49 protein-coding genes, 1 pseudogene and 1 riboswitch are annotated in these 57,671 nt (G+C 45.5%); of the genes and pseudogenes, 20 read left to right on the forward strand and 30 right to left on the reverse strand.

The genetic code is table 11. The annotated features are described in order from the left end of the window. The first annotated feature begins 275 nt into the window (after positions 1-275). Positions 276-3,569: a ribonucleoside-triphosphate reductase, adenosylcobalamin-dependent gene (nrdJ, locus tag QUA74_RS20190; protein WP_333332839.1), complete on the forward strand. Its 3,294-nt coding sequence runs from the start codon at positions 276-278 to the stop codon at positions 3,567-3,569. Positions 3,570-3,651: 82 nt separating this feature from the next. Here the strand turns inward: nrdJ and QUA74_RS20195 are convergent, their stop codons facing one another. Next, entirely contained in the window at positions 3,652-4,938 is a 1,287-nt protein-coding gene (locus QUA74_RS20195) for a Glu/Leu/Phe/Val dehydrogenase (protein ID WP_333332842.1), read from the reverse strand. A gap of 330 nt (positions 4,939-5,268) precedes the next feature. Between QUA74_RS20195 and QUA74_RS20200 the strand changes: the two genes are divergently transcribed. After that, positions 5,269-5,880, forward strand: a complete 612-nt coding sequence (locus QUA74_RS20200; RefSeq protein WP_333332845.1) for a DUF4126 domain-containing protein — start codon at positions 5,269-5,271, stop codon at positions 5,878-5,880. A gap of 192 nt (positions 5,881-6,072) precedes the next feature. Here the strand turns inward: QUA74_RS20200 and hemH are convergent, their stop codons facing one another. Beyond that, positions 6,073-7,236 carry a ferrochelatase gene (gene hemH, locus QUA74_RS20205; RefSeq protein WP_333332848.1) on the reverse strand — a complete coding sequence of 388 codons (1,164 nt, stop codon included), beginning with the start codon at positions 7,234-7,236 and terminating at the stop codon, positions 6,073-6,075. Positions 7,237-7,336: 100 nt separating this feature from the next. Between hemH and QUA74_RS20210 the strand changes: the two genes are divergently transcribed. Further along, a complete protein-coding gene (locus QUA74_RS20210) occupies positions 7,337-7,792 on the forward strand; it encodes a class I SAM-dependent methyltransferase (protein ID WP_445251606.1) in 456 nt (151 codons plus the stop codon). Beyond that, positions 7,767-8,006: a hypothetical protein gene (locus QUA74_RS29915; RefSeq protein WP_445251607.1), complete on the forward strand. Its 240-nt coding sequence runs from the start codon at positions 7,767-7,769 to the stop codon at positions 8,004-8,006. Before QUA74_RS20210 ends, QUA74_RS29915 begins: the two co-directional genes overlap by 26 nt. Before the next feature lie 90 nt (positions 8,007-8,096). On the opposite strand, the gene QUA74_RS20215 is transcribed toward QUA74_RS29915, so the two are convergent. The 4 genes from QUA74_RS20215 to QUA74_RS20230 all read right to left on the reverse strand — a co-directional run bounded on the left by QUA74_RS20215 (position 8,097) and on the right by QUA74_RS20230 (position 11,836). Further along, positions 8,097-8,231: a hypothetical protein gene (locus tag QUA74_RS20215; protein ID WP_333332851.1), complete on the reverse strand. Its 135-nt coding sequence runs from the start codon at positions 8,229-8,231 to the stop codon at positions 8,097-8,099. Between the two features lie 16 nt (positions 8,232-8,247). After that, positions 8,248-9,393, reverse strand: coding sequence for a hypothetical protein (locus QUA74_RS20220; protein ID WP_333332854.1), 1,146 nt, complete (start codon positions 9,391-9,393; stop codon positions 8,248-8,250). Positions 9,394-9,609: 216 nt separating this feature from the next. Beyond that, positions 9,610-10,326 carry a GDYXXLXY domain-containing protein gene (locus QUA74_RS20225; protein WP_333332857.1) on the reverse strand — a complete coding sequence of 239 codons (717 nt, stop codon included), beginning with the start codon at positions 10,324-10,326 and terminating at the stop codon, positions 9,610-9,612. Positions 10,327-10,435: 109 nt separating this feature from the next. Next, positions 10,436-11,836 (reverse strand): DUF2157 domain-containing protein, encoded by a 1,401-nt coding sequence (locus QUA74_RS20230; protein ID WP_333332860.1) that lies wholly within the window; start codon positions 11,834-11,836, stop codon positions 10,436-10,438. Positions 11,837-12,027: 191 nt separating this feature from the next. Here QUA74_RS20230 and QUA74_RS20235 point away from each other — a divergent pair, with 191 nt between their 5' ends. Beyond that, the gene (locus tag QUA74_RS20235) at positions 12,028-12,621 is read left to right on the forward strand and encodes a Uma2 family endonuclease (RefSeq protein ID WP_333332863.1); all 594 of its coding nucleotides are present in this window, start codon (positions 12,028-12,030) and stop codon (positions 12,619-12,621) included. Positions 12,622-12,912: 291 nt separating this feature from the next. Here QUA74_RS20235 and QUA74_RS20240 read toward each other — a convergent pair whose 3' ends face one another. Together QUA74_RS20240 and QUA74_RS20245 are read right to left on the reverse strand one after the other, a co-directional pair. Continuing rightward, a complete protein-coding gene (locus tag QUA74_RS20240; RefSeq protein WP_333332866.1) occupies positions 12,913-13,476 on the reverse strand; it encodes a hypothetical protein in 564 nt (187 codons plus the stop codon). Positions 13,477-13,581: 105 nt separating this feature from the next. Then, positions 13,582-14,016 carry a hypothetical protein gene (locus QUA74_RS20245; protein WP_333332869.1) on the reverse strand — a complete coding sequence of 145 codons (435 nt, stop codon included), beginning with the start codon at positions 14,014-14,016 and terminating at the stop codon, positions 13,582-13,584. 209 nt (positions 14,017-14,225) lie between these two features. Between QUA74_RS20245 and QUA74_RS20250 the strand changes: the two genes are divergently transcribed. Continuing rightward, on the forward strand, positions 14,226-14,390 hold the full coding sequence (locus QUA74_RS20250) for a hypothetical protein (RefSeq protein ID WP_333332872.1): 165 nt from the start codon (positions 14,226-14,228) through the stop codon (positions 14,388-14,390). Between the two features lie 77 nt (positions 14,391-14,467). Here QUA74_RS20250 and QUA74_RS20255 read toward each other — a convergent pair whose 3' ends face one another. Continuing rightward, positions 14,468-15,178: a DUF547 domain-containing protein gene (locus QUA74_RS20255; RefSeq protein WP_333332874.1), complete on the reverse strand. Its 711-nt coding sequence runs from the start codon at positions 15,176-15,178 to the stop codon at positions 14,468-14,470. A 199-nt stretch (positions 15,179-15,377) separates the two neighbouring features. Continuing rightward, complete coding sequence (locus QUA74_RS20260; RefSeq protein WP_333332877.1) at positions 15,378-15,560, reverse strand: pentapeptide repeat-containing protein; 183 nt, start codon at positions 15,558-15,560, stop codon at positions 15,378-15,380. A gap of 255 nt (positions 15,561-15,815) precedes the next feature. On the opposite strand from QUA74_RS20260, the gene QUA74_RS20265 reads away from it, so the two are divergent. Then, on the forward strand, positions 15,816-17,294 hold the full coding sequence (locus tag QUA74_RS20265) for a bifunctional orotidine-5'-phosphate decarboxylase/orotate phosphoribosyltransferase (protein ID WP_333332880.1): 1,479 nt from the start codon (positions 15,816-15,818) through the stop codon (positions 17,292-17,294). A gap of 218 nt (positions 17,295-17,512) precedes the next feature. Here QUA74_RS20265 and leuB read toward each other — a convergent pair whose 3' ends face one another. Next, complete coding sequence (leuB, locus tag QUA74_RS20270; protein ID WP_333332883.1) at positions 17,513-18,598, reverse strand: 3-isopropylmalate dehydrogenase; 1,086 nt, start codon at positions 18,596-18,598, stop codon at positions 17,513-17,515. A 119-nt stretch (positions 18,599-18,717) separates the two neighbouring features. Here leuB and QUA74_RS20275 point away from each other — a divergent pair, with 119 nt between their 5' ends. Then, positions 18,718-19,560 (forward strand): Uma2 family endonuclease, encoded by an 843-nt coding sequence (locus tag QUA74_RS20275; RefSeq protein WP_333332886.1) that lies wholly within the window; start codon positions 18,718-18,720, stop codon positions 19,558-19,560. 125 nt (positions 19,561-19,685) lie between these two features. Beyond that, entirely contained in the window at positions 19,686-20,891 is a 1,206-nt protein-coding gene (locus tag QUA74_RS20280) for a DUF4336 domain-containing protein (protein WP_333332889.1), read from the forward strand. A gap of 157 nt (positions 20,892-21,048) precedes the next feature. Here QUA74_RS20280 and QUA74_RS20285 read toward each other — a convergent pair whose 3' ends face one another. The 3 genes from QUA74_RS20285 to QUA74_RS20295 form a co-directional block, all read right to left on the reverse strand. Further along, positions 21,049-21,690, reverse strand: coding sequence for a HEPN domain-containing protein (locus tag QUA74_RS20285; RefSeq protein WP_333332892.1), 642 nt, complete (start codon positions 21,688-21,690; stop codon positions 21,049-21,051). Positions 21,691-21,703: 13 nt separating this feature from the next. Continuing rightward, entirely contained in the window at positions 21,704-22,951 is a 1,248-nt protein-coding gene (locus tag QUA74_RS20290; RefSeq protein WP_333332894.1) for a DUF262 domain-containing protein, read from the reverse strand. A gap of 134 nt (positions 22,952-23,085) precedes the next feature. Further along, positions 23,086-24,891 (reverse strand): metallophosphoesterase family protein, encoded by a 1,806-nt coding sequence (locus QUA74_RS20295; RefSeq protein WP_333332896.1) that lies wholly within the window; start codon positions 24,889-24,891, stop codon positions 23,086-23,088. Between the two features lie 326 nt (positions 24,892-25,217). Here QUA74_RS20295 and QUA74_RS20300 point away from each other — a divergent pair, with 326 nt between their 5' ends. Next, entirely contained in the window at positions 25,218-26,195 is a 978-nt protein-coding gene (locus QUA74_RS20300) for an acetamidase/formamidase family protein (RefSeq protein WP_333332897.1), read from the forward strand. A gap of 155 nt (positions 26,196-26,350) precedes the next feature. Then, the gene (locus tag QUA74_RS20305) at positions 26,351-26,635 is read left to right on the forward strand and encodes a hypothetical protein (RefSeq protein WP_333332899.1); all 285 of its coding nucleotides are present in this window, start codon (positions 26,351-26,353) and stop codon (positions 26,633-26,635) included. 254 nt (positions 26,636-26,889) lie between these two features. Here the strand turns inward: QUA74_RS20305 and galT are convergent, their stop codons facing one another. The 3 genes from galT to QUA74_RS20320 form a co-directional block, all read right to left on the reverse strand. After that, on the reverse strand, positions 26,890-27,912 hold the full coding sequence (galT, locus tag QUA74_RS20310) for a galactose-1-phosphate uridylyltransferase (RefSeq protein ID WP_333332901.1): 1,023 nt from the start codon (positions 27,910-27,912) through the stop codon (positions 26,890-26,892). 246 nt (positions 27,913-28,158) lie between these two features. After that, positions 28,159-31,488, reverse strand: coding sequence for a WD40 domain-containing protein (locus QUA74_RS20315; protein ID WP_333332903.1), 3,330 nt, complete (start codon positions 31,486-31,488; stop codon positions 28,159-28,161). A gap of 21 nt (positions 31,489-31,509) precedes the next feature. Further along, complete coding sequence (locus tag QUA74_RS20320; RefSeq protein WP_333332905.1) at positions 31,510-32,835, reverse strand: AAA-like domain-containing protein; 1,326 nt, start codon at positions 32,833-32,835, stop codon at positions 31,510-31,512. A 287-nt stretch (positions 32,836-33,122) separates the two neighbouring features. On the opposite strand from QUA74_RS20320, the gene QUA74_RS20325 reads away from it, so the two are divergent. Then, complete coding sequence (locus QUA74_RS20325; protein WP_333332908.1) at positions 33,123-33,335, forward strand: hypothetical protein; 213 nt, start codon at positions 33,123-33,125, stop codon at positions 33,333-33,335. Between the two features lie 21 nt (positions 33,336-33,356). On the opposite strand, the gene QUA74_RS20330 is transcribed toward QUA74_RS20325, so the two are convergent. After that, entirely contained in the window at positions 33,357-34,016 is a 660-nt protein-coding gene (locus tag QUA74_RS20330; protein ID WP_333332910.1) for a restriction endonuclease subunit R, read from the reverse strand. Between the two features lie 290 nt (positions 34,017-34,306). Between QUA74_RS20330 and acs the strand changes: the two genes are divergently transcribed. Next, entirely contained in the window at positions 34,307-36,277 is a 1,971-nt protein-coding gene (acs, locus tag QUA74_RS20335; RefSeq protein WP_333332911.1) for an acetate--CoA ligase, read from the forward strand. A gap of 94 nt (positions 36,278-36,371) precedes the next feature. Here the strand turns inward: acs and QUA74_RS20340 are convergent, their stop codons facing one another. From QUA74_RS20340 to QUA74_RS20350, 3 genes and pseudogenes are all read right to left on the reverse strand, one after another. After that, positions 36,372-36,659 (reverse strand): hypothetical protein, encoded by a 288-nt coding sequence (locus tag QUA74_RS20340; protein WP_333303486.1) that lies wholly within the window; start codon positions 36,657-36,659, stop codon positions 36,372-36,374. 21 nt (positions 36,660-36,680) lie between these two features. Next, positions 36,681-37,661 carry a reverse transcriptase domain-containing protein gene (locus QUA74_RS20345; RefSeq protein WP_333332913.1) on the reverse strand — a complete coding sequence of 327 codons (981 nt, stop codon included), beginning with the start codon at positions 37,659-37,661 and terminating at the stop codon, positions 36,681-36,683. Positions 37,662-37,713: 52 nt separating this feature from the next. Continuing rightward, positions 37,714-38,259 (reverse strand): annotated as a pseudogene (locus tag QUA74_RS20350) (reverse transcriptase N-terminal domain-containing protein); the annotation flags it as partial. A 423-nt stretch (positions 38,260-38,682) separates the two neighbouring features. On the opposite strand from QUA74_RS20350, the gene QUA74_RS20355 reads away from it, so the two are divergent. The 4 genes from QUA74_RS20355 to QUA74_RS20370 all read left to right on the forward strand — a co-directional run bounded on the left by QUA74_RS20355 (position 38,683) and on the right by QUA74_RS20370 (position 40,845). Further along, complete coding sequence (locus tag QUA74_RS20355; protein ID WP_333332915.1) at positions 38,683-38,988, forward strand: hypothetical protein; 306 nt, start codon at positions 38,683-38,685, stop codon at positions 38,986-38,988. A gap of 122 nt (positions 38,989-39,110) precedes the next feature. Continuing rightward, positions 39,111-39,269 carry a ribbon-helix-helix protein, CopG family gene (locus QUA74_RS20360; RefSeq protein ID WP_332952379.1) on the forward strand — a complete coding sequence of 53 codons (159 nt, stop codon included), beginning with the start codon at positions 39,111-39,113 and terminating at the stop codon, positions 39,267-39,269. Between the two features lie 10 nt (positions 39,270-39,279). Continuing rightward, positions 39,280-39,858, forward strand: a complete 579-nt coding sequence (locus QUA74_RS20365) for an ACP phosphodiesterase (RefSeq protein ID WP_333332917.1) — start codon at positions 39,280-39,282, stop codon at positions 39,856-39,858. Positions 39,859-39,954: 96 nt separating this feature from the next. Continuing rightward, positions 39,955-40,845: a thermonuclease family protein gene (locus QUA74_RS20370; protein WP_333332919.1), complete on the forward strand. Its 891-nt coding sequence runs from the start codon at positions 39,955-39,957 to the stop codon at positions 40,843-40,845. A gap of 869 nt (positions 40,846-41,714) precedes the next feature. Here QUA74_RS20370 and QUA74_RS20375 read toward each other — a convergent pair. Further along, on the reverse strand, positions 41,715-43,634 hold the full coding sequence (locus QUA74_RS20375) for an iron uptake porin (protein ID WP_333332921.1): 1,920 nt from the start codon (positions 43,632-43,634) through the stop codon (positions 41,715-41,717). Positions 43,635-44,131: 497 nt separating this feature from the next. Continuing rightward, positions 44,132-44,263, reverse strand: a complete 132-nt coding sequence (locus QUA74_RS20380) for a hypothetical protein (RefSeq protein ID WP_333332922.1) — start codon at positions 44,261-44,263, stop codon at positions 44,132-44,134. A 182-nt stretch (positions 44,264-44,445) separates the two neighbouring features. Here QUA74_RS20380 and QUA74_RS20385 point away from each other — a divergent pair, with 182 nt between their 5' ends. Beyond that, positions 44,446-45,234 (forward strand): class II glutamine amidotransferase, encoded by a 789-nt coding sequence (locus tag QUA74_RS20385; RefSeq protein WP_333332924.1) that lies wholly within the window; start codon positions 44,446-44,448, stop codon positions 45,232-45,234. Positions 45,235-45,277: 43 nt separating this feature from the next. Here the strand turns inward: QUA74_RS20385 and QUA74_RS20390 are convergent, their stop codons facing one another. The 7 genes from QUA74_RS20390 to QUA74_RS20420 all read right to left on the reverse strand — a co-directional run bounded on the left by QUA74_RS20390 (position 45,278) and on the right by QUA74_RS20420 (position 54,244). Next, the gene (locus QUA74_RS20390; protein ID WP_333332926.1) at positions 45,278-45,565 is read right to left on the reverse strand and encodes a WG repeat-containing protein; all 288 of its coding nucleotides are present in this window, start codon (positions 45,563-45,565) and stop codon (positions 45,278-45,280) included. 50 nt (positions 45,566-45,615) lie between these two features. Further along, complete coding sequence (gene uca / locus QUA74_RS20395; protein WP_333332928.1) at positions 45,616-49,233, reverse strand: urea carboxylase; 3,618 nt, start codon at positions 49,231-49,233, stop codon at positions 45,616-45,618. Between the two features lie 394 nt (positions 49,234-49,627). Then, a complete protein-coding gene (locus QUA74_RS20400) occupies positions 49,628-50,269 on the reverse strand; it encodes an urea amidolyase associated protein UAAP2 (RefSeq protein ID WP_333332930.1) in 642 nt (213 codons plus the stop codon). Positions 50,270-50,354: 85 nt separating this feature from the next. Continuing rightward, positions 50,355-51,089 (reverse strand): urea amidolyase associated protein UAAP1, encoded by a 735-nt coding sequence (locus tag QUA74_RS20405; protein WP_333332932.1) that lies wholly within the window; start codon positions 51,087-51,089, stop codon positions 50,355-50,357. Between the two features lie 292 nt (positions 51,090-51,381). Continuing rightward, the gene (locus QUA74_RS20410) at positions 51,382-52,158 is read right to left on the reverse strand and encodes an ABC transporter ATP-binding protein (RefSeq protein WP_006630934.1); all 777 of its coding nucleotides are present in this window, start codon (positions 52,156-52,158) and stop codon (positions 51,382-51,384) included. 59 nt (positions 52,159-52,217) lie between these two features. Next, complete coding sequence (locus QUA74_RS20415) at positions 52,218-53,069, reverse strand: ABC transporter permease (protein WP_333332934.1); 852 nt, start codon at positions 53,067-53,069, stop codon at positions 52,218-52,220. Between the two features lie 107 nt (positions 53,070-53,176). Beyond that, positions 53,177-54,244 (reverse strand): ABC transporter substrate-binding protein, encoded by a 1,068-nt coding sequence (locus QUA74_RS20420; protein ID WP_333332936.1) that lies wholly within the window; start codon positions 54,242-54,244, stop codon positions 53,177-53,179. A gap of 144 nt (positions 54,245-54,388) precedes the next feature. Next, positions 54,389-54,539, reverse strand: a riboswitch (guanidine-I (ykkC/yxkD leader). Between the two features lie 467 nt (positions 54,540-55,006). On the opposite strand from QUA74_RS20420, the gene atzF reads away from it, so the two are divergent. Together atzF and QUA74_RS20430 are read left to right on the forward strand one after the other, a co-directional pair. Next, the gene (atzF, locus tag QUA74_RS20425) at positions 55,007-56,821 is read left to right on the forward strand and encodes an allophanate hydrolase (RefSeq protein ID WP_333332938.1); all 1,815 of its coding nucleotides are present in this window, start codon (positions 55,007-55,009) and stop codon (positions 56,819-56,821) included. Between the two features lie 40 nt (positions 56,822-56,861). Further along, positions 56,862-57,608: a calcium-binding protein gene (locus tag QUA74_RS20430; protein WP_333332941.1), complete on the forward strand. Its 747-nt coding sequence runs from the start codon at positions 56,862-56,864 to the stop codon at positions 57,606-57,608. Positions 57,609-57,671 lie beyond the last annotated feature (63 nt).

The following is a 57,671-nucleotide window of genomic DNA, read 5'->3' on the forward strand; positions in this document are numbered from 1 at the left end:
TGTCAGACTACTTCGGTAGCAAATCCCGATGAAGCGTCAAGAATCACCGCTCCTTTAGGACGGTGAGCATTTCAAAAGATTTGCTATTCACCCGCTTTCAGGAAGAAATCGGGTTTTTTTGTCAAGTTTTGAGGATCTCGACCGATCGAGCTTGTACAGTTCTGTGCCCCATATTTAGTGCAGATTGTCAAATATATTAACCTTTAACCCTAAATCTGAATCCTGTTGTATATTCGTAGTCTGTTGATATATTCCGACACGTCAGTACACAACCTATGGTTCGAGAATTAGAGCGATCGAGTGCCAGCGAGAAACGCAACCTGTCCGATTTCCCCGAAACAGCACCCGCAGCCAATCCAGTATTTTTTAGGACTTACAGCCGCCGTACCGAGACGGGAAGGGAGACTTGGGCCCAAGTGTGCGATCGAACAGTCAAGGGGCTGCAAAAGCTGGGAAACCTCACCCCCGAAGAAACACAACTGCTGCACCGGATGCAAAACCAGCTCAAAACCCTCGCTTCAGGCCGCTGGCTGTGGGTAGGGGGCAGCAAATGGATCGAACAACCAGAGAATTTTTCCGGCGCATATAATTGCTCCTCAACAAATATTCTCGACTGGCGTTCCTTTGGCTTGTTAATGGACTTGGCGATGATGGGCTGCGGCACTGGGGCAGTCTTGGAACCACAATATATCAACCAACTGCCGCCGATCCGCAACCGTTTAACCCTAACCATGCAAGGCGAAATTGGCTCTACACCCGCCCAGTCGCGCCGTCAAGAAACAGAAGTAAAAATAGCAGAAAAAACCGCAACTATTTATGTCGGAGATTCTCGCCAAGGTTGGGTAAACTCCTATCAAACTTTGCTGGAATTATCCACAGATGAAAGATTTGCCGGAGAAGTTCAAGTATTCATAGATTTGAGCGACGTTCGCCCCGTGGGAGAACCTTTAAAAGGTTTTGGCGGAGTAGCCAATCCGGTGAAATTGCCCGACCTTTATCAGCGCTGCGCCGCAATTTTGAATAAAGCTTTAGGGCGGCAGTTAAATTCAGTTGAATGCTGCGTGTTGATTGATGAAGCAGCGGTCACAATTGTTGCTGGCAATATTCGCCGAAGCGCGGGAATTCGTCAGTTTTCTTTCGATGACGAACTAGGGGCAAATGCTAAAAATAATTTGTGGCAACAAGATGAAAGCGGCAACTGGAGAATAGATCCAGAACGCGATGCCCTTCGGATGGCCAACCATACGCGAGTTTTCCATACCAAACCTACACTAGAAGAATGTATTGATGCTGTCCGCAAACAGTATTACAGCGGCGAAGGTGCGATTCAATGGGCCGGCGAAGCTGTAGCTCGATCTAATGTTGATTTACTTTCAACACCGAGTCTTAAACTTGAGTTTTTGAAAGCTTACGACGAAGGAAAAGCTAAAGATTGGTTGCAGGAACGCTATCCTAATATGACTGCGGAAGAATTAGAGCATCGGTTAGTCCGCATGGGCTTAAACCCGTGTGGTGAAATAATCGGCTCTAATTTTCATTGTGTCAGTGGCGACACTCTGCTAATTACTAGAGATGGACTGCATCAAATAAAGGACGTTGTTGGAACTGAAATCGAAATTTGGAATGGTAAAAAATGGAGTTCAGTCACACCATTTCAGACAGGGAGTGATACTTGTGGCGGGCGACGCAAACTTTATCGTGTAAAGTTTGGTGATGGTACTTATCTGGATGCCACAGAATATCATCGTTTTTTTGTCAAGGATCGCTTTGGTAAAGTTTACAAAGAAGTTCAAACCAAAGACTTGATGGATACAAGTCGATATAGCATTCATACTGAACCTTTTACAATTCAGTATGAAGATGGCATGAATATCGATTCAAGTTATGCTTACACTTTGGGTGTGGCTGTAGGAGATGGAACTACAGACCAAAATGACAATGCAAAAGTTCGACTTTACGAACAAAAAATGGCATTGTCAGTGGCAGGAAATAAGTCTCCTGAAAGAAGCTATGACTATTTACCTGCTTTTACCGATGTAACTAACTTGAGCTTTTCTGGAGAGTTGCTGAAAAGTTTGAAAGTTAACCCAGAAGCACTAAATGTAATTGCGAGCTGGAATCGGCAAGCAATTTTACATTTTATTGCTGGATTAGCTGATACGGACGGCTCGAATACCCACAGTAATGGTATCAGAATTTATATTTCTGACCGCGATCGCGCTTTCAGAGTTCAGTTACTTTTGACTAAATGCGGTATTCGTTCGTCGCTAAATCTTTGCGCTCATCAAGGGTCAATTACTAATTACGGTGTCCGAAGTCGGGATTTGTACTACTTGCAAATTACTGACTGTGGTGAAATACCTTGTCAGCGGTTAGATGTGAGCAAAGGGACGAATGCTAAAGGCAAAGGTAAATGGCAAGTCGTCAGAAGTGTCGAAGAATTACCAGGATTGCACGATACTTACTGCTTCAACGAACCAGAGTTTCATAAGGGAGTTTTCGGCAATACCCTAGCTGGAAACTGTAATTTGGCGGAGGTTCACCTCAATCAACTTGACCCTTACAACTTCAAAGAACAAGAGGAAGCTTTCACCGCCGGAGCTCTATCTGTAGCGGTACTTCTCAATCACAAATTTCTTGAACCTCGCTATCAATACAGCCGCGAACTAGACCCGATTGTCGGCGTATCTTTCACGGGATTGTTCGATTTCTTCGTTCATGCTTTTGGCGTTGAGTGGCTGCGCTGGTGGGTGGAAGGCCGCCCGCAAACTCCCCAAGGAATCGCTTTTAAACAGCGGGAAGAAGAGTATTTGAGTGGTTGGCGGGAGATTGTGAATCGGGTAGTATGGGATTATTGCGATCGCCATTCCTTAAAACGCCCAAATCGCTGCACAACCGTTCAACCATCGGGTACTAAATCTCTGCTGACAGGTGCTTCCCCCGGCTGGCATCCGCCGAAAGCCCAGCGTTTCATTCGCCGCATCACTTTCGGCAAAAACGACCCCGTAGCCCTCGCCTGCATCGACTACGGATACAACGTAATTCCGTCTCAATCTGACAAAGATGAAAACGGCAATTTGTTGAACAATCCCTTCGACGAACGCTGCACGGAATGGCTGGTAGAAATACCCGTTGCGGTAAGTTGGGCTGACTTGCCCGGTGCTGATGAAATTGACATTAACAAATTCTCAGCGGCGGCACAAATGGACTTTTATATGCAGGTGCAAAAGTTCTATGTGCGACATAACACCAGCGCGACTATTGAGTTGCGGGAAAATGAAGTTGAAAGTTTGGGTACTCGGATTTACGAAGCGATTCGCGATGATGAAGGCTACATTTCCGCAGCGCTTTTGGCTCGGTTTGATGCTCTTGAAACTTTCCCGCGTCTGCCTTTTGAACCCGTGAGTAAGAAAACTTACGAGACGATGTTGAAAGACGTTTTAGTTCGTCGCCAAATAGATGTTTTTCATGCGGCACTGAGTCGTTATGACTTAGGTGAAATGATGGATTCGGGACCGGCTGGCTGCGATTCTGATAAGTGTTTGATGCCGGAGACTAAGGCTATGTAATAGCCAATAGCCAAATCCCCGACTTCTGAAATTACTTCGATATTTCACGAACATAACCAGAAGAAGTCGGGGATTTTATTTCTCAACCATTCACATAATAATCCCGTGTTCCCTTCGCATTCATCGCTTCTCCGAGTCGATTTAACCCGTACACGTAAGCAGCAGTTCTCATGGAAACTGACAATTCCTGAGATTTTTTCCAAATTGCCTCAGTTTCTTCGACCATTTTATGCTTCAACCGCTGGTTGACTTCCTCCAGCGTCCAATAAAGCCCGCTGCGGTTTTGCACCCACTCAAAATAACTAACCGTTACGCCTCCCGCATTGACTAAAATATCAGGAATTACCTGAATCCCCCTCGCTTCTAAAATCAAATCAGCAGCAGAATCAATCGGCCCGTTAGCTACTTCAAGAATAAACTTAGCCTTAATATCATTAACATTTGCTTCCGTTATTTGATTCTCCAAAGCTGCTGGAACGAGCACGTCTACATCTAATGCTAAAAGCTGTTCATTTGTCAAGATTTCGTGTTCGATAATATTGCAAACAGAACCTTCGCAGTAAAGAGCTTTGATACCTTTGTTAGAGTCTTTAAAGCCTCGAATACTGGGGATATCCAGCCCTTGTTTAGCATAAATTCCCCCTTGGGAATCGCTGACAGCAACAACTTTGTAACCTGCTTTCCAGAGAAGTTCAGCTATTTCTGCACCGGCATTACCAAAACCTTGTACTGCTACAGTTGTATCTTGAGGATTTAGCTCAAATTTGGGTAAAATAGTTTCTACTACAAAAAAAGCACCCATTGCTGTTGCCGTATCTCTGCCCAAACTGCCACCAATTGTCACTGGTTTACCAGTCACCACCGCTGGAGAAAGCTGCCGCTTAATAATATTGTATTGATCCATCATCCAACCCATAATCATGGGATTGGTGTAGACATCCGGCGCGGGAATATCGACATCGGGGCCGATGAAATCTGCGATCGCATCGACATAGCCCCGGCTCAACCGTTCCAATTCCAGTTTGGACAATTCCTTGGGATTGAGAGTAATTCCGCCCTTGGCTCCTCCAAAAGGCAAGTTCAAAACTGCACATTTAAAAGTCATCCAAAATGCTAAGGATTGCACTTCATCAAGGGATACTCCCGGATGATAGCGCACTCCTCCTTTAGACGGGCCTCTGGTATTGTCGTAGCGCACCCGATAACCTTGAAAAATTCGCAGGGAACCGTCGTCCATCCGCACGGGAATCGATACAATTAAACTGGATTTGGGGTGTTTCAGCCGTTCGATCGTATCCTCGGAAAGGGACACATATTTTAAGGCTCGTTCTAATCGGCGACTGGCATCGGCAAATAATGAATCAGACATAAGAAGTTAGTTGACTGTTGAGTGTTGTTAATTGACTGTTTTCAGAGAGAAAAAGGCTTCGGGTGCTTAAGCTAATTTAATCACAATCCTGGTTGAATGCTGCCTCCTTTCTTCTGACAACAGTCAACTAAGAACACTCAACTGTTTTGTATTGATCGACAATCTCGCAGGGCCAAGCAGCAATTAAGCAGATACACTTACAATAGAAGGTGATATTTAAGCTCAAGCCTCAACTTGAGTTTGATCGCTCAAATCACAGCCAGCCATCAGGGGAATTAAATTCTGAAATAGATCGAGGCTTTAGCTGACGTTAGAAACTGAATTATTATTATGGTTGGACTCCTAGCCGCACTCTCTGCGTCTGCGGCAGGGGGTATGAGAATTGCCCTGCCCCTGCTGTTAATTGGTTTGTTGCGGATTGACAAACTTTGGTCGGAAATACCTCTATTGTCGGGGGTTCCCCCCCAGGTGGCTATCACCATCTTGGTGAGTTGGTCGCTGTTAGAGTTATTTGCTTCTAAAACCTTTGTAGGACAGCGGGTACTGCAAATTGTGCAAATTATTTTCAGCCCTATTGTAGGAGCAATTATGGGAATTTCGATCGCTCAAGTAAGTTCGATCGAGGAAATTATTGCTCACCCTTGGATGCTGTGGATAATTGGTATTGTCGGAGGTTTGTTGGCTTTAGTGCTGCAACTGGTACAAGCAGGATGGTTTTATCGGCTGCGGGGTTTGCCGATTTGGGTGATTTTCCTCCAAGATGTTCTGTGCATTTCCTTGGTTTTGTTTGCCTTTGACGCCCCGCGGCAGGGAGGGTTATTTGCTATGCTGCTGCTGTGGCTGGCAATTCGCAGTTCTAAAGAGTGGTATCGCTGGTACAAAAGTCAGGGAATACCGGGTGATAGGGGAAATCCCCGCCGCCGCAAGCGCGATCCTGATTAATTAGTGATTAGTTATTGGTGATTAATCCTATCGTTTGCGGTTGTTTCGGAATGATTTAACCGCAGATACCGCAGAGGGCGCTGAGGAAGAGAAGAGAGATGAATAATTCAGATCCCAACGGATTTGATATCATTAGTCATTTGTAACAACAGTCAACAGTCAACGGTCAATTGTCAACTGTCAACTGTCAATTTAAAGCAATCCGATCGAGTGTAGCGGGCCCTGACCCGTAATTAACTCCAGCAATAATGCCACAAAACCAATCATCGCCACACGACCGTTCCAGACTTCCGCCCCCGTGGTCAAACCCCACTCCCACTGCTCTTGAGGGTACATTTTCACTGTCTTGGAAGGGCGTATAACATCCGAGAATTTAACGCTGGGAGATTCGATCGACTCGATGACTAAATCGGCCAAAGCTTCAATAAACACCGGATGAGTATTCAGGGCGGGCACTCGGTAGAAATTTTTAATCCCCGATTCTTCGGCTAATTCTCGATACTCCATGTCAATTTCTTGCAGAGTCTCGATGTGTTCGGAAACAAAACTAATCGGAACTACCAACAAATCTTGGACTCCATTTTCTGCCAATTCGGTAATCGCGTCTTCGGTGTAAGGCTTGAGCCATTCCACCGGGCCAACCCGACTTTGATAAGCTAGAGTGTGTTCGTTCGATCGATCCAAATGTTCCATAATCAGACGAGTGCAATCTTCAATCTCGCGCTGATAGGGGTCTCCAGCCTCTTCTACGTAGCTGAGGGGGACGCCGTGGGCGCTGAAAAAGATGTGAACTCGATCGGGATGAGGATTGTGGTCTAGTTCTTGGGCTATCAATTCCGACATTGCCTGAATGTAGCCTGGCCGCTTATACCAAGAAGGAATCGCGGTATATTCGATATCTTTGAGGGCTGGATCTTTGCCCCACATTTCTTCTAGCTGCCGGAAGCTAGAACCGCTGGTGCTGATAGAAAATTGAGGATACAGCGGCAAGATTGTCAAATGTTCGATGCGATCGCGCTTAATTTTGGCGATCGCCTCTTCGGTAAAAGGATGCCAGTAGCGCATCCCCACGTATACTCGAGCATCTTGTCCCTTGGACTGCAAGACGGATTGCAGCGAAGCGGCTTGTTCCTCGGTAATCCGCCGCAAAGGAGAGCCGCCCCCGATTTGGCGGTAGTTTTCCTGGGATTTCTGAAAACGCAGGGTCGAAATCAACCAGGCGAGCGGTTTTTGCATCCACGGAAACGGAATGCGAATGATTTCCGGGTCAGCAAACAAGTTGAACAGGAAAGGACGGACATCCTCGATTTGATCTGGCCCGCCCAAGTTTAATAGCAATACTCCCACACGACCCATAGCGGTTACAGCTCTCCCAATATCTCAGTTCTGTTACTTATCTTTATCATATAACTTAATAATATCTTAAGTCGATAGCAAGGTATACATAATTTTGACTATGGCAACTATTTTTAGAGATTTAAGTTATCGGTATCAGTGGCTCTACGATACGATCGCGCGTCTTGCTGCTTTGAGCGTAGGTGGCGATGCTCGTTTGGGTCAACAAGCCTGGGAAAATTTGACCCTCAGCGCCGAAACTAAAGTTTTAGACCGTTGCTGCGGTAGCGGTCAAACTAAGCAATTTCTGGTGCAATATTTCCAGGATGTCACAGGACTTGACGCTTCGCCATTATCTCTGCAACGGGCAAGGAAAAATGTACCATCAGCCAATTATTATTTAGAAGCTTTTGCTGAGTCGATGCCTTTTCCCGACTGTCAGTTTCACAGGAGTACACAGCAGCGTTGCGATGCACGAAATGCAACGGGCGCAATTGCGACAAATCTTTTAAGAAGTGTACCGCGCGATCGAGCCAGGTGGTCTATTCATTTTGGTAGATTTTCACTCGCCTACTAATCCGGTATTTTTGCCAGGGTGGGCTGTATTTTTGTGGTTGTTTGAGACTGAAACTGACTTGGGGAGTTTGTTGGCAGAGGTGGGATTGCGATCGTACAATTCCGAAGGAACTCAACAACCAAAAGTTTATGCTGGCGGCAGCATTCAAGTAATCCAAGTTCAAAACATATCAAATCCGGTAGCATCGTCGGGCGTCAAGTCCAGTCAACCGTAAACAATCACCGAAGGTACAACCGGAATAGATATAATTTATCTGCGTTAATCGGTGTTTATCTGCCTGTATCTGCGGTTAAAAAAAGAAAAATTAACCGCAGAAGACAATGGATTGACGCTGATTCACGCAGAGGTCGAGAATAGATATCTGAATAATGCCGATGCTAACAGATTTGATATCATGGTTTTCCCTATCAATCAAAAAATGTGCAATAACTCTACTCATGACTAATGACTAATGACTAAACAAACTTTTTCGCTTCTGCCAAAGCCGCCTCAAACTTGAGCAATACATCTTTTTCTGTGTGAAGAGCTTTCTCTTGTTCCAGCAGCGGGCGGCCAAAGCGAAAAATGCCGTCCTGTTCTACGTGATCTACATAAGGCAGCGTTTCTGGATGCGGCAAAAATTTTCTGCCGATTGGGTACGGCGTGTGGAAAGAAAAACTAAAATCGGGAAACTTGTCGCTTTTGATTTCGAGATAGTAAAGCGAGTAATAATCTTTGATGTCGGAGTACACGCATTCGCGGCACTTATTTACCAATTTGCGGTTCTGATAGAAAAAGTCCCACTTGTCCCAATAGTAGCCATCTTTCATCATTTCCTGGTGGTCGTCGCACAGTTCGAGATATAATTTGTCAGCATCCGCCGGACGGTAGAAGTAAAGCATGGCGTAGGGCATTTCAATCAGTAACTTGACTGCTTGATTTTTTCGCTGGTACCATTCCTGCTGGTGAGTTTCGTAGACTTCCTTATATTTATTAATTGCTTTAAAGCTGTTGAGCTGATTTTCTTTTGCCCACCGCGACGCCCAAACTGTCCAGTAAGCTAGCTGGAAGGTTGCTGAAATTTCCGCCGAACCTTGTTCTTTCCAGTCGGCAATTATTTTTTCCCACTCTGAACTAAAAGCTACTCGGGATTGTTCGTTTTCTACGGGGTTTTCTGTATTGATTGGGGTGGGTATTGGGCGATGATTTTTAATCAGCCCTTTGGGTTCTTTGCGCCAATTATTAATATCGGTTGGCGTTAGACTTAAGATCAATCTTCTGTCGTGAACGGGATATTCTAAATGGATTCCTGATTTGCGGAAAGAGCGGTATTCTAAAATAGGGAGTTTGTCTTGTTCAATCCACTGCTGGCGTTCTGCTGGCGAACACTTGAGTATTGTTTCTAATTCTACCGGATCGACGGCTAATTCACTTTTGAATGTCTCCCAAAATCTTTCTTGTTCGGCTGGATTTGCTTCCAGCAGGGATACAATTCGGTTGACGAGATGATCAGTTTGGTCTTGGCAATTTTCGGGAAGTCCTAAGAAGTCGAGGAGTTTGGTCTTGAGTATTCGTCTGGCAGAGATTAGCTCGGCTAACATGAGAAGCTCCAGTAGAGTCATGACTTGCGCCCTTGAACTGGCAAGATTTGCACAAGTCTTATATATCTTAATAGATTCTCCTGGGTTGTCGGCAATTGAAAGGTCTGCGCGAGTGAAGCTATCCCGATCGCGCCTGCGGGCCCGTTGCGGTAGGGAATCGCCGAACCTCGGCCCCCTCCCTAAGCCCAAATACTCAAAACAAGGGCAAAAGACCGATCGACCTTTGGCCCTTTTTGGCTAAAATCGATAATTGCGATCGCGCACCCACAAACTCACAGGCACAGCATGGCCTGTTTTGTCAACCTTTACTTCTACCAAAAAAGATTGTCGCTGCTTCCTTTGAGCTTCGCTAATCTCCTGATTGACTTTTTCCCTTTCATTTTCTGGCATATAATAAGTTTCTAAGCCGTACTCCATCTGCCAACCGTTATATTTGCCCTTAATTGCGATTTGATTGACGGGCAAATTGGTGGGATTTTCTAGACTGACGCGGACGGGTTTCCAAGCTTGGGGGCGGCCGGGATTAGTCGCGGCTTTTGGCGCTTCTAAGATTACATAAAAACTGGTTTTTGCCTTAACACTCTGCGTATTTTGTGGACAAACAACTCCGGGCGAACAATATATTTTTTCCATCGGTAAATCTTTCCAGCCGGGGAGTTTTTGGAGATTGGTGCTAGCAGAAATATCATAGCTCAAAACTTGGTAATATCCGCGCAAAAAGTCGTAAGGGTCTACTGGTGCTGTTTGCAAAACCACTGTTTTGCCAGTAATAAAAGTGTAAACGGCTGGAGCGGGTACTGCGGCAATTAGTCCGATTTGCAGCAGCAAAGGAACCCACAGCCGCCACCCAGGAAGGCGCTTGGCAGCGGGGGGAAGGGTGAATGATGGGGGAGTAGGGCTGGTATCTGCTATTTCGGAACTTTGATCTGTTAAATCTGGATTTTCGGTGTTCATATTGGGAATTGGGAATTGGTTCGCAGAATAATATCGTTGAGCTTTGAATCGGCATAATTATCTTCCGAGTGCAGTGCAAAGGGGACGATCGCACTATAGTAGAATGCACCTATTCATCGGGGATTTTTGCGAAGTGGCGCTCGAACCACAAACCCGCAGCAATTACGCCTATTCCGCACAGAACAAATACAAAAGATTTGAGCAACAATCCTGTGTTATACTCAAACACTCGGCTGATAACTTGCAGAGTGATTAATACCATGCCTCCCCAAAAACTCCGGCGGTTTCCTAAAGCTAAACCTTCTCGGATTAAGCCGACTGCAAGCAAAAATAAGAAAACATTGAACAGAAAAGTCGCTAATTGAGGAATGGGAGTAAAATTGAGGTGAAAAAGCGGTATTAAGGCGCTGGCGAAAATTAAAATGCCGATCGCACTTGTGGTCAAATCCACACCATTTTGTTTGGGACGGCGGAGTTCCAAACGTCCCAAGCGCAGCCATTCAAACAGCGTGAAACCGCCCAAAACAGCCACATTTGCCAGCAAAACCCAATCCGACTCCGTTGGCGCAAGATTCGGCGAATCCCGCCAAAACCAGTGGAAAGAAAGAACATAAAACAAACCGGCGAGAAACAGCAGTGCTAAACTGCGGGCGGTAGGTTGAAACAGCTTGGTGCGTACCTTCGGCCACATTGCATCGTCGTATCCCCACAGCAAAGCGGGCGGTAGGGCGCAAAAAATTGCTGTACCCCAGGTTAGATTTAAGCCTTGGACGATAGAAACTTGTAGGGAAAAAATTATCGCGATCGCACCTATGACAAAAATAGCACGCGATCGACACCAATAAGCCAGCGGCACAAACATTATACTGGCTGCGATCGGCATTTGCCGCACCAAAACTTCCAGCCAAGAAAACTCGACTTTGGAAGACCAATCTAACACGGCAAACCAATAGCCCCAACCGATTAAAAGTGCGGACAAAACGCCCAAGGAAGTCAACCGCAAACTGTAAGCCATTCCGAGCACGCCGATTCCCCAAGCAAGGAAAAGTCCGTAGGAAGAACCGCCAATGTGGAACATTTGCGCCATCAATGCCATATTTGCTCCTAAAATCAGAGATCCTAACAGCAACAATCCTTCACCTAGGAGTTTGTTTCGCCCTTTTGTTACGGGCATATTGGGAGGGGAGTTTTGGCTTCGGGATGGGGGAATTCGCCACAGATAGAAACCTGCTGCATTGACTGCTACGAAAAGACTTAGCAGCAGTGCCACTCTCACTTCGCGCGACCAAACTTGCCAGTTTGCGGCTACAAAGGTGATGACTCCTATACCGAGGAGAATGCCGCCGAGACTCATCAGAATGCTGAGGAATCGGTTGCGGGAGGCGGTTTCGAGTGTGTTGAATTGGTAGCGTTCGGAAAGTTGTTGGTAGAATGAAGTGTCGATGAGTCCTTCTGCTTGCCAGAGTTTGGCTTGATCTCGCAACTCGCGCCGAAATTTATCTGAAATCATTGTTTATATTCCAGAGGATTTGAACTGTGATAGTTTTTAATATGTCATGTGTGGCTCGATTGTCGATGGATGCTGGGACACCTGCTGAACTTGCACAGCAGATTTGATTGATATGCTTCGGCTGTTGAAACCGTTTCTACATAAACAAACTCCCAGCAGAAAGGAACGAATAAATCAAGGAATGTAATATTATGGTACAAGCTCAATCTAAAAAGTTAACTTTTGACGAGTACCTTAATTACTCAAATGATACGGGTCAACGCTATGAGTTAATTGATGGGGAGTTAATAGCTTTGCCACCAGAATCTGAACCTAATAATTTCATTGCTAACTATCTATTTTTCTATCTGGCTAGCAGCGGGCTAGTGCCACTCAGGCTGATTAAAACGCATAATTGCGAGGTTCAAGTTGCCGTTTTGCGATCGGGAGATGCGGCCAACCGCTACCCCGATTTGATAATTCTGGAACCTGAACACATTCCGCTGACAGCAATCAGGCTAACTATCACTTTCGATATGCTGCCTCCTCGGTTTGTTGTGGAGGTAGTCAGTCCGGGTAGAGTGGGCAGGGATCGGGATTACGAGCGCAAACGAGCTCAGTACGCAGCGCGGGGCATCGCAGAGTATTGGGCGATCGATCCAATAGAAGAAGTGGTGACGGTTTTGCGGCTTGAGAATGGGCAGTATGTTGAGGTTGGGGTGTTTCGGGATGGAGGGGCGATCGTATCTCCGATGTTTCTACAGCTAAGTTTGACGGTTCAACAGATTTTGAGTGGAGAGGTTTAATGGCGGATCAATAGCTAATTGGTTAGCATTCATCTAACCACCTACCGATTAGTGAAAATCTCCACCCTCAACCTGATTGAGGCCATGTTTCAATCCCTGATAGGGATTTAGGTTGATTGCAACCTGTAAGTTTCGCTAACAGTCACACCATTTTTAGATAGTGACGTGAGAATATCATCAACCTTACTTTGCTAAATAAATCTAGGCGGGGAAACTCACATTTCCCCGCCTAGAGCTTGTAACCTTTACCGCCACATCAGAAAAATGTTTCCTATAAGCTTAGCTTTTGCTTTAGCGGATATTCATTTTTCCCCAGTGTTTAACTAGCATTTCTTTACCAGATTCTCCCATTTGATAACTGCAATAATCTTCCCACACATCAACAGTCCAATTATTTATAACAGGTATCAAAAGTTTATACGCCTCGCTTTTCTCTGGATATCTATCATGCAAAAAGTCTTCATAATCTGTAACTAATGTAATAACTGGAATATTATGTTTAGCCATTATTCTTAATAACATGATTCCATCATGGTTGTCCATCCTTGTATGCTGAATAACATAGGACAGACTAGCGGGATTTGAACAATCAGCGACGACGATAATACAAGAGACATAATACAAAGGGTCTTCATATTCAGGGACAATCCCACCTTTATCAAACATCTCAACAATAACTTGCGCTGGATTTTCCTCTGAATTTAAGGTATCCCACCAAATTGGTATATTATATTTTTGAATTCTATTGCAGAACTTTACCCAAAAACTTCCAACAATATTTTGATTACAATTCTCAAGTAAAAATTTTTCTCTTAAGCAATCTGTGTGGTTTATACGCGGTAATAATACACTCATTATTAATTTCCTAATCTATTAATGTGTAAGTCTTGTAAAAGCAGGAATTTTGGAAGTGCAAGTAAAAAGAAATCACTTCTTTTTATTCAAACTTTTTATACTATGTCATAAATCTTCAACTGCTATTTGACAGTCTGCATTACCGTCTGTCACAGACAAACTTATTGCGTTTAAACCATTGTTTTTGAAACCTAGGGTTAATTTCAATCCCGCACTTCCCTTGTCAGCTCTATAGCGCATAACTCCCTCTTTTGCACCATCATAGATTAACCTATATGGTTCACTAGGGTTGCCACTTATAATCGCTTGTACCTGTTGATGCGTCATACCATCTTCTAAAGCTAATAATTCCCGACCCGTTTGACTGTTACTTAACTTATCAATAGAAATAATCGAACAACCAGGTCTTCTACCAGGTATATCACCACTGAATATAAATAACCTACGTTGAGCAATTGCCTGTAAAGGTATTCCAATCAAAACTAAGTTAAACAAAATTAATAATGCTGGTAAATACTTAAGATGAATTTGTTTCAACATTTGATTTTATTTCCTCTAAGCCAATGTGTTTATGTTTCGACTGCTATGACCTTACCACGGTTGTGACCCCTCCCACACCCTCCCAATTTTTAAAAAAGCTGTGGGTTCTCAGTCGTGAGTGTGACGAAAAAAAGCTAGACCGTGCCAGCCTCTCCGACCGTGCCAGCCTCTCCAACCTTGCCACCGCTCCCATCGTTTGAGCCGTGCCTGTGGTGCGATTTAAACCTCTTCAGCCCTGCCAGCCATCCAATCACCCCAAAACCCCACACACCGCCCTAAATGGTGCATTTTTCACCCTTGCCAGTGCCAGCCGTCCGATCGCCTCACCCCTGGTCACAGTCGATCGCCTCGGAGTCATCCGATCGCCCTGTTGAATCTGGCAATTTGAAGGGGTAACGACAGCCGAAAAAAATTACTCCCTCAAAAAAACACCTACCCATAGGCGCAAATTTTATCCATCAACCCGATTCAAATTCCAGTCATAAGGCAAAAAAACGATCGCCCATCCATCACCCACAGCCGCCTCCGGCCCCAAATAACCGCCCACATACTCAGCCACCGAACCCGCCGCCTTTACAAAATCCTCCCCGTACCACTTAAAAATCTTGCTCAAATAAAGCGTCTTTTTCTGGGCATCATATCGCACCTTATCAGGATTGTGAATAAAACGGCTCGCATCCGCTTCTAGTTGAGTCCGTACCGACTCCGGGAAATAAGCCCCCCGGCGCAGCAGCGGGCACCCGACTGAAGCGCAAACTAATGCAAAATGGATGCGCGGTTCCGCAAATTCCTGCCGCAATATTCCGTGTTCGATTTGATTGAGACTGTACTTTTTGCCGCCAATAATCGAATTTGAACGAGTGAAAAAATCCAAAAAACTCAGCCAGTTGGGAATTCCCAAAACTTTCGGACGGATCGACGCGATCGGATATACTTCCAGAACTTGAGAAATTGCGATCGCATTGTACGCATTCAGCCACAACGCCAGCCGCGCATCCGCATCAGTAAAATCCGCCAAATCGACATCAGCCAAACTTTCCAGCCACGCCCTCAAAACATCCGCCTCCTCAGCTTTCCAGCGCCGATAATTGACGCGGCCCAAATCGTCAACGTAGCGTTGCAACAACTCGTCCCAAATCTTAAGGTCGATCGTACCGATCATTTATTACTATCCATGTGATAAGGCGGGCATTGCTTTAGCTTCTGCTTCTATAGCAATCCTAAATCATTTGTTAATTTCTTACTCCCTCCCCGCGGCTTCGGGGAGGGTTGGGGTGGGGTAAAAAATTTACGACTCCTGCAAGGATTTCTATATTTAATACTACCGTCAACCAAAATAACACCTGCAACAGTAGCATTTTTTAGATTAGGCTCGTCAAACCGGCCCTAGTTAAATTAGCCTCGCTCAAATTAGCGCCTTGTAAATTAGCTTGCTGCCAAGCAGCCCCGCTCAAAAGTGCCCCGGATAAATTAGCTTCCCTAAAATTTGCTCCTCTCAAATCTGCCTTTGCTAAACTCGCGTGCCCTAGGGGAATGCTGCTCAAATCGTCGCCCGCACACTGGTTAGTTTACCACAACAAATTGACTGGCTGGCGGTTAGCTGCAATCACCAATGTAGCCAACCCGAAAATCAGTCCCCATGAAACTGCTCCCAAAGTTACAGATTTCCTGCTCTTTACCTTCTACAATTTTAAAAGATTCTTAATTTCAACCTCAACACCGATCAATTTCTTCCGGCACAGCACCCCTCCCACTTTGAGCGGCAATTTTTTAATTTCCCCTTACCTCCATAACACACTATGACGGACAGAACCAACTTTTTCGATAAACTGTTAGCGGCTGTTGAAAACAATCAAAGTTTGCTGTATTTAGCCCTCGACCCCGACCCGGAAACCTTGCCCGCCCTGGTTTCCATGACTGCAGAGGAAACTAAAAGTTTTGTAACAGATTTGTTGTCAAAGCTAAAAAGTGCGATCGACGAAACAGCCGATTTAATCTGTGCCTGCAAAATCACCCTCGGTTTTTACCAATCTCTCGGCATTCCCGGTTGGGCATTGCTGCAAGAAATTTTAACAATTATTCCCCCTCACCTGCCAGTAATTTTAGATGCCAAACACTGCGATTTAAATACCAGCACAGTGTTTGCCAAAATAGTATTTCAAGACTGGCAAGTTGACGCTATTACCTTAAGTCCCTATGCCGGATTCGACCAAGTAGCACCTTTTTTGTTATACGCCGGAAAAACTGTTTTTGTGCTCTGTGCCACCGCCAACCCCTCAGCCGAGGCTGTGCAAGAATACCCGACGCCAAAAAACCCTTTTTACTTGCAATTAGTCCGACTCTCTCAAACTTGGGGAACTCCCGAAAAAGTCGGTTTAGAAGTAGGAATAATGCCGGATATGTTGGCGCGTATCCGCCAAGCAGCTCCTGAACGCCTAATTTTAGTCGAAGGAGACATCGCCGAAGAAAATGACCTGACAGAAGAAAACGACCTCGCACAACTGCTGGCGGCCGGTTTAAGCAAAAATGGTGAAGGTTTATTGCTGCCAGTCCCCCCGAGTTTATTAGCGGGAAAAGAGCCGCGCCGAGAAATTGAGAAATTGCGGGATAGTATTAATAAACAGAGGCTGCGGGCGATCGAAGGTAGTCCCACTTGCGAATTGTGGCTGCCGGATGTTTGCTTTTTGCAACCGGAACCTCACCGCGATTTAATCTTGCAACTTTATGACATCGGCTGCGTAGTTTTTGGCGACCACGTACAAGCATCGGGCGCCGTATTTCCATATTACATCGACTTGCGGAAAATTATCTCAATTCCGCAGATTTTCCACCAAATTGTCAGCGCTTATGCAGACATTCTCAAGGATTTAAAATTCGATCGCATTGCGGGAATTCCCTACGGTTCTTTACCCACAGCAACGGGTTTAGCATTGCGGATGGAACGCCCGATGATTTTCCCGCGCAAGGAGGTGAAAACTTACGGGGCGGGCAAATTGATTGAGGGGCATTTTCAGGCAGGAGAAACGATTGTCGTAGTCGATGATATTTTAATTAGTGGCAAAAGCGTGATGGAAGGCGCGGCTAAGTTAAAATCGGCTGGCTTGAATGTGGAAGATATCGTGGTATTAATCGACCACGAACAGGGAGTCAAAGATAAGATGCAGGCCAACGGTTATCGCGCACATTCTGTGTTAGCGCTTTCGGAAATAGCTGAAGTTTTGTATCGAGCAAATCGCATTGATACCGAGCAATTCAAGCTTTTGACGGCGGAACATTAAACCCCAATTCCTGTAGGGGCGGGTTTTACCAACCATAATCGCCAAAAATTAATAATCTTATAAACCCGCCCTCAACTCAACGGTAAGCCTCAATGTACATTTTTTACCTGCGCTCCAAGTCAAGGTTGATATAGGTTATTAGTGTGGGGGCGGGTTTATGAGATTGTGCGTGTGCGTAGAATATTATTGGTAAAACCCGCCCCTACAAGGTAAATAAATCAACCTTGCAGAACTTCAATTAAAGCATCGCCCATTGCCCGACAGCCGACGAGTTTCATACCTTCCGACATGATATCACCAGTGCGATAACCTCGATCCAAAACATCGACGACTGCTTGCTCGATTTTATTAGCAGCTTCCGGCTGATTTAAGGCGTAACGTAGCATCATTGCCGCACTCAAAACTTGGGCGAGGGGATTGGCTTTATCTTGTCCGGCGATGTCTGGTGCGGAACCGTGCACGGGTTCAAAAACCCCCGGCCCGCTTGCTCCCAAACTAGCAGAAGGCAGCATCCCAATACTACCAGTTAGCATCGCCGCCGCATCGGAAAGAATGTCGCCGAATAAATTGCCGGTGACAATCGTATCGAACTGTTTCGGCCAGCGAATTAACTGCATGGCGGCGGCGTCAACGTAGAGGTGAGAAACTTCAACATCAGGGTATTCTGAAGAAAGGGCAATAATACGATCGCGCCACAGTTGCGAAACATCCAAAACATTCGCTTTATCAACGGAACACAGCCTTTTCCCCCGCTTCCTGGCGGTCTCAAAAGCCACTCGCCCGATTCTGTCAATTTCCGACTCGGTGTAAGCCATCGTATTGACACCGCGTTTTTCGCCGGTTTCCGTCTCAAAAATACCTTTCGGTTTGCCGAAATAAATGCCGCCTGTGAGTTCGCGGATTACCATAATATCCACGCCTTCGACAACTTCCCGTTTCAAACTAGAAGCATCAACCAATTGCGGTAAAATAGTCGCAGGACGCAAATTTGCAAACAATCCCAATCCGGCGCGCAGTCCTAATAATCCAGTTTCCGGGCGCTGTTCGCGGGGCAAATTATCCCACTTGTAACCGCCAATTGCTGCTAACAATACTGCATCGCAGTTGCGGCATTTTTCCAGTGTTTCTTCTGGCAGCGGATTGCCTGTTGCGTCAATAGCAGCGCCGCCCATTAAAGCTTCTTGAAATTCAAAGCCGATGTCCAATTGTTGACCGACAAGTTTCAGGACATCTACCGCCACAGCGATAATTTCAGGGCCGATGCCGTCTCCTGGTAAAAGAGTGATGCGGTAGTTTTGAGTCATATCGATTTTGGAGTTTTGATTTGAGATTTGAGATTGAGAGTTAATGGGAATTCTTTGGAAATGCAAGACATTCTCACAAGGTTATAATCATATCAGGATAAGCAACCTCAGAATTCATTATGACATTCCCGACTTACCCGCCTGCTCAAGCTGAACCGCCTTTAGACCCCCGGCAGAGTTTGCCAACAATGTATGATTTACCCAGCGAAGACCCAAAGGAGCCCGGTTTGCCAGATACATTTCATTTAGATCAGCCGCAACTCTTGGAATTCACGTTTTTGCCGCCGGGATGGGATGCGGAACAAGTCTTTACAGCCAGTGACCTAAATTTGTATTACGATGCAACACAACCGCGCTGGCATAAACGCCCGGATTGGTTTGCTGCGGTGGGTGTGCCAAGGCTTTATCAAGGGCGCGATATGCGTTTGAGTTATGTAGTTTGGCAAGAACGGGTAAATCCGTTTGTGGTGGTGGAATTGCTATCGCCGGGCACTGAAGATGAAGATTTAGGGCGGACTGTTCAGCAAGCTGGGGAACCGCCGACTAAGTGGCAAGTTTATGAACAAATTTTGCGGATTCCTTACTATTTTATTTTCAGTCGCTACACGGATGAATTGCGAGCTTTTCATCTTGTAGGAGGCCACTATGAACCTGCAGAATTAATTGATGGGCGATTATTTATTCCTGAGTTGCAGTTGAGTTTAGGTTGGTGGCAAGGCACTTATAAGAGTATGAATCGGTTGTGGTTGCGGTGGTTTACGGCCCAAGGAGGGTTGATTTTGAGTCCGGGTGAAAGAGCAACGGCGGCGGAACGGCAACTGATAGAAGCTCAACAGCAAGTTCTAGAATCTCAACAGCAAGTAATTGAAGCTCAACAGCAAGTAATTGAATCTCAACAGCGAGAGGAAAGACTAGCGGCGCGGTTGCGGGAGTTAGGCATCGATCCTGAACAGTTGGTTTAATAGTTCTCGCACCCAGGCCTGGTGAAACCCGGTTTCAACTCCTCGAATCCGCGCAACACGAGTGAAATAAGATAAAAACAGTTCGATCGCACGCACGTACAAAAAAATCGGCAAGGAGTCACGGAGTGGCAGAGGGCGAAGGCATACCAACATCAGCACAGATTGATTATCGGGACTATTCTTGGGCCTTTTGGCCGGTTGTCCCCCTCTATCCCTACAGCAAGCGGCGCACCATCCGCAAGGAAATTGTTAAGGACACAATCTGGACTTTTGACCAAATACAAGGCATTTTCTACGTTGTCGTCCCGATTCGGATGACAGTAATTAAACTAGAACCCGAAGGCCTTCTCGTCTACGCCCCCGTGGCACCGACTCCTGAGTGCATCCGCTTGGTAAAGGAGTTAGTAGCAGAGCACGGCGAGGTTAAATACATCCTGCTGACAACGGTTTCGGGCATCGAGCACAAAGTTTTTGTCGGCCCCTTTGCGAGGAATTTTCCCGAAGCGGAGGTATTTGTCGCCCCGCAGCAGTGGAGTTTCCCGGTGAATTTGCCGCTGAGTTGGCTGGGTTTGCCCGCGAAACGCACCTCTGTACTGCCCTTTGACAGCAGCAACACGCCGTTAGCCGATCAATTTGACTGGGCAATTCTCGGCCCCCTCGACCTTGGTTTGGGCAAATTTGCAGAAGTTGCGTTATTTCACAGACGATCGCGCACGCTGATGTTAACAGATTCCATAGTTTCCATTCCCGAAAATCCGCCCGCGATCGTCCAACTCGACTCTTACCCGCTGCTGTTTCACGCCAAAGACAGCGCCTTGGAGACGGTCGCAGACACCCACGAAAATCGGCGCAAAGGGTGGCAGAGAATCGCCTTATTTGCCATGTATTTTACGCCTAGCGTGCTGGAAGTGCCGCCGTGGTCGGAGGTGTTCGCCAACGCACTAGAAGCGCCAGAACGCTCTAGGAAAGCTTATTTCGGGTTGTATCCGTTCAAGTGGAAAACACATTGGGAGCGATCGTTTGAGGCTTTGCGGGGAGGAGGGCGGTTGTTTGTGGCGCCGATTTTGCAGAGTTTGATTCTCAACCGCGCCCCGAGGGAAACTCTCGATTGGGTGGATAAAGTGGCGAGTTGGGACTTTGAAAAAATTGTACCTTGTCATTTCGATAGTGCGATCGACTCCCGGCCGCGTGAATTTCGCCAAGCATTCTCGTTTCTGGAAAAACACTCGCCTGTTAATTCCTTACCCGAAGACGATTTTAAATTGCTCAGGCAGATTGATGCGGGTTTGAATAAAACTGGTTTGGTTCCGCCTGCGAAAGACAAGGTTTAATCTGAAATTTTGCACCATTCTGAATAAGCTGTTTGAGCACAGGCAAGATGCCTGTGCCACAAAAAAATAAAGTATTGTGGAACGGGCAAGATGCCCGTTCCGACTACAAGCCTACCAAAAAGATTAAACTCTTGACAATTGGTGTCGGTTTATTCATTTATCTCATTAAATTATCAATCAGCTCATCCACCCTCAAAAGTCCTTGAATAATTTGCTCTACCCTCCGCAGTTCATTTATAGGATTTAGGCTTCTAATAGTTTTCGGGGATGTAGCTGAAGTATGTGCCGCAACACCTCTTTCTTCCCCAAACGTATTCATGGTAGCCAGCCAAGCAGGATCTAAATCATCGGTATCTATTCCTATTGGCAAAAGCAACGCCAGAAGATTAGCTTCTTTGATTCCATGATTCTGGTCAATGCTTCGCTTAAAACTATTAATAGCTAAATCTATTTTTTTGTTGACTTTTATTTTTTCCGGTGGCAAAGCTTTACTTCCCTTAGTTGGAGTCAGTGTATCTGGTGGTGCTTCCATCATTTGACCAGAAAAGCCAAGCAAGCAGATTAAAGTACGGCAAGTCTTACCGTGACTATCCCAATTCTTTTTAGCATTAAGGGCTACTTCCCAAACTCTGTCCTCAAAATAAGCCTCAATTTCGGCATGAACTAAAACTCTGTAGGCAAGAGTTAAGGCTAGCTGCCGCTCGGAATATGAACCTAGAGGATTAATCTTAGGAAAAAATTGTTTTTTTAACCTATTTAACTGCTGGGTTAGAGTACGAAATCTAACTGATTTTGGCATACCTCTCAATAACTTACCTCAAACCGTTAAAGATAATATGGTTATCTACGAGTTCAGGTACATTAAACTCTACATCCAAAACCTTTAACAAAGCTTTGCCCCACAGTGAGAGACGAGTATGAGTTTCGCGAATGCTAGTTGTGCTTTTCTCAACCGCTTCTCTGAATTCGCTATTAGATGATGAACATAACTCTTTAAAAGCTTTTTGCACACCCGCCGGCTTCTTCTCAGCAGCTTCACTAATAACTGGATCTGAAAAATAAAAAACCATTACATCTAAAATAGCTCGATTAAACTTGCCTCGGTAAGTATTAGAACTACTCAACCACACACGAAATATATTTTCTTCTCCAAATATTGTAGTGGTTGTTTGCACTGCCTTTTCAAATTGGCTAACTGTATATCTGACCTCAGTTTCTTTCTCTTTCCAATCCTTGTTGAGCTTTTTGCAAGTCATATCCAGGAACACTTTAAGATTACCGCGATAATCGGATAAAAAATGATGGAATCCTACATATCGCAGTAATAATTCGACATCGCGCATCCGAGGATCGGGATTTTGGGATTTAAGTATTTTTCTTAAAGCCTGATTTTTAATTGATTCGTCATCTAAAAAATTGATGAAATCACCTGGATGCAATGCTTGCCTGAGTTCTTGGGGAGATAGCGGAGTATTTTCTACATTCAGACGGAGAAAAATTTTGTAGAGTAAACTTTCTGTATGCCAATTCCGAATCAATGTAGTACGAAGAGTTTGATTATCGAGTGCATCAAGTACAGAACTATGGAGAAGATCGTTTTTTAGATCCTCATGCGTACAACCATTGAGTTCAGGTCTAAATTCTAAGTTTTTCAAAGCAAAACTATCGTTGGGAGTTTCGCTCCTTCCATAAAATTGCAGAATCGTAAGCAAGCGTTGCTTGCCGTCAAGAACTACAAATTTTCCGCGCTTTTTCTCTTGAGAGGCCAAAACTATATCTGGAATGGGAAATCCTAGAAAAATAGATTCAATAAACCTGCTTTTGCGAGTTATATCCCAAGCATCTCGTCTTTGAAATCTTGGATTAAGTTGAATATTGTCACGAACAAGTTGATCGAGGATGGTGGCTGTAGTCCAGTCATTTCCAGCTACAATTATTTCGGAAATTTCGTCTAATACTGATTTGGGATTACCATTAGATTCAAGCTCATAATCTAGAGCTTCATCTTCTTCATCGAAGCTTACTTCTTCTTGTTTTTCTAAGAGGTTTAGTTCAGGCATGACCGCGCTCTACTGGGTAAGTTTAATTTGGATACAAATACCTAAGTATAGCAGAAGTCAGAAGCCTTAAGTTATCATAGCAGTAACTAATTTATCGATTATGAAAACGATCGCTTTTAATTTTTACGTATTTTTCAGCTAGATGGCGAATTTTTCAACTTAAACTCATCAAACTTCACCACTTCCGACTCTGGTTTCCGCGTATCAAAATAGTAGCTGCTAACCGTACCCTCCCCCGTATCAAAAATAGTAAAAGCCGTAATATCGTTGCTATCAATATACGGCAGCGGCCGCCCGTCTTCTCCCAACAAAGGCGCAACAGTCGGCACCACAGGTTCCAATCCGTTCGGGTCTCCAATAGCGCTGTAATCTTCCCGATATGCCGGCGGCACAAATCGGCGCTTTTCCCCCGCAAAAGCACCGTAACTGTTGCCAACATTAGAACTCTCCAAAAAGTGCATTCCGCTGGAACTTACAAACCGATTCCACAAGTGCGAATGTCCGTAAAATACCAACTGCACCCCCGCTGTTTCTAGTAGCGGCACTACATCCCGAATCAGATAATCTTGCTGTTTCGGATACTCGTAACGCACCATTTTAATCTCGCCATTCTCAGCGCGATCGACTATTTGCACTGGATCAGTATAAGCAGGTACAATATTGTCACCCAGAGAATGCGGCGGGTGGTGAAACATCACAATTTTATATTTTGCCTGCTGGAATTCCGCACTCTTTAACTCTTGTTGCAGCCAAGTATATTGAGCGCTGCCCTTGACAATCGGCTCAAAAATATGCTGTCCGTATCCCCATTTTTCGGGATTATTAAAATCTTCGTCCCGTTCGCGATACCTGCCTCTAGCACCTGGATCTAAATTCGGAGTCCGCCAGATATTCGTAACATACAAAGTAACTAACCGCACGTCCCCAAAAGTCACAGCATAGTAATTTTTGCCTCCCGGTAAATTGAAAATTTCGTCATAGGTATCGCTATTAAAACTATTGTTTTCTAGCCATATTTTCCGCACATAAGGGTCATTATTAGGATTCAAAGAGCCAGCACGTTGAGCGTATATTTTCTCGGCAGCGGCCCGGGGAAAAGGATCATTAAATTGGTCATCGAGTTTGCTGTTGGTTGCAAAGCGACCCATGATTTCGTGATTGCCAATGGCGGGAAATAAAGGCGCGTGTTGGATCAGTTCGCCGCCGCTGTAAACGGTTTTGATGCCGTTTTTGTCGAGTTCGGAAAATGCGCGACCTTGCAGAGCGGGAAAGAAGGCGCGGCCTCGGTAGTCGTCAAACCATTCGGAAGCGCGATCGGGTATATTAATTAAATCCCCAGCCATCAAAACCGCGTCAACTCTCCCCATTGTTTCGGCTACTTTCTGGAGATTTGCTGCTGTCATAGGCATCAATTGATGGTCGGAAGTGAGGAGGATTTTGAGCGCACTTCCTGCTGCTGGTGTCGCAGAAAGAGTGAAAACTTTGCTGCTGACAGATGCGCCGTCTTTCCTTTCGCTAGTGACTCGATAAGGAAGGCGAACACCGGGCCTTAAATTGGGGATTTCTGCTTCGTGTCGCCAGATGTCGCGGACAATTGGATTGCTGTCAATTATGCTTTGTTTGATTTCATCGGAAATGCGCGAGTCTTTGTCTTCGCGAGTGCGGCTTAGCTTGGTAGTATTTGCGGTCACAATTTGATTCAAATTTTCGCCATAAGCAACAGTGTTGCGAGTACCGGAAAACTCGGTAAACCAAACAACTCGCATCGAGTTTGCTGTTGGAAGTTGCAGAAACGGATCGGTTAAAAGCTGCGGTTTGTTAAGGTAAGATTGCATCATGAAACCTAGCAATAGGACAATCAAAATCAAAACACCAAAAAACCATGGATTGCGAGAATAACCTTGAGAAACTTCTACTTTATTGGGCAAAGGCGTTAACATAAGTCATTAGTCATTAGTTGTAGGGGGGGTTTCACCAGCCAAACAGAACTCCCCCCCAAATACATATAAACCCGCGCCGCCAACTTTAAATTTTAAACTACCAAGGTTATCAAAAAGTTAAGAAATTAGTAAAATATCTCACATCTAACAAACTTCAACCATTTTTTCACATCTTCTGATCTCTCCATTCTCTTTCTCTGCGCCCTCTGCGCCCTCTGCGGTTAATTAAAAAAAAAATCTTTCTCAAAAATAATTGAGACTTGCGATATAACCTTCTTAACACGCTTCCTTCAATCTAAAATCTAAAATCTAAAATCTAAAATCCCATGACCCGCCACCTTCTCAAAGCTAACTGCAAAACCGTACACTTGGGCGGTTTTTCTCCGAATATCGAACCTGCTTTAAGGGTGGATTCGGGCGATCGCATCGATATCGAAACCTATTCAGGATATTATGTTGCTGACAAAGCGCCGCCCGAATTTCTCACCCCCGAATTTTTAGATATTTGTCAGAATTTGCCTCCCAACCGCAAAGTTGGGCCGGGGCCCCACTTGCTGACAGGCCCGATTTATGTTAACAATGCCGAACCGGGAGACGTTTTAGAAATTCACGTTGAGGATGTTTACCCAAGTTTACCAGTAGGATTTAATGCAATTCGGCCCGGATGGGGAGCTTTACCGGAGTATTTCTCCGAACCTAAATTGCGGTTTATTCCGCTAGATTTAGAGCAAAAAACTGCTGCATTTCCCCCAGGTAGCGGCATTCGGATTCCCCTGCATCCTTTTTTTGGAATAATCGGCGTTGCCAATGCAGAAATCAACCGTTCTTCTATTCCTCCAGAGCGCTACGGAGGCAATATGGACAATCAGGAGATCCAACCAGGAACGCGGTTATTTTTACCTGTTTTTCTGCGCGGCGGTTTACTGTCCATCGGCGACGGACATTCGGCACAAGGAGACGGTGAAGTTGACGGTACTGCCATTGAAACTTCGATGAACGGGACTATTCAAATCATCTTACGCAAGGATTTATTTCTGATATTTCCGTTTGCGGAAACGCCCACTCATATTGTGATTATGGGATTTGGTAGAACATTAGATGAAGCGTTTGAGATGGCGGTAAAACAGACGGTTTATTGGCTCCAGACTTTTGCAGGTTTCAAAGAAGAAGATGCTTATGTTTTGTGTTCCCTATCGGTAAATTTTCGGATTACGCAGGCTGTCAACAATCCTCAGAAAGGAGTTCACGGAATGATGCCCAAGTGTATTTTGCCGGAGATAAAAATTATTGACCACCGAGTTTGATGTAGTATGATAACACGCGAGCGACCAAAAAATTAGGATCGCGATCGCACAAACTACACAAATTTGTCACTGCTGTGGTCGATCGGGATCGCGCTCCTGTTGACAATTAAGCTTAAAATAGATAAGTTACCAGTTCTACCTAAATCGAACTCAACATGAAAAACCAGACTGACGATGTTGCCAAAAAAGATTTAGTCGATCGAGCTTTTGAGAATACAGCAATACCCGATCCGACAGCGTGGGTGCACGAACATTATTTTCTGGCTAATTTCGCCGATACTCTGGCCCACATCCAAGAACATATGTCTGATGACAGTTGCGAAAGTGGCGAGAATGGTGACTCGGGCGAGGGGATATTATCGATCGATGCCAAAATTAGAGATATGTTGAGAGCTACTTTTAGCGACGACGGCTGGCAGTATGTCGAAAGTTTATTGTGAGTTTGGTAAAATCCATAAGTATTTGTACGTTCATAACTTTAGAGCGTAAGTTATACCAGTTTAAAAAAAGAATCCAACTTGAGCCCGGTGATCTAAACCCTTAGATCATGCGTTATTCCCAATTCTTTAATCTCAAATATCAAACCTCCAATAATATCAGTTTCCTCCCCCAACGCAGACTCGCAACTAAGAGTAGCTACGTGCATTTCCACCCCCATTTGAAGTAAATTTGACGTATTGTGATGTAGGATACTTTAGATGGGGGGGAAATTATTGTCGCTAGGGATTTCGATCGATCGCAAAAACGCCGCACTTTCTTCGGGCAAAGCAGTATTGATAAACATCCCGCTGCCCAACTCAAACCCAGCTTGCTTGGTGACTCTGGGAACAATTGCGATATACCAGTGAAAGTATTTTGTGGCCCGTTGGGCGCTCGGCACCGATCGAATATTATAGTTGTAATCGGGATTGTTCAATCCGTAATAAAGCTTAGCCAGTACAGTTTTCAAAGTATCAGCAAGATCCGTAATTTCCACCTCAGTAATTTCATCAAATGAAGAGGAATGTCGGCGCGGAAAAATCCAAGTGTGAAACGGTGAAAGTGCAGCGTAAGGGATAAAAGCCACAAAATGTTCACTCTCACAAATCACTCTTTCTTTCGCCGCTAATTCATCTTCCAAAGTCCGGCAAAAGAGGCATTCTCCCGTGTCGTCAAAATATCTAATAGCTTCGTCTATACGGCTGCGAAATTGGCTGGGTACAACGGGCGTCGCTGCTATCTGCGAGTGGGGGTGTTCGAGAGATGTTCCGGCAGTTTCGCCGTGATTTTTGAAGATAATAATTGTTTCAATGTGGGGATTTTTTCTAATTTCTACATAGCGCTGGCGGTATACTAAAAGTATGTTTTCAACTTCTTCAACACTCAACAAAGCTGTCGTCAAATCGTGTCGCGGATGTTCGACAATTACCTCGTGAATGCCGATTCCCGCCATCGTGCGGTGAATTCCCGATGATATCCTCATCCATTCTGCTGTCGGGGAGAGGGCGGGATATTTGTTGTGAATTGCCCTGACTTTCCAGCCAGTGCGATCGCCCAAACGGCAAGTTTCTAAGGTTCCATCTTCCTCATTTCCCACGCAAAACGGGCAATCGGCCCGGTGCGGTGGCACTGCTGCGGCTGACTTTTTTTTGTTAGCGAATTGATCCGGTCTTGTCGCCCGTTCGGTGGCGATGATTACCCAATCTCTGGTAATTAGATTTTGTCTAAGTTCAGACATTTTCTTACCTTCAGTTTCCGGGTCAAATTGTCTCTTATTTTAGATACATGATTTGTGATTTGTCATCGCTTTTTAGTAAAATCTTAATAAATCTTGATTTTTGAATTTCCGGCTTGTAGTCTGCTAGATACCCGAATTATTCAATAATTATGGTGTCTAAAGTGGGTAAAGCTAATAGCAGTTTGAACAAGTGAAAAAGCATCGTAAAATCGTTGCTCAATTCAAATCATCCGCGTGCATCAGCGCTTAAATTTTCTCACCAAGCCATTTCCTCCCCCTCGCCAACAACTCGTCCAAACTTTCGATCGGCCAAAACCGCACCTTTCCATCCGCATCACCTGTTATCAACAACTTCCCGTCTCGACTAAAACAAATACTATAAATCGGACTTTTCAACTTCACAAAATCTGCCTCACCTTTGAGCAAATTGCCCTTATAGCCGCTAAAGTTTGCAAGTAAATTACCCTGTAAGTCCCACAATTTGGCTGTCCCGTCATCTGAGGCAGTGGCGATCGTATCTCCTTTAGGGCTAAAACTGACACTATTTACCGATTTATTATGTCCGGTGAATGTTACCAAACAGTGGCCCTTCAAGTCCCACAATTTGGCAGTGCCATCATCATGTGAGGCAGTAGCGATTGCATCTCCTGTGGGGTTAAAACTGACACTATTTACCGAGTCATTATGTCCAGTAAAAGTGACCAAGCAGTTGCCTTCCAAGTCCCACAATTTGGCAGTTTTGTCATCTGAGGCAGTGGCGATCGTATCTCCTGTGGGGCTAAAACTAACACTATTTACCCAGTCATTATGTCCAATAAATGTTACCAAGCAGTTGCCTTGCAAATTCAACAATTTGGCGGTCTTATCCAATGAAGCAGTAGCGATAGTATTTCCATTCGGGCTAAAACTGACACTATTTACTAAGTCATTATGGGTGAATGTTACCAAGCAGTTGCCCTGCAAGTCCCACAATTTGGCGGTTTTGTCATCTGAGGCAGTGGCGATCGTATCTCCTGTGGGGCTAAAACTAACACTATTTACCCAGCCATCATGTCCGGTGAAAGTTTTCAAGCGGTTGCCCTGCAAGTCCCACAATTTGACTATGCCGTCATGTGAAACAGTAATGATCGCATTTTCTTTGGGGCTAAAACAGACACTTTTTACTGAGTTATTATGTCCGCTAAAAGTCGTCAAGCGGTTGCCCTGCAAGTCCCACAATTTGACTATACCGTCATGTGAGGCAGTAGCGATCGCATCTCCTGTAGGGCTAAAACAGACACTTTTTACTGAGTTATTATGTCCGCTAAAAGTCGTCAAGCAGTTGCCATGCAAGTCCCACAATTTGGCCGTGCCGTCAGATGAGGCAGTAGCTATCGCATCTCCTGTGGGGCTAAAACTGACACTATTTAACGATTTCTGATGTCCCGTGAATATTACCAAGCATTGGCCCTGCAAGTCCCACAATTTGGCCATGTTGTCATCTGAGGCAGTAATAATCGCATCTCCTTTGGGGCTACAATTGACACTATTTACCGATTTATTATGTCCGGTGAAAGTTTTCAAGCATTTGCCCTGCAAGTCATCCCACAATTTGACTGTGCCGTCATTTGAGGCAGTAGCGATCGCATCTCCATTCGGACTAAAACTAACGCTATTTACCCCGCCATCATGTCCGGTGAAAGTTTTCAAGCAGTTGCCCTGCAAGTTCCACAATTTGACTGTGCCGTCATTTGAGGCAGTAGCGATCACATTTCCAGTCGGGTTAAAACTGACACTGTTTACTGATTTCTTATGTCCGGTGAATGTTTTTAAGCATTTGCCATGCAAGTCCCACAATTTGGCTGTTTTGTCAGATGAGGCAGTAGCGATCGCATTTCCAGTCGGGTTAAAACTGACACTGTTTACTGATTTCTTATGTCCGGTGAATGTTGCCAAGCAATTGCTCTGTAAGTCCCACAATTTGACTGTGCCGTCATTTGAGGCAGTAGCGATCGCATCTCCAGTCGGGCTAAAACTGACACTTTGGATCAATTTATTATGTCCCGCAAATAGGCATTTATTGCGGATTTTAGAAAGAATTATTTGCAAAACTAACAGAGGATTGGTAACGGGATATTCGGAAACCGGGGGATTATCTGGTATCCACTTTTTTAAATCTTCTCCTGCTTTGATAGCTGCCCGTAAGGCTTCTATTTGCTTTCCCTTAGACTGAAAAAAATTTAACGCCATGCGTGCAGCTTCATCAATTTTTATAATTTCTCTAAATTGTCTGCGAACTTCTTTTAATAATTTATTAGATGTCCTCAGTTCTTGACGTTCATCATCTCGACAGGCATCTAAAAAATCATTGTCCTCATCGCTTAAACGTTTCCCCACTTTCCACTGCAACGCATCATCCAACGCTTGACCGTGCAACAGTCGGGAAGTATCTTGACGATTTGAGGCGATCCAAGCGGCGAAATTTTCTTGGTAGGGGCGGAGTTTCGCTAATTCTTGCTGTACCCAATCGAGGTCGAAAATAGCTGCGTATATGGGGTTATAAACTTGTAGATATCCGTTGCGTTTGACGACCAATCCTGAAAGTTGTAACCTTCTTTGATCCAGACTATTATCAGCACAAATTTTATGCTCCGCGTCCGTCAGTATTTGCTGATAAATACCCAGCAGTAGCGCCGTGCGGTCTTGATAGTCAAGCAGCAAGCGATCTCTAATTGTCTTTAAATGTTCTAGTTCATCATTCGCTTCCCAATTCTCAATGACATACTTTTGCACTAAAGCTTTCACATCAGAAATCCCACGGGCAGATTGATATACCATCAGTCGGCAGAGTCTTTGCATCAAAAAAGGTTGCCCCTTTGTCCAATGAAAAACCTCAGCTAATATCTCCTCTGATATTTCCTGCGCTCGCTCTCCCATTAAGCCAGGAATTAAAGCAGGTCGAGCTTCCTCAAAAGTAAAGCCTGTTAAATCAATAGCCTTACCAATATTAAAAGGTGTGCGGTCTTTATCGCGAATCAAATCTGCTGGCGTGGCAACTCCCAAAAGACAAAAAGCAAGGCGCTCAAATTCAGAATTAATCGCTCTTTTGTTATAGCAAGCGCGGATTAAAAGAAAAAAATCATCTTTCCAGCCCAGATTTAAAATCGAATCAATTTCATCAATAAAAATAACAATGTTTTGCGAAATCTCTGTCAATAAAACATCTTCAATAAACTGACTCAATCGCTGAGACGGCGACAACAATTGTCGCTGCTGCCACCAACTATCAGCATCCACCTTTCTGGAGAGTGTTCCACCTCGAACCAACTCAGAAATAATCCCAAAATACCAGTAGTCTGAAGTTTTGCTACCGATATCTGTTAAATCGATCGCAATACATTTAAAGCCTGCTTTTTCGCGCAAGCGTTTCATCGTTTGTACTTGCAAGCTAGACTTGCCCATTTGCCTGGAGTTCAACACATAACAAAATTCTCCTGCTATCAAACTAGCATAAAGTTCGCTATCTGCCTGACGCTTAACATAGGTAGGATGTTCGTATCCTAAAGAGCCACCAACTTGATATTGATAAACGGTCATAATCTGGTTTTACCCTCGACTCTAATCTCGAAACTTTTCCACAAAATAATCCCGATATAACTGACAGCTAGGAGTGATACCATGCTGATTTTGTTTAACTAAACCCGTACTCAGTAACTTAAATTCTAGCACCTGTTCTAATTTGACCGCACTGTCTGCAAAAATAACTTGTTTGAGAGCCGCTTTGAGTTCAGAAGAATTTTGCAAGTTTGCCCAGTGTTCCTGCAAATACTGGCGGTAAATTCCCACATCTGTAGCTGCATTTTGCAAAATGTCTGCTAAAGATATATTGGGATCATTCAAATGATAAAGCGCCTTGCGTACCAGATAAGGATAACCCCCAACCATTCCCATCAATGCGCCAACTTCATCAGTTCCCCAAGATAATAGATGGCGGCTGGCTAAATCTAGAATATTTGGCTGGCTAAATTCGGTCAACTCTACTGGAAACCCGACATTAAATGGTGATTGATTAACATCTAATTGCACGTAAACATTTGTAGAATGGAGCAGCACCATTCGCAAGTTTTCCCAAATGTCTGTTTTCTTAGTTTCGTCAAACCAACTTCGTAACATACTCAGAAAGTTTCGGGCAGTTTCCTCATAAGAAAAAATACAGTCTATTTCTTCTAAAGCCAAGACTAAAGGACAATCTATAGCTTCTAAAACTTCAGTTTGAAAGTAGTTTTTGCAATTTACGAGAATTCCGCCGCGCCCCTGTAAATATTTATCGATATTAGATTCTAGTTTGAGCTGTTGGCTGATATTCAAGCAAAACCAGTGGAAAAATTTATTTAAGCTACTAAAAATTTCTGTTTCAGCATCTCTAAAATCTAAACGCACTAATCGATAATCATTTGTTTGTGCGCGTTCGATGATGCGATTTAATAGAGAAGTTTTTCCCATGAACTTGGGAGCTTTAATGCGAATCATTGATCCCCGTCCTAAAATCTGCTGATAACAGTCAGCTTCCATTCGGGAACGCTCTATATAAAACTCAGAATTTAATGGCACTGGGCCTTCTGGAACTTCTAATATTTTTCGAGGTTCAGGGGTTCTTTTCCCATATTCCTTTAATAACTCTTCACAAACTAATTCAGGTTTATGTTTTACAAATAATATAATTAACTCTTCACGTTGCGTATATCCTCCACCTGGCTCATTTTTGATATTAAATGACTGGCAAATATTGGAAATATGATCGCTGACACACGACCTCGTTACTTTTGGGGTGAGAGAGTTAGCGATTTGTTGGTCTGACTTATTTTGCAAGAACTCCTTTAGCACGGGACGCTGTTTTGTTTTAAGCTTGTCTGTATAGATAGCCTCAAACTCCTGTTTAGTCATCTTCTCCATTCCACCTCAGCCTCAAACCTGCCTAATTTCTCTTAAATTAGCATAACTTAGAGCTTTAGGATAGCTGTTCATTCAATCCCTAGTGAATTTTCACAAATTTCTCAGCCAAAAGTGATTTGTGAGTTTTTTCTCACAAACTCTTTCACAAATCCTTCAAGCGCAACTCACAATCTCTTCAAAATTTTACTTAACAACTAATTTGGGAGGCTAAATTGACGATCGCCCGCGAACACAAAAAATCCAGATATCGTAGGAAATGTAGATAGAGATTAAAAAAAATGAAACCAGAAAAACCGAATAATAGACGGAACTTTTTGAAGAAGCAGTCTAACTCAGATATCAAATGGTTCTTAGAGAAAGTTTGTGTACCCATCCTCCTAGTGACGATTCCTTTAACACCAAGTGCGATCGAACTTTTGCGGAATGAACAACCGCCAACTCCTGTACAAAAGGTTCCACCGATCGAGCACACGACTCCACCCTCACAATAATATCCGATGCGATCGCCCTTGTTAAGCCAACTGCAACTGCACATTCTGCAACTTGCAAATAGCTTTCAACACTTGCGCCAACAAGAGCGATCGCTCTTTGTCAATCAAATTCAATTCCGGTAAAATCTGATAAGTGCAAGGATTGCCCCGCGTCAGATACACAAACTGATAGTTACGTCCATTCGTCGTCAATCCCCAAACAGACGATTGCTGCTGCAAACTTTTATAAGCATAAGTCAGCAATTGCGGCAAACCGGCCCAAGGATCGATCGCACTATTTTTCGCCTCGACTACCAAAATCCAAAACTGTGCCGCCGCGAGTTCTGCATCCGGCTGATTTACCGCTAAAATATCCAAGCGCCCTTTAATTAAAGTATCCCCATCCTCAACCTCGATCGGGATGCTATCTTCCATTGTCAGCACGATCGGAATATCAAAAAATCCTGCTAATCTCATTAACGGTGAAAGCACTAAAAATTTAACGAGTTCTTCTGAAACTTTTCCGGCTGATAAGTAGCGTCGAAAGTCAGTTCTAATTTTTAATGTTTCCTGCTGTTCTAATTCTGACAGCGGTTCCAGAGAGAAAAAATCGGTGAAGGCGTCTCCTTCTCGCTCTTCCAGTTTGAGAAGGCGACGAACGTCATTTAGCGAAAGTTGGCTTGCTTCTAAATTTTGGGTCATAGCTTTCATTTAATTAAATTTTACTAACTACCTAATTATAGCTGATATAATTTACAAAAAAGTACACTTTAAAAAAAGTTAGCACAATAATTACTAAAAGTAATCAAGCATTAAATAGGCTAAAAAATCCTATTCATCTGCGTTAATCGGCCTTCATCGGCGAGCAAAAAAAGAACTACCTCTCAACCTCTTACAAAATTTCCCAAAGTCTTAAGGAAAATAAACATACTTTTGCCCCAAGTTATGCAAACAATAGTTAAAAAGACTAACCGAAGCTAAAGTTAAAAGCAATGTCACAAGATACGATCGAATCAATTCTGCATGAAAAACGCCTATTTCAGCCGCCCGCTGAATTCTCCCAAAAAGCTCACATCAAAAGCCTAGAAGAGTACCAAGCCCTCTACGACAAAGCCAAAGCTGACCCCCAAGCATTCTGGGCAGAACTCGCCACCCAAGAATTGCACTGGTTCCAAAACTGGGATACCGTGCTCGACTGGCAACCGCCTTTTGCTAAATGGTTTGTCAACGGTAAAATTAATATTTCTTACAATTGTCTGGACAGACACTTAACCACTTGGCGCAAAAATAAAGCCGCCCTGATTTGGGAAGGCGAACCCGGAGACTCCCGCACCCTCACCTACGCGCAACTCCACCGCGAAGTCTGCCAAATGGCGAACGTCATCAAAGAATTGGGAGTTCAAAAGGGCGATCGCGTCGGCATTTATATGCCCATGATTCCCGAAGCTGCGATCGCCATGCTAGCCTGCGCCAGAATCGGTGCAGTACACAGCGTTGTTTTTGGCGGTTTTAGTGCAGAAGCTTTGCGCGATCGCCTCAACGACGGCCAAGCAAAACTCGTCATCACCGCTGACGGAGGCTTCCGCAAAGATGCAGCAGTCGGCCTCAAAACACAAGTAGACAAAGCATTAGCAAATGATGCCGTACCCAGCGTTACCAACGTTCTGGTAGTTCAGCGCACCAAACAGCAAATTGACATGGAACCAGGGCGCGATCGCTGGTGGCATGAATTGCAAAAAGGTGCATCCGCTGACTGTCCGGCCGAACCGATGGATAGCGAAGATTTGCTGTTCATTCTTTACACTTCTGGAAGTACCGGAAAACCCAAAGGAGTCGTCCATACAACCGGTGGTTATAACCTTTATACCCACATGACAACCAAGTGGATATTCGACCTTCAAGATACCGATGTCTACTGGTGTACTGCTGATGTAGGCTGGATTACCGGACACAGTTACATAGTCTACGGGCCACTGTCCAACGGTGCGACAACTTTAATGTATGAAGGTGCTCCTCGCCCTTCTAATCCCGGCTGTTTTTGGGATGTAATTGAAAGATACGGCGTCACAGTTTTCTACACTGCACCCACCGCAATTCGCACCTTTATGAAAATGGGTGAACCATTGCCAAATGCCAGAAATTTGTCCTCTTTGCGATTGTTAGGAACCGTCGGCGAACCGATAAATCCCGAAGCTTGGATGTGGTATCAGCGCGTAATTGGCAACTCGAATTGTCCGATCGTCGATACTTGGTGGCAAACAGAAACCGGGGGAATTATGATTACCGCTTTGCCCGGTGCAATTCCTACAAAACCCGGTTCTGCAACCCTACCGTTCCCCGGAATTGTAGCCGATGTTGTTGACCAAGATGGCGAACCAGTCACTAACGAAAGCGGCGGTTATTTAGTGGTGAAGCATCCTTGGCCGGGAATGATGCGTACACTTTACAACGATCCCGATCGCTTCCGCCGCACTTATTGGGAATATTTGCACCCGAAAGATGGCGAATTCGTGTACTTTGCTGGAGACGGCGCGCACCAGGACAAAGACGGTTATTTCTGGGTAATGGGCCGCGTTGACGATGTAATAAATGTGGCCGGACACCGACTCGGCACAATGGAAGTCGAGTCAGCTTTGGTATCGCATCCAGCGGTGGCGGAAGCTGCGGTTGTTGGTAAACCCGACGAGATTAAAGGTGAGGAAATTGTGGCTTTTGTCACGCTGGACAACTCGCAGCAACCTAGCGATGAATTGGCTAAGGAATTGAAGCAGCACGTTGTTAAGGAAATTGGGGCGATCGCCCGTCCCGGCGAAATTCGATTTACCGATGCTTTGCCGAAAACGCGAAGCGGCAAAATCATGCGCCGGTTGCTGCGTTCTTTAGCTGCGGGAGAAGAGGTTTCTGGGGATACTTCCACTTTGGAAGACCGGACGGTTTTGGATAAGTTGCGGGGAGGTTCGTAGGGGTATTTTGCAACCGCAGATGTAGGCAGATAAACGCAGATGAACGCAGATAAGATTACATCTGCATTCATCTGCGGTTTAATTGTTAATTTGCTTATTTGCCGCGCCACAGATGAACGGCATCGGCGTTAATTTCAGACCTTACCTGTAGCCAATCCTCCAGCAAGTAGTCATCATCAACTGCTTGCTTGTGCTGTTCGTCTTTGAGAATTGCCAAGACGTGAACTCCAGACGGATAGTTGACATGACGAATTTCTGGGTCATATCCCAAGTCTTGAATTTTTGCCAGAACGCGATCGACAGCACCGGCAACAGTCAGATCGACGGCCAGAATAATTTGACCGAATTTAGCACCTGGTTTTACACATTCCAGAACAGCCATTGTTTGAGTCGATGGGAGGTATTATCCTCCGCACCTCTCAGTTAGATCCCGACGTGCTGGTTTCCCCGCATCCGGCTCCCGATGTTCTTGGCTTGCGCCTTTGCTCATGTGTAGACAATCGTGGCAACTTTCGTGAACCGCTAGAAGGTTGTTTATTTTCCAATTACTGTGGCAACCATCTACGTGATGCAGATGTACCTTTTCATCGCCTAGCATTTTTAGACCACATTTCCCACATTTATGGTTTTGCCGTTTTAAAGCTCTAGAGGTTTCGCCGTTGTAAAGCTTGCTATTACGCTCGCTCCAGTAGGCTATATCTCCGTCGTAAGGTGATTTTTCCCCTTTGATTTTGACGAATTTATTTTCGGAGTAAGGAACCGTCGGGAATGCTTTATCCAGCAGTTTTTTGCTGGTGTCGCGAGATTGTTTCGATTCCTTATTGAATACCTTGAAGGCTCTTTTTTGGATAAACCACAGTGATAACCGTGACCCTTCCAACTTACAGTAGCGATGGTAATTTCTCCAGCCTCTAACTACAGGGGCTAATTTCTCAGCTTTGACTGTAGCACCATAATTCGGGTTGTTAACTATGTGTTTTACCTTCTGACGGAACACTTTAAAATTGTCCGCTGATGGGACGCATCTAAATTTCCCGTTGTTTTGCACTTTGAAATGCCAACCGAGGAAGTCAAACCCATCTGTCGCAGCCGTTAGCTTGGTTTTCTTTTCACTAACCTTCATACCTCGTTCTGCCAGAAATTCGCTGACTTTATCAAGTATTGCCAGTGCGTCATCTTTGGGCTTCAGAATTATTACCATGTCGTCCGCGTAACGGACTGATTGATGTATTCCTTCGATCCCATTGAGAGCGATATTGGCTAGTAATGGACTTACCACGCCCCCTTGCGGGGTTCCTTGTTCTGGAAATTCTGGATTGACTCCTGATTTTAGACAGCGGAATATTCCGGTCTTGATGCCCCTTGGGGCGATGAGTCGTTCCATTATGCTCGCGCGTGCTTATCTTGTCAAAGCATTTTTCGATATCGAGCTCGATAACCCGTTTCTCTATTCCGTTGCTCTTAGAGCGTAGGTTGTCGAACAGAGTTTTCTGCGCGTCATGCGCCGACCTTCCTGTTCTAAACCCATAACTCCGGGCGTGGAAGGTTGCTTCGTGTGCTGGCTCTAGCGCGTATTTTGCGAGGCATTGCCACGCTCTATCGGCGATAGTCGGTATCTTAAGGAGGCGGGTACTCCCATCCTTTTTAGGGATTGGTATTGAGCGCAACTTCTGATGTTTCCAGTTGTTGCTTTTGGCTCTGAGTTCTTCACTCAGTGCGAACCTTTCCTCAAATGTGAGTGAGGCTTTTCCGTCGATTCCCGCAGTCTTTTTGCCAGCATTCAGTTGCGTTACTTGACGTATCGCCAACATTCTTGCAGCCCGAGATTTCAGAATTAGCTTTTGGAGGGACTTCGCTTTCGGCTTGTCTCCAACCTGAATCGCTTTAAACACTCGTTTTTGTAGGCGAAATAAGTCCCTTCGGAATTTCTTCCAAGGTAACGTCTTCCAAGATTCACTAACATTGCTGCTGTGTCTAATCATGCGCTGCTCTAACTTATGTTTTCTGAACACCTCAGACCAATTACGGTCTGTCCTACCCGAACTAAGGGGATTCCGCTGCTCGTCTAGCCTACGAAAGGGTTCGACTTCCCCTTGACCCTTAGTCCGTTTTTCTTCGTTCCCTCGGTTAGATTGATTGTTCCTTTAGGTGGAGCCAATTTAACTACTGGATTCCCAGGACTCTTGCCGATATTAAATGTACAATTCGGCGGGAATAAGCTCCAGTGAAGTCGGGATTTTTGGTCTGTGACCCGCTTAGGAGTAAGTTACTTTTCTAGGCTCTGTTTCACCATTGGAACTCCCCATTAGCGCCAGTGTCACCCCACGTTGGGTGTCTGGTTGCGCCCTGTTCCCAGCTTCACTCTCCAAGAATCGAGCTTGGTCGGTGTGGGCAGATAGGGAGTCATGCCTGAGTCTGACAGAAGGGACTTGCACCCTTATCATACCGAGAGTTCAGCCTTGTGGCTGGAAACGTTATGTACGGGCTTTTACCGTGATTCACGTTCCAACGAATCGCACACTCTTTCTCCTTGTAGTTGCAACGGTACACTTGAGGGCGATTTTCGACTTTTCCGGGTTGAGTTACAGATTCTAATTCAACTCGGTAGCGATCGGCTCGTTTTTGGCACTCCTGTTTCGCTTGCTTGGGGTTATCCGCTAAAATCGGCTCGTCTCAGCGTTCTGGTTCTTTTTCTGGATCTTGAATCATAATTAAATTGCTCCTTTGTTGGACGTTCAACTTCGGGGAAGTCGTCTTGGCATGGTGCGGCAACATTCTGCCAAGGCGCATTTATCTGCTATAATTGTACTGCATTTTTCAGTATAATTGCAGTATGAGTAACAATGTTAAAGTTCTAACCATTCGACTGCCTGAAATCGAAATGCTTCGGCTGGAAGCTTATTGCGCGAACAGCGGTCGAACAAAGACCGATGTGATTCGCGAATATATTAGGAGCTTGGAAGGTGAAACTCGATCGCTCCACAAAAATTAATTGATAATCGATGAATTATTTGGCTCATCTATTCTTATCAAAAGGCACGCCAGAATCCCTGATTGGCAATCTCTTAGGAGATTTTGTCAAAGGTTCGGCAGTCAACCTATATCCCGAGGAAATTAGAAAGGGCATCGATTTGCACCGCAAAGTAGATAGCTACACGGACACTCACCCCATAGTGCGATCGAGTAAAAGCCTTGTTTGCGGCGATAGACGCAGGTTTGCTGGAGTTTTGATTGACGTGTTTTACGACCACTTCTTGGCTAAAAATTGGCTGGAATATTCAGAAATTCCGCTCCGCGATTTTTCTCAGGATGTCTATAAAATCCTGCAAGACAACCGCGATATATTACCTGAGTCTCTCCAGCGGGTGCTGCCAACAATAATTGCCCGCGACTTGCTTTCATCTTATCAGGAAATTGCCGAAATCGGCATCACTCTTACAAGAATGTCGGCGCGACTCAAACGGACAAACAACTTGGCAAGCGGCATAGAAGATTTGACCGCTAACTATCAGCGATTAGAATCAGATTTTCGAGATTTTTTCCCCGAGTTGATAAAATACGCCACAGTTGACAAATATTAATACAAACAACAAAAATTACAGTTGCTCTTGATAACGAACTCGTGTATGATTCAACCGATATCTGCATGAAATCTCAAGTGCAACAGGGTTGAAAATATGGCAACCAGAATTCCGAACTTGCAAATAACTAAAGTAGTTGACGGCGACAGCATCAAAATTTCTCTCAACGGCAAAACCGAATCTCTGCGCCTGATTTGCGTCGATACAGAAGAAAGTCATTCGGGAGGTTCCAAACCTGTAACTGCGGCGGGGAAAGCAGCTTCGGAAATGGCTAAAAAATACTTCGCCACAGCAGATGGCGGACTTGCTCAAATTGACATAGAATTTGATACAGATGACCCGATAGAAATTGCGGTGGAAAAACACCGCGATAACTACGGCCGCCTCCTTTGTTATGTGCATAAAGACGGAGAAAATTACAATCTGAAACTGATTGCAGAAGGCTGGAGTCCCTACTTTGTAAAATACGGCCGCTCCCGATTATATCACCGCCAAATGACTGAGGCAGAATCGGCGGCAAAAGCTTACAATCTGATGATTTGGAATCCGATTATCAATGCCAAAATTCCCTCTCGCAACTATGCTAATTTACTGCCTTGGTGGTCGATGCGAGCCTCGATTGTTGAAGAGTTTCGGTTGTCGGAAGCAACGGCAGGAGCGCTTTCTTTGAGGTTGCACTACCCGAAAATATTAGCTGCTTCTGAGAAAGCTAAATCTATAACTATTTTCTGCGATTTGCAGGCGGGAATTACTAAATGGATCGGTGGCAGCGCTCTAATTTATGCTGGTTCGGTGTATCATAAATTAGATTTGTGGATACCAGATGCTGAAACTGATGAAATGGCTCCCTTGAAGCGGCTAATCGAGAAGCGTTATGCGGGTGTGGGACGGGGATATGTGTATGTCAGCGGGAAGGTAGAACAGTACAAAGGGAAGCCTCAAATTGTTTTGAGGGATATCAAACAACTTTCTGATTTTCCCCGATAATATTTAAACTAGAGTTAATTTCATCAATCATTTTTACTGCATATAATGTTCTTCGGAAGTACGATCGCACAAATAGAGGGCTATCCTAAAAAAGATCGCCCTCAATTCAGCCATGATATTCTATTTATCCAGAGATGCAGGAACATTTATTGCTGCATTGAAGGAGTATCAAAAAATCGACATCCTAATGGATTTGTGCGTGCAGATTGATTTGGAGGAGTTGTTATAGGAGGACGAGAGTTAGGAGGTGTGCTATTCAATTCTGAGACGGTAAAAGATTTAGAAATAGTAGGATTTTTCCAGAGAGCGTTCGCAGAAGTGTTAGCAAAATTTGGTGACTGGGTACTTGTGATATCCGGTGTTTCAGTTACATTTGTCTGCGATTTGACTGTCGTTTGTGCGTGACATGGATAGGCAGTCATAACAGAAATTACAGCCAAGCTCAGAAACCCAACATAGCCCGTTGATTTAATCATATTTATCTAAACCTAAACTTAAAGAACTATTAGTAATGCTCCTAATAATAGATTAAGTTAGGAAAACTTATATTTCAAGCGTGTTTCTGCGTATTTTTTTAAACTTAATAATTAGGTATGTGTATGTAGGAAAGAAAGATATAAACGGGGAAATTACTACTAAATGTAAAGCTTTAGTAAAGATAGCGGGTTTTTACTGAGAAAAAATCTTAGGACATCCCGCTGGGGTTTTAATATGACTGTCTGCTGACGGAAAAACACCTTTCTCGCTGAACAGGCATCCTGCCTGTTCCACAAAATTAAATTTTCTTGTGGGCCGTTCCTCCGGGCCGAGTTCACCAAAATTGTTTGCAATTCGCGATTTACTAAACCCGGCCCCACAGGATTAAACTCTTAAAAGGAGAATGAAGTTCTCAGTACACCAACTGAGATCGGGTCGCTATCGGGAGTATGACCGGGTTGAAAAATCAAGATTAATCCAGGGGTGACGCTGATATTATCATTCACCTGCCAGCGGTAGAATACCTCTACATGAGTAGTCGTTCCGGGTTGCCCGCCCGATCGCCCTAAACCCGTATCTAAAAAATCAGGAACGTTATTGCCTGTAGGTAAATTGCTGCTGACAATTTTAGGCGGTTGCCCGATATAAATTCCTCCTAAATTTCCGGCTTTAAACAAATCGGGAAAATTTACAAAAACCATATAATTTGTAGTGGCTACCGTACCAGATTTACCAGGAATGCGAGAATTTGTATAACCAGCCCAACCTCCCATAGAAACTCGCGATGAAATGCGCCAATTTAAACTTGATCCAACTGCATTTGTTTCCAGAGATGCGGACTTATTTGTGTTAGGATTAATAGCAGTTAATTGGCTATCCCCTGCCAAACTAATCAGATTACCGTTCGGCGAATAATCGTTAACGTAATAGATAGTAAAATCAACGGGATCGGCTGGTGTCAGAGTTAGTTGTACACCCAAGGTATTGTGTCCTGTAGACCCATTAGAACTGACAAAAAATCCGGGAATGTTAGTAGAATAAACTGCTTGCAAACTGGCTCGCTTCGCAAATTGCCAGTCAAGGCCGATGCCGCCTAAACCCAAACCAGTGTTCAAAATTGGGTTTCTTTGGGCGAAGGCAGAAAGGGGGCCGGAAGCTGCACTTTCTGCCCGATTCGGCCCTCGAAAAGCGGTAATCATGTTAACTCCTGCTGTTCCTGCAAACACTGCCAATTTGTCCCCGACCAGAAAGCGGTAGTTGAGGTCGCTGAGAGTTAATCCAGAAGTTTCGGCTAAATTATAAGCAAGGTTTACGTCTTCGGTTAATTGTGGTGAAGTGCCTCCGTTCTGGTTGTAAAAACCGATTAATAAGTTACTGCGAGGACTAAATTGAGTGGTTAAGTAGAATTGATTTAGGTTAATGGTGTTGACATTTGTACCGGGGTCTTTGGTATCTCTTTTGCCGTCTCTGGGAGTCCGATCAGCACGGTTGGCAGTGCGCCCTTGTATCCCAAAAATTGTAAATCCCGACAGCTTAGTTGTGGTCGAAAATTGATTGGCTTCTAGTTCGCTAGTTCGCGCTTCTAGCACATCCACTCTGCCTCGCATTGTGGCAATTTCTGCGGCAAATTCTTCTTGCAATTTTTGCAGTTTTATTAAGTCGTCTCGCTTAGCTAGACTTTCAGTTGATTTGGCGATGGACTCGCGGATTTTATCTAAACAAGCATTGACTCCGGCTGCAAATTCATAGCGGGTTATAGCGCGGTTTCCACGATAGGTTCCGTCGGGGTATCCAGCTATGCAGCCGTATTTTTCTACTAAGGATTGCAGGGCTTGAAATGCCCAGTCTGTGGGCTGTACGTCGCTGAGTTGGGAAACTGATGTAACTTGTTCTATTGAGTTTTCAGCAGGGTAAACTAATGGGGGATTTTCTAATTTATTTTCTTCAACTAACGGAGGTATTTCTGCCGGCTGGGTTTCGCTGGCTTCGGATATGTGAGTTTCTCTCTCACTCGCGATAGGTACAGGCGGCTCCGATGTGGGGTTTATCGGTGAAATTACATCTACATTGTGAGAAGCTTCGAGGGATTGTCGATCGAGATTACGATCAAAATTATCCGCTAGATTATTTGTCGGTGCGGGTAATTGATACCATTCATTAACTGGATGTTCTGAATTTTCACTATTTGCTGTTGTTTCAGGATCTGTCGTTTCTGCTAAGGCTGGAATGCTGAATAATGCCTGCAATCCGAATCCTAGTATTAAGCTGCTAAGGATTTTCCAAATTTGTCGATCGCACTTATGATTTTTCATATTATTTATACTTTGTGAGTTTAAGACCAAAAAAGTGAGAAAAAGCGCGATTCCCGACGGGATAGCTACGCACGCGCGTACTATTTGAGATGAAGGGCGATCGTAAATTCCATTCCTTCTCCCAAAACCGAGGAACAAGTCAAACTGCCGCCCTCGGTTTCTTCCCCTATGTGACGCCTGATTGACTATCCGGTTCCCGTTTTTTATAACAGATTTTGTAATGAAGGAAAAATCAAAAATCTGCGATATTATTTCCTCAGACATTCCTGTGCCCTTGTCTTTAATTTTAATCAAAAAATCTCGCTCTCGGTCGGATAGTTAAGTAGTAATATTAATGATGTGGGGGCGGATATAATCGAGACCCAAATACACCATTGCTTAGCTTTTTATACAGTATATATCGTCTTGTCCAGCACCATTCATAAACACCAGATTCAGTTCCCAGAGCATTTAAGCAAACTAATCTTTCCATAATTTTTGATGAGGTGAATGGCCGGCTAATTGTTATAGGCCTTCAAACGGTGCTGCCAAACCATCAAAGTCCTATCAATTCCTTCCCGGATATCGGCTAACATTTTATACTCGCTGTCTACACGGGAAAAAGTGTACAGCGATTTATCGGTTAACATCGTTCGCAGGGAAACACGAGCGATTTTTTTACCGATCGCCAAGTTTTTAACTTCAGTATCATTAAGGTTGATTAAGCCAAATATTATGTGTATTTAACCCGTTAATACTATAATATTATCACCGCAAATCTGTAGCTGCCAATAGCTGCGCGATCGATCCACACTCCAGAGACTTAAAAGCTATGTGCCAATTACTGGGAATGAACTGCAATGTTCCGACAGATATTTGCTTTTCTTTTGAGGGTTTTTCTGCAAGGGGGGGCAAAACGGACGTTCATCAAGACGGTTGGGGAATTGCTTTCTTTGAAGGTTTGGGATGTCGCCTTTTTATAGACTCTAAACCTGCGATTGCTTCTCCGGTTGCAGAAGTAGTACGTCGCTATCCCATTCATTCAACTAACGTCATTGCTCACATCCGCAAAGCTACGCAAGGCAAAATTGCTCTGGAAAACTGCCACCCTTTTATTCGGGAACTTTGGGGACGTTATTGGGTATTTGCTCACAACGGAAATCTCGAAAATTTTTATCCAGAATGTGCCGGAGTTTACAAACCGGTTGGCAAAACTGACAGCGAAAAAGCTTTTTGTTTGATATTAGAAAAGCTGCGCTCCACTTTTCCTCAAAGCAAGCCTGCTTTAGAGGAAATTTACCCGGTACTGGAGGAAATCACTAAAAGTTTGGCAGAACACGGAATTTTTAATTATTTACTTTCCGATGGAGAACACTTGTTCACCCACTGTTCTACTAATCTGCATTATATTGTGCGACAAGCACCTTTTGCTAGCGCTCACTCGATCGACGAAGATGTAACTGTCGATTTTCGGGAATTGACCAACGAGGACGATCGCGTGGCTGTTATTGCTACTTTTCCGCTGACAGATAACGAAGTTTGGACGCAAATCCAGCGGGGAGAATTGCTGGTATTTCAGGATGGTTTGCCGCTCAATTCTGGGCGGCTGGAGTTAAGTTAACGAGATTTAAACAAATTTAAAGCCTAAACAAAGTCCTAACCTCCTAAATGACCAGCTTTCCAGTTTGATTGAGGAAGCCAGATTTGCCATCGCGCTTGACAGCGGCTAAGCCTTCCGAAAAACTGTCGGCCGCCGAAAAGTGGGGGGCGATCGCACACTGGCCTGCTTGATTGATGTATCCCCACCCTTTTGAAGCCCTTACTGCTGCTAAACCTTCATTAAATGAGCGGGCGTTGCACAATTTGAGGATGATTCTTGTGGGGTGTCCCGCCTGCGGCGAAAATACATCGGACGAGCTCAGGAACTCATCCCACAAAACAATCAAAATCATCCCGCAATTATGCAACGGCTTCTACTGTCCCCGAACTGACAACACAGGGATTAATTCAGTTGAACAGCCGCTAAAATTTGTCCGGCTGTCACCGTTTGCCCCTTTTCACAAAACAACTGGGCAACAGTGCCCGCAACATCAGCAGTAATAGCAATTTCCATTTTCATCGCTTCCAAAATTAACAGGCGATCGCCCTCTGCAACCGCATCTCCAACATTAACCAGCACCTGCCAAACATTGGCCGAAACGTGAGCGACAACTGCCTCACAACCGATCGGCAAAGTAACCTCCGCAGCCGTTTCAGAACCCACATCCGCCGAGGATTCTGCGGCAGCTTCAGCGTCAAATTCCCCGGATGCAGCCCAGCGATCGCGCTCTGCATTAAATGCGGCCTGCTGCTGCGCTTTAAATTCAGCCGCACTGTTAGCAATAGAATGCAAAAACTCATTGTATTCTCTCAAATTAAAAGTGATTTCCTCAACCTTTAATTTAAACTTCCCTTCGATAAACGCTTCGCGACAGCGGTGCAATTCCTCATGGGAAACCGGATAAAATCGGATTTGGTCAAAAAAGCGCAAAAGCCAAGGTTTACCTGACTGGAAATCCGCCGTTTGTTTGAACCGATTCCACATTTGCACCGTGCGGCCGACAAATTGATAACCTCCGGGCCCTTCCATCCCGTAAACGCACAAATAGGCGCCGCCAATGCCAACTGCATTTTCAGGAGTCCAAGTGCGGGCGGGATTGTATTTAGTAGTAACCAAACGGTGGCGCGGATCCAGGGGAGTTGCGACGGGCGCGCCTAAATAAACGTCTCCCAAACCCATCACTAAATAGCTAGCATTAAATACAATTTCTCTGACTTGTTCGATGCTGTCAAGCCCGTTTATGCGGCGAATAAACTCAATATTGCTGGGACACCAAGGTGCATCCGATCGCACAGACTGCATATATTTTTCAATTGCCAACAGCGTCGATTCATCTTCCCAAGATAAAGGCAAGTGCACAATTCGCGCCGGCACTTGCAAATCCTCGATCGCCGGAAGTTTCGCCTCCGCCGCAATCAGTGCCTGCATTAGCTGCTGTTGGGATATCTGGCGGCTGTCAAAGTGAATTTGGAGCGATCGCATTCCCGGCACTAATTCGATAACACCCGGCAACGGATTTGCTTTCAACTGTTCCATCAATGCGTGCGCCCGAAAACGCAAATTTAAATCCAGCACCAACGGGCCGTATTCAACTAGAATATATTTATCCCCAGCTTGACGGTAAGTAACAGCAACCTGTCCCGGAGATTCTGGAATCTCGTGCAAAATTGGAGAGGCGGAAACTGCGGGAAATTCCTCCGCATTTTTCCCAAAAACAGGCAAGCAAAAAGTAGCAATTTGCCTATCTTGTGCTAATTCCCGCTGCAAAGCTTCAGCAAAACTCAAACAGTGAAAGCGAATGCTGTCCCCCGGTTTTAGTTGCCCGATTTTCCACAATTCCGACTGCACAATAGTAGCAGGACAGACAAAACCTCCCAAACTCGGACCGTCAAGACCGAGAATTACAGGCATATCGCCCGTAAAATCGATCGTGCCGATCGCGTAAGCATTATCGTGAATGTTAGACGGGTGCAAACCCGCTTCTCCTCCGTCTTGACGCGCCCAGGTGGGCTTCGGGCCGATCAGCCGAATGCCCGTCCGCGTCGAGTTGTAATGCACCTGCCATTCTGTAGAGAAAAACATTTCGATGTCGGACTCAGTAAAGAAATCCGGCGCGCCGTGAGGGCCGTACAAAACGCCGATTTCCCAATTATTGCTGTAGGTGGGAATTAGTTCCGGAGGCAAAGATATTTCCGCTTCCAAAGTGGCAGTTTGAAGCAGTTTAAGCACATCTCCCGGACGCAGCGTGCGACCCGCGTGCCCGCCAAATTTGCCCAGTACAAAAGTGGATTTGCTGCCCAAATAATCGGGGACATTAAAGCCGTGCTTGACTGCTAAATAAGTGCGGTAGCCGCCGCCTTGAATGGCTTTTAACTTGAGAATGCTGCCAGCTTTTACGGGAATTGCTGTCCAAAACGGCACTGGTTCGCCGTTTAGCGTTCCCTTCATAATTGCACCAGTCAAACTAATAACTGTATCGGCATTAAACCGCAGAGTTGGGCCTGTCGCTGTGAATTCCAATCCTGCTGTCGATTCGGGATTTCCTACTAAACGATTTGCCGATCGAAATGCCAGATGATCCATCGGCCCTGAAGGCGGCACGCCAACATCCCAATAGCCAATCCGCCCCGGATAATCTTGAATGCTACTGTAGGTTCCCCCATCCAATACATCGATCGTTAAAGGTGCGTATTCAAAAGAGTTTAAAAAGCGCGTGCTCAGTTCGCCCCGGCTGAATCTGGAATCGTCCAAAATCTGGCGGAGGTAATCTAAATTAGTTTCAATTCCCGCTATTTCACTGGCATCTAAAGCAGCTTTGAGTTGAGCGATCGCCTGGGTTCGATTATCCCCGCAAACGATGACTTTGGCTAGCAGCGGATCGTAAAAAGGAGTAACCTCCGTGCCGGTTTCTATCCAACTGTCGCAGCGGACGTTTTCGGGAAACGCAACTTGATTCAGCAACCCGGAACTCGGCTGAAAATTCTTGCCGGCATCTTCGGCATAAATTCGCACCTCAATTGAGTGTCCCTGCGGCTGATAGCGGTACTCTTCCAGGGGAAACAAATCCCCAGAAGCCTGTTTTACCATCCACTCAACAAGGTCGATGTTGTTGACAGCTTCAGTAACGCCATGTTCAACTTGCAAGCGCGTGTTGACTTCCAAAAAATAAAACTGTTTCGCATCGACATCAAACACAAATTCTACAGTACCTGCTGACTGGTAATTTACCGCTTTTCCCAACCGCACGGCTGCACCGTACAACTGATTTCGCTGTTCGTCGCTAATAGCAGGGGCGGGGGTTTCTTCAATTACTTTTTGATTGCGCCGCTGCACCGAACAATCTCGCTCACCCAAGCTTATGACATTGCCTTTGCCATCTCCAAAGATTTGGACTTCTATGTGCCTGGCTGTTTGAATGTATTTCTCTAAAAAAACGCCGCTTTGTTTAAAATTGCTTTGACTCAAACGCTGTACTTTTTCAAAGGCTTCTGCCAAATCTCGATCGCCAAAACAAGCCTGCAAACCAATGCCACCGCCGCCTGCGGTACTTTTGAGCATCACCGGATAGCCGATCGCCCCAGCCGCTTTTTCCGCATCCTCCAAACTTGCTAAAAGTTCGCTTCCGGGAGTTAGCGGCACTTGATTTGCAGCGGCTATTTCCCGCGCGGTGTGCTTCAATCCAAAGCAGCGCAACTGACTCGGAGTCGGGCCGATAAATGCAATATTTTCGCTTGCACAAGCTTCGGCAAATTCAGCATTTTCGCTCAAAAAGCCGTAACCCGGATGGATAGCTTGAGCTTTTGTTTGGTGCGCAACTTCGAGAATGCGATCGAAGCGCAAATAACTCTCGGCTGCGGCGGCTGCACCGATACAAACGGCTTCGCTGGCGGCGAAAACGTGCTTGGCGCGGGCGTCGGCTTCAGAATATACTGCTACCGAAGCAATTCCGAGGCGATCGAGCGTGCGGATAATTCGGCAGGCAATTTCACCGCGATTAGCAATCAAAACTTTGTTAAACATTTAGGTAATTGGTAATTGATAATTGGTAATTGCTAATTGATAATTGCTAATTGCATTGGTGTCTACTTACATCATGCACTATTCTTGCTTAACAGGAATGATGCCTGTTCCACAAACATTAAATTTTATTGTGGGGTGAGCACGAGAGCCATTGGTGTCAACTTAAGGCTGAAACCCTCCGTATCTCTTGCTGGTAGCCCAGTCTCGATCCCCCTAAATCCCCCTTAATAAGGGGGACTTTGAGTGCTCTTGTCCCCCCCTTATTAAGGGGGGCTAGGGGGGATCGAACCCTAATCGTCAGACAGCAGATCGGTACTACGTTTAACGTCTTTGTTGACACCAATTCACGAGATACCGCCCCTAAAAAGATTGCGGAGGGAGTGTCCACCCTCCTTTACACCGCATCCCAAACAATCAACTGAATCGGCGTAGGATTGTAAGCATTACAAGGATTGTTCATTTGCGGGCAGTTAGAAATAGCAACTAGCGCGTTCATTTCGGCTCGCAAATCAACTGTACTTCCCGGATCGGAGATGCCGTCAACAATTTCAAGCGTACCATCTTCGCTAACCGGAACATTCATAAAGAAGTTGATATTGCTGACTAAATCTCGCTTGCCCAAACCGTAGGGAAGAATTGCGGCGAGGAAATTTTCAACACAGGCGTGCTGGTATTTTTTATCTAGTCCAAACCGCACCGAATTGCTCTCGCAGCTACAGGCGCCGCCGGAGGTATCGTGCCGCCCGCAGGAGTCAGCAATTATGGTCATCATGGCCCGCCCTTCGTTGGAAATGAGTTTGCTGTTTGTAGTGACAAAGATGTTGCCTTGATGGACGATCGTATCGGGGGCACTGTAGCGTTCGGAAGGGTCATCGGCATTGTAAACTAAAAAGTCTACTGCTTGATTTCCGCCTAAATCTACAATCCGAAGAATTTGTCCTTTTTTGATGACGCGAGACCAGGGATGTCTGGCTGGTAAGACTTCGTTGTAAATTGCTAGTGCGGGATCTAGGATTCGTTTGCTGGTTAAAAGCATGGTTTTTTTCCTGAAGGTATGCAAAGGATAATTTGCTGTTTTTCACCGCTTCGGAACGCGGCTAGGATTGAGTTGTAAAAGAGGTTTATTGTTGAACGAACCAAGCATCGGTGTTGGTGAAGCCGCGCACTGCTTCCGGGTTGGCGGTGCGGCACAAGTCGTCTGGTGCGGGTGCGGGGGATTTCACAATCTGAATTTGGATGGGTTTTGGATCGTAAATTGAACCCGGATGCAGGATGTGGGGGCAGTTAGAGATAACTGTCAATACGTTCATTTCTGCTCGCAAATCGATAAAACTACCCGGTTTCTCGCAGCCTTCGCGATACTCCATCGTGCCGTCTGGTTTGACGGCAATGCGAGTAAATAAGTTGAGGTTCGGCATGATATCTTTTTTGCCCAATCCCCACCGAGTTAAGGCTTTGAGGAAGTTGTCGCGGGAGTTTTTCCAGTCTCCTTCGCCGTATTTTTTGGCATTGCTAATGGCGTTGCTGCATCCTCCTAGCAAATCGTGACAGCCGGAGGTGTCCTGGGTGATGGAAAATAGGATGCGCCCCATGTCTGTGTAGAGCACCATGCCTTGTTTGAGAAAGGCATTGAATTGAATTTTGGCGGTGTCTGCTGCGTTGAAACGTTCGATCGCATTATCGGCGTTGTAGCACAGCATGGAAACGCCGCGAGAGCCTTCTAAATCGGTGATTCGCAGGGTGTTTCCCCGCTTGATGACCCCCGACCAGTACGCGCCGCCCGGTACGGTTTCTTGCATTAATACGAGGTCAGAATCAATTTGTGAATTTGTGTCGATCGATGATAGTTGCACCATAAGTTCCTCTTGATGTATTTTGGGGGGTCAGCGAAACAAAGAAATAGTATTTTGTAGTGGCAAAACTCACCCTCTCCCAAAGTAATATTTATCTCCACTGATATCTTGCGCCATTCTCAAGAACGCGCAAGATGCCCGTTCCACAATAAAATTGAGTTTTGTGGAACGGGCATCTTGCCCGTTCCTAAATAGGTAATTGAGGATGGGGCAATATGTAAGTTTCCACTTACTTAGGTTGGCCGTTGTACTGTTGGCGCGAGTGCAAAAAGTGCAACTACAAACCTATTTCTATTTAAGCAGCCATTGCAACTGCTTCCTGTCCGTGTTTCCGCATCAAATCCATGAGTTCGTCGCGGTAATCGTGGAATTTAGCGTGCCGTTTAATGCTGGGAGTGCGATCGGGCAAATTAATCGACATTTCCTTTCTCACTGTACCGGGACGAGCGCCCAAAGCATAAATCCGATTGGAAAGAAACACCGCTTCTTCGACATCGTGGGTAATCATAAAGATTGTAATCTGAGTGCGGCGCCACAAATCGAGCATGAATTCGTGCATCGATTCTTTAGTGTGGATATCCAAGGCGCCGAAAGGTTCATCCATTAATAACACTTTAGGTTCAGAAGCGAGGGCGCGGGCGATCGCCACCCGCTGTTTCATCCCGCCCGACAATTCCTTCGGCAGCGACGAAGCAAACTGCGTCAATCCTACCACACTCAAATAATAGCTCGCTTGTTCGCGCCGCTTTTTCTTGGACACGCCTTGAAGTTTGAGACCAAACTCGGCATTTTCCTGCACGTTCATCCAAGGATAAAGAGTGTAATGCTGAAATACCATACCTCGATCCGGCCCAGGCGAAACAACTTCCTTGCCATCAATTTTCACTTCCCCTGTTGTCGGCTTGTCCAATCCCGCAATCTGCCTCAACAGAGTAGATTTCCCCGAACCGGATGCGCCTACCGCGCAGATAAATTCGCCTTGCTTGATGCTCATATTGATGTCCTTGAGGACAACTAACTTACCGTTTTTCGTTTCAAAGTTTTTGTGGAGGTTGTTGATTTGCAAAAACATGAGTTTATCCTCTGTATTGTAAGTAAAAAAATGATACCATTCTGCTTTTTAACATCTGCTTACTGTTTCTGGCTTGACCATTTACAAGAAACCCGCAGCAGATATTGAAAAAGCAAGTCAAAAGTCAGTCCGATCACCCCAATGACAATCAGCCCCACAAAAATTTCATCGGTTCGGAGAAATCGACCTGCGACACTGATCCGGCGGCCTAAGCCTTCGGTTGCCGCAATCAATTCCGAGACGATTACCAATTGCCAAGCTGCTGCTAGGTTGATGCGGCTAGCATCAAGAATTCCCGGCAAAACGTGGGGAAAAATAACTTGAGTTAGGATTTCCCAGCGATTGCCGCCCAACATATAAGTAGATTCGATCAAGTCTTTTGGAACAAACTTGACTGTATCCATCACCATCAGCGAATTGAAGAAAAAGACGCCGATAAATATCAGCATTATTTTGGGTTCTTCGCCGATTCCCAAGTAGAGAATTAGCAGGGGAATGAATGCTGGTGCGGGCATATATCGCATCAAGCCGAACATGGGTTCCAGCAAGGCGCGAATACTGGGAAAACTGCCCATCAGCACGCCAATTGGTATGGAAAAAACCAAGGCGAACAGAAAGCCCACTCCCACCCGCCACAAACTCGCTACCGTGTCTTTCAAAAGTTCGCGAGTGTTCCACAGCCGACCAAATGCTTCTAAAACTTTGCCGGGGGAAGGCAAAAATTTGGGGTCTACATCGGCGAAGGTTGTTACTAGCCACCACAGCAGCAGCGGCAGTGCGATCGATGTTACCGTTAACCCAATATTGAGGGGCTGTGGTATCTCTTCCGCAATCCGCCAGAAAACGGTGGGATTTAGGCTTTTTTGCTTGAGGTGGGATTGGATCGATCGGGGATCGGGATTTGGTGGCATGATTTAATTGCGGAAGGGTTTGTCGAGTAATTGGAGTAGATGTTGGGGATTATAAAAAGTATTTTTTTTAAGGTTTTTTGTGTCTGCACAATCGTAAATTATGCCTTTTAGCTTTTACCTTCGGCATAAGCTTTTATAAAGCGATCGTCAAATAATGTGCTGATATCGGGTTGGGTTTTTGCTAAATTTACATCCACGAGAAATTTGGTCATTTCTGCCGCCGCAAACTGCAATGATGTCATGTCATTTCCCGGTTGAAAGGCTTTCAAGTTTTCCTCGATCGTAAATATCTTAGTGCCGTTTTCATATTCTTTGTATTCCTCAACACTAACTCCGGCGCGGTTGGCTAGAATATCGTAAGATTTCTCTTTATTTGCTTTCATGTATTCCAATGTTGCAAACCATGAATTGACCAGGGCTTGCACTCGATCGGGGTGTTCGCCGATAAACTTTCGCGTGAATACCAAATGGTCGGAAATCGCCCCCGGAAAATCTTTTGAACTAAACAGTTCCTTGCTGTTCGAGCGTTTTAATGCCTGCGTGGTAAACGGCGCAAATACTGCCACCGCATCAACTTGCCCTCCGACGAAAGCCGCCGCAGCTTTGCCGGTTTCCAGCGGTATAAATTGAATATCTTGCACTGATAAACCTGCTTTTCTCAGCCCTAACAATAAGAGAAAGTGATCTACTGTACCTTCCTCTGCTGCAACTTTTTTTCCTTTTAAATCGGCGACGGAATTGATGCCTTCGGCAACAATCACTTTGTCATTTCCCGTCGAGTTGTCGTTGACTAAAACAATTACTTGGTCGGCGCCGCCTGATATAGAGTTTACGGTATCGCCGAGGGTTTGGCTGTTAGCATCTATCTGTCCTGCTGTGAGGGTGCTGATCGATTCTAAGTACCCGTCAAACCATTTTAAGTCTACAGCAACATTGTTGGCTTCAAATATCTTTTGTTCTTTGGCAATTTGCCAAGGAAACCAGCCGGGCCAAGCGCTGAATCCGAGGCTAACTGCATCAGCACTTACTGAAGAAGCTGCTTCGCTTTCTGTCGTGGTTTTGATATAAATTGCCGGGTTGACGCAGCCGACAGCGAAAAACAAGGTGATGAAAAATATGGCGCAGTAGGACAAGGGCGATCGCGTTATTTTAGGCGACCAATATCGGATATTCATAGCATATTCTGGTTGCAGGTTAGAGGTGAATATGTCGATCGAGCTTTTGCACCTTCTTTGGCTTCCTTAGCTTCCGCAAACCCCCTTGATATACAAGGATAAAGCCCGAGAGCTAACGAACCGAGTCTTGATGACCGATCGCGTTTCTCCCGGGCTTTTATCCCGCCGTGTAACTGGCTAGTGTTTCCCTAAAATTAAATCTGGGGACAACCAGTCTGCTTCTCTCGGACCAGCACTTGAACTTTCTAAGCGGAGTTAGAAACTGATTCAAATCGGAACCCTAGAAGCGGTTAAATTTTTAGTTTTTTGTCTGTATAAGTCCTGTTTGCAACCCAAGGAGTTATTCGAGACTGTTAGTAACAGCAATGCACTTAGCTTTTTGAAAGGTAAGCATACTGTAGCTTGCAATCCTACTAGATTGCTACGTTTCAAACGGTAACAGCAAACTTCATGCGAAAATGTGTAAAATGTTACAAAAAACGGTTTTTCTCGAATTTGTAATATTAAGTTTTTTGGAAGATTAAATCGGGCGATGAGATGGGGCGATTGGAAATCGCGAAGTTTACCTGCACAAAAAGACGCAACCCGCAAGGTGAGGGTTGAATATTTCTTTAGAAATACTTCGCTCCCTCGACGAGATGCAAGTACGATCGACAATGCGGTAAACTAGCATCCTATTTCTAATAACGATCGCCTTGCACAGCCTTTGAAGGCATTTCTTCAATCTAAAATCTAAAATCTAAAATCGACTGACGGTGCACTATGGAAAAATTTAACTACAGCAACAGTCTCGACATTCATTCGCTGCTCGATCGCTACCGCACCGGCTCGATCGCGCCAGCAGATGCGATCGCCAGCGTGTACGATCGGATCGAACGCTATGCAGATCCGGCAGTATGGATTTATTTAGCACCGCAGGCGGAAACCCTCGAACGCGCCAAAGCCTTGGAAAACCTAGACCCGCAACAATTGCCGCTCTACGGAATACCTTTTGCGATCAAAGATAATCTCGATTGGGCGGGCGTTCCCACTACGGCGGGATGTCCTCCGTTTGCTCGCACTCCAGCGCGATCGTCCGCAGTCGTAGAGCGTTTGTGCGCGGCAGGTGCGATCGCGATCGGCAAAACAAACATGGATCAGTTTGCCACAGGATTAGTGGGAACCCGCACGCCTTATGGAGTTTGTCGCAATCCGTTCGATCGGCGCTACATCCCCGGCGGATCGAGTTCCGGTTCCGCAGCAGCAGTCTCGGCCGGATTGGTGAGTTTTGCTCTGGGTACCGATACCGCAGGCTCGGGGCGGGTTCCCGCTGCTTTTACCAACATTGTCGGGCTGAAGCCAAGTTGCGGCTCGATCGGCACTCGTGGCCTGCTGCCGGCAGTGCGATCGCTCGATTGCGTTTCTGTGTTCGCTCTCACCTGTGCGGATGCAGCCTCTGTGCTGCAAGTAGCCAGCGGTTTTGACGCTGAGGATGCGTTTTCTCGTCGCCCTGAAACGAAAGTTTTGCCGGATTTATCCCGCTTGCGGGTGGGAGTTCCCGGAGACGGCGAACTCGAGTTTTTCGGGAATGCAGAAGCCGAACAGCGCTACCGAGAGGCGATCGCGCGCTTGCAATCTTTGGGCTGCACGATCGCACCTATTGACTTCAAACCCTTTGCAGATGCTGCCGAACTGCTCTACGGCGGGCCTTGGGTAGCAGAAAGGTTGGCCGCGATCGGCGATTTCCTCGACGCGCACCCAGAGGATATCGATCCGATCGTCTACCAAATTATCAGCGGTGGCAAACGCTACGATGCCGTCGCGGCTTACCGCGCGTCGTACCGGTTGGCCGAGCTCCGCCAGCAGGCAGAAATTCAGTGGCAGTCAATGGATGTGTTGGCGGTTCCCACGACTGGTACGATTTATACAGTCGCAGAAGTTGCAGCCGAGCCGATCGCGCTCAACACCAATCTCGGTCGCTACACGAACTTTGCGAATTTGCTCGATTTGTGCGCGATCGCAGTTCCCAGCGGGTTTCAAAGCAGCGGATTGCCCGCAGGATTGACACTGATGGCTCCTGCGTGGCACGATCTATCGCTCTGCCGCCTGGGCTCTGCTTTCCACGATCGCTTGGGGGGAACTTTGGGCGCAACCGGCCTGCCGCTGCCAACCCTCCCGGAACCCGCCATCGCTGCCAAATCTTCCTCAGAGAAACGAGTCAAAATAGCCGTAGTTGGCGCTCATTTGAGCGGTGAGCCGCTGAATTATCAACTAATCGAGGGGGGAGGCATTTTGGTTCGCGCCTGCCGTACCATCCCGATTTACAAGCTGTACGCTTTGACGGGTACTGCTCTGGGCAAGCCGGGATTGGTGCGTCAGATAGAGGGCGGTAGTGCGATCGAGGTGGAAGTTTGGGAGTTGTCGATCGCAGCTTTCGGCGGATTTGTCTCTAAAATTCCCCCGCCTTTGGGAATTGGTACGCTGGTGTTGGAGGACGGCTCCACGGTGCAGGGCTTTTTGTGCGAACCTTATGCTGTGGTGGATGCGATCGATATTTCTGATCTGGGCGGTTGGCGAGCTTATAACTTCCGGTTTTAGGCTAAGTTAGAATGGCAAATTTCTACCCATCTTCAGAATCATGCCATCAGCAGTGCCAATTCGACCAATTCCCGTCACAACCCCAACCCCCGCCGGCGGCGGTACCAGTCCCTCCGGGGCACCTGGCGGCACTCGCGGCACCAGCGGCCCCGACTCCCTCAGAGGTACTGCGGGCGCTAACTTGATATTTGGTTTGGGTGGCCCTGACAGCATTTTGGGCTTAGGCGCAGACGATTCGCTCTACGGTGGCGACGGTGATGACTCACTGCTGGGCGACGTTGGCAATGATTTGCTGTTCGGCGGTGCCGGCCGCGACAGCGTTTTGGGCGGCGCCGGCGGCGATACTTTCTACGGCGGCAAAGGTTCTGACTCAATGCTGGGCGACGAGGGTAATGATTTGCTGTTTGGCAACCAAGACACCGATACTTTGTTGGGAGGCGCGGGCGATGACTCGCTTTTTGGGGGGGCCGGCGATGACTCGCTGTTTGGTGGCATCGGCAATGACTGTTTATCCGGCGATCGCGGCCAAGATACTTTAACTGGCGGCGCCGGAAACGATACTTTTGCGATCGGGCGTTTGGCAGATGGTGATGTGATTACAGACTTTACTGATGGTATCGATCAGATTCGCTTGGCAGCCGGCCTTACCTTTGGCGAGCTCACCATTTCCGCTGGGGTCGGAACTTCACCGAGTACAATTATTCAGCTTACAAGCACCAAGGAAACTCTCGCTACTTTATTCGGAGTTGCCCGCGCTTCTATCACTCAGGCAGACTTTATTCTTTAATTGGTAATGGGGAATGGGGAATTGGGAATTGATAATTGCCCTTGCGGGTACTTTGTAGTTTTA

This window comes from Microcoleus sp. LAD1_D3, from assembly GCF_036702135.1.
In the GTDB taxonomy this organism is placed as follows: domain Bacteria; phylum Cyanobacteriota; class Cyanobacteriia; order Cyanobacteriales; family Microcoleaceae; genus Microcoleus.

What these genes read in the sequence shown, in the direction of transcription:
- galT (WP_333332901.1), bottom strand. Translation starts at nt 27,912, where the DNA reads ATGTCTGAACTTAGACAAAATCTAATTACCAGAGATTGGGTAATCATC.
- QUA74_RS20285 (WP_333332892.1), bottom strand. Translation starts at nt 21,690, where the DNA reads ATGCCAAAATCAGTTAGATTTCGTACTCTAACCCAGCAGTTAAATAGG.
- QUA74_RS20375 (WP_333332921.1), bottom strand. Translation starts at nt 43,634, where the DNA reads ATGAAAAATCATAAGTGCGATCGACAAATTTGGAAAATCCTTAGCAGC.
- QUA74_RS20380 (WP_333332922.1), bottom strand. Translation starts at nt 44,263, where the DNA reads ATGTTAACCGATAAATCGCTGTACACTTTTTCCCGTGTAGACAGCGAG.
- QUA74_RS20245 (WP_333332869.1), bottom strand. Translation starts at nt 14,016, where the DNA reads ATGTTGAAACAAATTCATCTTAAGTATTTACCAGCATTATTAATTTTG.
- leuB (WP_333332883.1), bottom strand. Translation starts at nt 18,598, where the DNA reads ATGACTCAAAACTACCGCATCACTCTTTTACCAGGAGACGGCATCGGC.
- QUA74_RS20320 (WP_333332905.1), bottom strand. Translation starts at nt 32,835, where the DNA reads ATGACTAAACAGGAGTTTGAGGCTATCTATACAGACAAGCTTAAAACA.
- QUA74_RS20355 (WP_333332915.1), top strand. Translation starts at nt 38,683, where the DNA reads ATGCCTGAGTCTGACAGAAGGGACTTGCACCCTTATCATACCGAGAGT.
- QUA74_RS20340 (WP_333303486.1), bottom strand. Translation starts at nt 36,659, where the DNA reads ATGGCTGTTCTGGAATGTGTAAAACCAGGTGCTAAATTCGGTCAAATT.
- QUA74_RS20215 (WP_333332851.1), bottom strand. Translation starts at nt 8,231, where the DNA reads ATGAGTAGAGTTATTGCACATTTTTTGATTGATAGGGAAAACCATGAT.
- QUA74_RS20265 (WP_333332880.1), top strand. Translation starts at nt 15,816, where the DNA reads ATGACGGACAGAACCAACTTTTTCGATAAACTGTTAGCGGCTGTTGAA.
- QUA74_RS20325 (WP_333332908.1), top strand. Translation starts at nt 33,123, where the DNA reads ATGAAACCAGAAAAACCGAATAATAGACGGAACTTTTTGAAGAAGCAG.
- uca (WP_333332928.1), bottom strand. Translation starts at nt 49,233, where the DNA reads ATGTTTAACAAAGTTTTGATTGCTAATCGCGGTGAAATTGCCTGCCGA.
- QUA74_RS20410 (WP_006630934.1), bottom strand. Translation starts at nt 52,158, where the DNA reads ATGTTTTTGCAAATCAACAACCTCCACAAAAACTTTGAAACGAAAAAC.
- QUA74_RS20360 (WP_332952379.1), top strand. Translation starts at nt 39,111, where the DNA reads ATGAGTAACAATGTTAAAGTTCTAACCATTCGACTGCCTGAAATCGAA.
- atzF (WP_333332938.1), top strand. Translation starts at nt 55,007, where the DNA reads ATGGAAAAATTTAACTACAGCAACAGTCTCGACATTCATTCGCTGCTC.
- QUA74_RS20415 (WP_333332934.1), bottom strand. Translation starts at nt 53,069, where the DNA reads ATGCCACCAAATCCCGATCCCCGATCGATCCAATCCCACCTCAAGCAA.
- QUA74_RS20370 (WP_333332919.1), top strand. Translation starts at nt 39,955, where the DNA reads ATGGCAACCAGAATTCCGAACTTGCAAATAACTAAAGTAGTTGACGGC.
- QUA74_RS20210 (WP_445251606.1), top strand. Translation starts at nt 7,337, where the DNA reads ATGGCAACTATTTTTAGAGATTTAAGTTATCGGTATCAGTGGCTCTAC.
- QUA74_RS20345 (WP_333332913.1), bottom strand. Translation starts at nt 37,661, where the DNA reads ATGGAACGACTCATCGCCCCAAGGGGCATCAAGACCGGAATATTCCGC.
- QUA74_RS20230 (WP_333332860.1), bottom strand. Translation starts at nt 11,836, where the DNA reads ATGATTTCAGATAAATTTCGGCGCGAGTTGCGAGATCAAGCCAAACTC.
- QUA74_RS20290 (WP_333332894.1), bottom strand. Translation starts at nt 22,951, where the DNA reads ATGCCTGAACTAAACCTCTTAGAAAAACAAGAAGAAGTAAGCTTCGAT.
- QUA74_RS20305 (WP_333332899.1), top strand. Translation starts at nt 26,351, where the DNA reads ATGAAAAACCAGACTGACGATGTTGCCAAAAAAGATTTAGTCGATCGA.
- nrdJ (WP_333332839.1), top strand. Translation starts at nt 276, where the DNA reads ATGGTTCGAGAATTAGAGCGATCGAGTGCCAGCGAGAAACGCAACCTG.
- QUA74_RS20235 (WP_333332863.1), top strand. Translation starts at nt 12,028, where the DNA reads ATGGTACAAGCTCAATCTAAAAAGTTAACTTTTGACGAGTACCTTAAT.
- QUA74_RS20330 (WP_333332910.1), bottom strand. Translation starts at nt 34,016, where the DNA reads ATGACCCAAAATTTAGAAGCAAGCCAACTTTCGCTAAATGACGTTCGT.
- QUA74_RS20315 (WP_333332903.1), bottom strand. Translation starts at nt 31,488, where the DNA reads ATGACCGTTTATCAATATCAAGTTGGTGGCTCTTTAGGATACGAACAT.
- QUA74_RS20400 (WP_333332930.1), bottom strand. Translation starts at nt 50,269, where the DNA reads ATGCTTTTAACCAGCAAACGAATCCTAGATCCCGCACTAGCAATTTAC.
- QUA74_RS20385 (WP_333332924.1), top strand. Translation starts at nt 44,446, where the DNA reads ATGTGCCAATTACTGGGAATGAACTGCAATGTTCCGACAGATATTTGC.
- QUA74_RS20275 (WP_333332886.1), top strand. Translation starts at nt 18,718, where the DNA reads ATGACATTCCCGACTTACCCGCCTGCTCAAGCTGAACCGCCTTTAGAC.
- QUA74_RS20195 (WP_333332842.1), bottom strand. Translation starts at nt 4,938, where the DNA reads ATGTCTGATTCATTATTTGCCGATGCCAGTCGCCGATTAGAACGAGCC.
- QUA74_RS20255 (WP_333332874.1), bottom strand. Translation starts at nt 15,178, where the DNA reads ATGATCGGTACGATCGACCTTAAGATTTGGGACGAGTTGTTGCAACGC.
- QUA74_RS20200 (WP_333332845.1), top strand. Translation starts at nt 5,269, where the DNA reads ATGGTTGGACTCCTAGCCGCACTCTCTGCGTCTGCGGCAGGGGGTATG.
- QUA74_RS20365 (WP_333332917.1), top strand. Translation starts at nt 39,280, where the DNA reads ATGAATTATTTGGCTCATCTATTCTTATCAAAAGGCACGCCAGAATCC.
- QUA74_RS20240 (WP_333332866.1), bottom strand. Translation starts at nt 13,476, where the DNA reads ATGAGTGTATTATTACCGCGTATAAACCACACAGATTGCTTAAGAGAA.
- QUA74_RS20420 (WP_333332936.1), bottom strand. Translation starts at nt 54,244, where the DNA reads ATGAATATCCGATATTGGTCGCCTAAAATAACGCGATCGCCCTTGTCC.
- acs (WP_333332911.1), top strand. Translation starts at nt 34,307, where the DNA reads ATGTCACAAGATACGATCGAATCAATTCTGCATGAAAAACGCCTATTT.
- QUA74_RS20405 (WP_333332932.1), bottom strand. Translation starts at nt 51,089, where the DNA reads ATGGTGCAACTATCATCGATCGACACAAATTCACAAATTGATTCTGAC.
- QUA74_RS20430 (WP_333332941.1), top strand. Translation starts at nt 56,862, where the DNA reads ATGCCATCAGCAGTGCCAATTCGACCAATTCCCGTCACAACCCCAACC.
- QUA74_RS20295 (WP_333332896.1), bottom strand. Translation starts at nt 24,891, where the DNA reads ATGTTAACGCCTTTGCCCAATAAAGTAGAAGTTTCTCAAGGTTATTCT.
- QUA74_RS20300 (WP_333332897.1), top strand. Translation starts at nt 25,218, where the DNA reads ATGACCCGCCACCTTCTCAAAGCTAACTGCAAAACCGTACACTTGGGC.
- QUA74_RS20390 (WP_333332926.1), bottom strand. Translation starts at nt 45,565, where the DNA reads ATGATTTTGATTGTTTTGTGGGATGAGTTCCTGAGCTCGTCCGATGTA.
- hemH (WP_333332848.1), bottom strand. Translation starts at nt 7,236, where the DNA reads ATGGGTCGTGTGGGAGTATTGCTATTAAACTTGGGCGGGCCAGATCAA.
- QUA74_RS20220 (WP_333332854.1), bottom strand. Translation starts at nt 9,393, where the DNA reads ATGACTCTACTGGAGCTTCTCATGTTAGCCGAGCTAATCTCTGCCAGA.
- QUA74_RS20225 (WP_333332857.1), bottom strand. Translation starts at nt 10,326, where the DNA reads ATGAACACCGAAAATCCAGATTTAACAGATCAAAGTTCCGAAATAGCA.